This window comes from Shinella sp. (assembly GCF_052438155.1).
GTDB lineage: Bacteria > Pseudomonadota > Alphaproteobacteria > Rhizobiales > Rhizobiaceae > Shinella.
On record NZ_JBQVPI010000001.1, the window covers coordinates 555617 to 611984 of the forward strand.

The 56368-nt window shown below is 62.9% G+C and carries 50 protein-coding genes, 1 other RNA gene and 1 pseudogene (2 of these 52 cut by a window edge); 37 read left to right on the plus strand and 15 right to left on the minus strand.

The window, feature by feature from the left end:
* On the minus strand, nt 1-176 hold the start of the coding sequence (locus ACT6VE_RS02570; protein WP_444797052.1) for an outer membrane protein. It extends 493 nt beyond the left edge of the window; the window shows 176 of its 669 coding nt (coding positions 1-176); the start codon lies at nt 174-176; its stop codon lies off the left edge, out of view.
* Between the two features lie 401 nt (nt 177-577).
* Between ACT6VE_RS02570 and ACT6VE_RS02575 the strand changes: the two are divergent.
* Both ACT6VE_RS02575 and ACT6VE_RS02580 read left to right on the plus strand, forming a co-directional pair.
* Nucleotides 578-1968 (plus strand): annotated as a pseudogene (locus ACT6VE_RS02575) (putative bifunctional diguanylate cyclase/phosphodiesterase).
* Between the two features lie 77 nt (nt 1969-2045).
* A complete protein-coding gene (locus ACT6VE_RS02580) occupies nt 2046-3452 on the plus strand; it encodes a serine hydrolase domain-containing protein (protein WP_444797053.1) in 1407 nt (468 codons plus the stop codon).
* Here the strand turns inward: ACT6VE_RS02580 and ACT6VE_RS02585 are convergent.
* A complete protein-coding gene (locus tag ACT6VE_RS02585; protein ID WP_444797054.1) occupies nt 3437-3838 on the minus strand; it encodes a ketosteroid isomerase-related protein in 402 nt (133 codons plus the stop codon). The two genes, ACT6VE_RS02580 and ACT6VE_RS02585, sit on opposite strands and share 16 nt — an antisense overlap.
* A gap of 81 nt (nt 3839-3919) precedes the next feature.
* On the opposite strand from ACT6VE_RS02585, the gene ACT6VE_RS02590 reads away from it, so the two are divergent.
* A complete protein-coding gene (locus ACT6VE_RS02590; RefSeq protein ID WP_444797055.1) occupies nt 3920-4507 on the plus strand; it encodes a GNAT family N-acetyltransferase in 588 nt (195 codons plus the stop codon).
* Nucleotides 4508-4520: 13 nt separating this feature from the next.
* Here ACT6VE_RS02590 and ACT6VE_RS02595 read toward each other — a convergent pair whose 3' ends face one another.
* The 3 genes from ACT6VE_RS02595 to ACT6VE_RS02605 all read right to left on the minus strand — a co-directional run bounded on the left by ACT6VE_RS02595 (nt 4521) and on the right by ACT6VE_RS02605 (nt 7503).
* On the minus strand, nt 4521-5453 hold the full coding sequence (locus tag ACT6VE_RS02595) for a transglycosylase SLT domain-containing protein (protein WP_444797056.1): 933 nt from the start codon (nt 5451-5453) through the stop codon (nt 4521-4523).
* Between the two features lie 132 nt (nt 5454-5585).
* On the minus strand, nt 5586-6215 hold the full coding sequence (locus ACT6VE_RS02600) for a LysE family translocator (RefSeq protein ID WP_444797057.1): 630 nt from the start codon (nt 6213-6215) through the stop codon (nt 5586-5588).
* A 73-nt stretch (nt 6216-6288) separates the two neighbouring features.
* Nucleotides 6289-7503: a pyrophosphate--fructose-6-phosphate 1-phosphotransferase gene (locus tag ACT6VE_RS02605; RefSeq protein ID WP_444797058.1), complete on the minus strand. Its 1215-nt coding sequence runs from the start codon at nt 7501-7503 to the stop codon at nt 6289-6291.
* 307 nt (nt 7504-7810) lie between these two features.
* On the opposite strand from ACT6VE_RS02605, the gene ACT6VE_RS02610 reads away from it, so the two are divergent.
* From ACT6VE_RS02610 to aqpZ (ACT6VE_RS02700), 19 genes are all read left to right on the plus strand, one after another.
* Nucleotides 7811-8551, plus strand: coding sequence for a J domain-containing protein (locus tag ACT6VE_RS02610; protein WP_069058304.1), 741 nt, complete (start codon nt 7811-7813; stop codon nt 8549-8551).
* Nucleotides 8548-9312, plus strand: coding sequence for an N-acetylmuramoyl-L-alanine amidase (locus ACT6VE_RS02615; RefSeq protein ID WP_444797059.1), 765 nt, complete (start codon nt 8548-8550; stop codon nt 9310-9312). The genes ACT6VE_RS02610 and ACT6VE_RS02615 overlap by 4 nt, the downstream gene beginning before the upstream one ends.
* A 223-nt stretch (nt 9313-9535) precedes the next feature.
* A complete protein-coding gene (locus tag ACT6VE_RS02620) occupies nt 9536-10195 on the plus strand; it encodes a lytic transglycosylase domain-containing protein (RefSeq protein WP_444797060.1) in 660 nt (219 codons plus the stop codon).
* 140 nt (nt 10196-10335) lie between these two features.
* Nucleotides 10336-11517, plus strand: a complete 1182-nt coding sequence (locus tag ACT6VE_RS02625; RefSeq protein WP_444797061.1) for an FAD-dependent oxidoreductase — start codon at nt 10336-10338, stop codon at nt 11515-11517.
* A gap of 50 nt (nt 11518-11567) precedes the next feature.
* Nucleotides 11568-11963: RNase P RNA component class A (gene rnpB / locus ACT6VE_RS02630), an RNA gene on the plus strand.
* A gap of 420 nt (nt 11964-12383) precedes the next feature.
* Complete coding sequence (mraZ, locus tag ACT6VE_RS02635; protein WP_444797062.1) at nt 12384-12824, plus strand: division/cell wall cluster transcriptional repressor MraZ; 441 nt, start codon at nt 12384-12386, stop codon at nt 12822-12824.
* A 14-nt stretch (nt 12825-12838) separates the two neighbouring features.
* Nucleotides 12839-13864, plus strand: coding sequence for a 16S rRNA (cytosine(1402)-N(4))-methyltransferase RsmH (gene rsmH / locus ACT6VE_RS02640; protein WP_444797063.1), 1026 nt, complete (start codon nt 12839-12841; stop codon nt 13862-13864).
* 3 nt (nt 13865-13867) lie between these two features.
* Nucleotides 13868-14269, plus strand: coding sequence for a cell division protein FtsL (gene ftsL / locus ACT6VE_RS02645; protein WP_444797064.1), 402 nt, complete (start codon nt 13868-13870; stop codon nt 14267-14269).
* A complete protein-coding gene (locus ACT6VE_RS02650) occupies nt 14269-16014 on the plus strand; it encodes a peptidoglycan D,D-transpeptidase FtsI family protein (protein WP_444797065.1) in 1746 nt (581 codons plus the stop codon). The genes ftsL and ACT6VE_RS02650 overlap by 1 nt, the downstream gene beginning before the upstream one ends.
* Nucleotides 16015-16078: 64 nt before the next feature.
* Nucleotides 16079-17530, plus strand: a complete 1452-nt coding sequence (locus ACT6VE_RS02655) for a UDP-N-acetylmuramoyl-L-alanyl-D-glutamate--2,6-diaminopimelate ligase (RefSeq protein WP_444797066.1) — start codon at nt 16079-16081, stop codon at nt 17528-17530.
* On the plus strand, nt 17527-18960 hold the full coding sequence (locus ACT6VE_RS02660) for a UDP-N-acetylmuramoylalanyl-D-glutamyl-2,6-diaminopimelate--D-alanyl-D-alanine ligase (RefSeq protein WP_444797067.1): 1434 nt from the start codon (nt 17527-17529) through the stop codon (nt 18958-18960). Before ACT6VE_RS02655 ends, ACT6VE_RS02660 begins: the two co-directional genes overlap by 4 nt.
* A gap of 116 nt (nt 18961-19076) precedes the next feature.
* Nucleotides 19077-20177, plus strand: a complete 1101-nt coding sequence (gene mraY, locus ACT6VE_RS02665; RefSeq protein WP_444797068.1) for a phospho-N-acetylmuramoyl-pentapeptide-transferase — start codon at nt 19077-19079, stop codon at nt 20175-20177.
* 7 nt (nt 20178-20184) lie between these two features.
* On the plus strand, nt 20185-21582 hold the full coding sequence (gene murD / locus ACT6VE_RS02670; protein ID WP_444797069.1) for a UDP-N-acetylmuramoyl-L-alanine--D-glutamate ligase: 1398 nt from the start codon (nt 20185-20187) through the stop codon (nt 21580-21582).
* 70 nt (nt 21583-21652) lie between these two features.
* Nucleotides 21653-22807, plus strand: coding sequence for a putative lipid II flippase FtsW (gene ftsW, locus ACT6VE_RS02675; RefSeq protein WP_444797070.1), 1155 nt, complete (start codon nt 21653-21655; stop codon nt 22805-22807).
* A 9-nt stretch (nt 22808-22816) separates the two neighbouring features.
* A complete protein-coding gene (gene murG, locus ACT6VE_RS02680) occupies nt 22817-23938 on the plus strand; it encodes an undecaprenyldiphospho-muramoylpentapeptide beta-N-acetylglucosaminyltransferase (RefSeq protein WP_444797071.1) in 1122 nt (373 codons plus the stop codon).
* A complete protein-coding gene (murC, locus tag ACT6VE_RS02685; RefSeq protein ID WP_444797072.1) occupies nt 23935-25350 on the plus strand; it encodes a UDP-N-acetylmuramate--L-alanine ligase in 1416 nt (471 codons plus the stop codon). Before murG ends, murC begins: the two co-directional genes overlap by 4 nt.
* Nucleotides 25347-26321, plus strand: coding sequence for a UDP-N-acetylmuramate dehydrogenase (murB, locus tag ACT6VE_RS02690; protein ID WP_444797073.1), 975 nt, complete (start codon nt 25347-25349; stop codon nt 26319-26321). The genes murC and murB overlap by 4 nt, the downstream gene beginning before the upstream one ends.
* A 148-nt stretch (nt 26322-26469) precedes the next feature.
* A complete protein-coding gene (gene aqpZ / locus ACT6VE_RS02695; protein ID WP_444797074.1) occupies nt 26470-27156 on the plus strand; it encodes an aquaporin Z in 687 nt (228 codons plus the stop codon).
* A gap of 178 nt (nt 27157-27334) precedes the next feature.
* Nucleotides 27335-28021: an aquaporin Z gene (gene aqpZ / locus ACT6VE_RS02700; RefSeq protein ID WP_444797075.1), complete on the plus strand. Its 687-nt coding sequence runs from the start codon at nt 27335-27337 to the stop codon at nt 28019-28021.
* Between the two features lie 64 nt (nt 28022-28085).
* Here the strand turns inward: aqpZ (ACT6VE_RS02700) and ACT6VE_RS02705 are convergent, their stop codons facing one another.
* The gene (locus ACT6VE_RS02705; RefSeq protein WP_444797076.1) at nt 28086-29390 is read right to left on the minus strand and encodes an MFS transporter; all 1305 of its coding nucleotides are present in this window, start codon (nt 29388-29390) and stop codon (nt 28086-28088) included.
* Between the two features lie 434 nt (nt 29391-29824).
* Between ACT6VE_RS02705 and ACT6VE_RS02710 the strand changes: the two genes are divergently transcribed.
* The 8 genes from ACT6VE_RS02710 (at nt 29825) to ligA (ending at nt 41071) form a co-directional block, all read left to right on the plus strand.
* Nucleotides 29825-30751 (plus strand): D-alanine--D-alanine ligase, encoded by a 927-nt coding sequence (locus ACT6VE_RS02710; RefSeq protein WP_444797077.1) that lies wholly within the window; start codon nt 29825-29827, stop codon nt 30749-30751.
* Nucleotides 30739-31659 (plus strand): cell division protein FtsQ/DivIB, encoded by a 921-nt coding sequence (locus tag ACT6VE_RS02715; RefSeq protein ID WP_444797078.1) that lies wholly within the window; start codon nt 30739-30741, stop codon nt 31657-31659. The genes ACT6VE_RS02710 and ACT6VE_RS02715 overlap by 13 nt, the downstream gene beginning before the upstream one ends.
* Nucleotides 31656-32987, plus strand: coding sequence for a cell division protein FtsA (gene ftsA, locus ACT6VE_RS02720; protein WP_444797079.1), 1332 nt, complete (start codon nt 31656-31658; stop codon nt 32985-32987). The genes ACT6VE_RS02715 and ftsA overlap by 4 nt, the downstream gene beginning before the upstream one ends.
* 97 nt (nt 32988-33084) lie before the next feature.
* On the plus strand, nt 33085-34794 hold the full coding sequence (gene ftsZ, locus ACT6VE_RS02725; protein WP_444797080.1) for a cell division protein FtsZ: 1710 nt from the start codon (nt 33085-33087) through the stop codon (nt 34792-34794).
* A gap of 331 nt (nt 34795-35125) precedes the next feature.
* Nucleotides 35126-36082: a UDP-3-O-acyl-N-acetylglucosamine deacetylase gene (gene lpxC, locus ACT6VE_RS02730; protein WP_444797081.1), complete on the plus strand. Its 957-nt coding sequence runs from the start codon at nt 35126-35128 to the stop codon at nt 36080-36082.
* A gap of 198 nt (nt 36083-36280) precedes the next feature.
* On the plus strand, nt 36281-37147 hold the full coding sequence (locus tag ACT6VE_RS02735) for an outer membrane protein assembly factor BamD (RefSeq protein WP_444797082.1): 867 nt from the start codon (nt 36281-36283) through the stop codon (nt 37145-37147).
* Nucleotides 37148-37168: 21 nt separating this feature from the next.
* Nucleotides 37169-38839: a DNA repair protein RecN gene (recN, locus tag ACT6VE_RS02740; RefSeq protein WP_444797083.1), complete on the plus strand. Its 1671-nt coding sequence runs from the start codon at nt 37169-37171 to the stop codon at nt 38837-38839.
* A gap of 72 nt (nt 38840-38911) precedes the next feature.
* Complete coding sequence (gene ligA, locus ACT6VE_RS02745; protein WP_444797084.1) at nt 38912-41071, plus strand: NAD-dependent DNA ligase LigA; 2160 nt, start codon at nt 38912-38914, stop codon at nt 41069-41071.
* Here the strand turns inward: ligA and ACT6VE_RS02750 are convergent.
* The 4 genes from ACT6VE_RS02750 to ACT6VE_RS02765 form a co-directional block, all read right to left on the minus strand.
* On the minus strand, nt 41058-41972 hold the full coding sequence (locus ACT6VE_RS02750) for a M23 family metallopeptidase (protein ID WP_444797085.1): 915 nt from the start codon (nt 41970-41972) through the stop codon (nt 41058-41060). The genes ligA and ACT6VE_RS02750 overlap by 14 nt on opposite strands.
* A 127-nt stretch (nt 41973-42099) precedes the next feature.
* Nucleotides 42100-42510 (minus strand): TIGR02588 family protein, encoded by a 411-nt coding sequence (locus tag ACT6VE_RS02755; protein WP_444797086.1) that lies wholly within the window; start codon nt 42508-42510, stop codon nt 42100-42102.
* 7 nt (nt 42511-42517) lie between these two features.
* Nucleotides 42518-43378 (minus strand): TIGR02587 family membrane protein, encoded by an 861-nt coding sequence (locus ACT6VE_RS02760; protein WP_444797087.1) that lies wholly within the window; start codon nt 43376-43378, stop codon nt 42518-42520.
* Nucleotides 43379-43445: 67 nt separating this feature from the next.
* Nucleotides 43446-45440: a DEAD/DEAH box helicase gene (locus tag ACT6VE_RS02765; protein WP_444797088.1), complete on the minus strand. Its 1995-nt coding sequence runs from the start codon at nt 45438-45440 to the stop codon at nt 43446-43448.
* A gap of 280 nt (nt 45441-45720) precedes the next feature.
* Between ACT6VE_RS02765 and panC the strand changes: the two genes are divergently transcribed.
* From panC to ACT6VE_RS02785, 4 genes are all read left to right on the plus strand, one after another.
* On the plus strand, nt 45721-46596 hold the full coding sequence (panC, locus tag ACT6VE_RS02770; RefSeq protein WP_444797089.1) for a pantoate--beta-alanine ligase: 876 nt from the start codon (nt 45721-45723) through the stop codon (nt 46594-46596).
* 1 nt (nt 46597) lies between these two features.
* Nucleotides 46598-47422: a 3-methyl-2-oxobutanoate hydroxymethyltransferase gene (gene panB / locus ACT6VE_RS02775; protein WP_444797090.1), complete on the plus strand. Its 825-nt coding sequence runs from the start codon at nt 46598-46600 to the stop codon at nt 47420-47422.
* Nucleotides 47423-47551: 129 nt separating this feature from the next.
* The gene (locus tag ACT6VE_RS02780) at nt 47552-48286 is read left to right on the plus strand and encodes an AzlC family ABC transporter permease (RefSeq protein ID WP_444797091.1); all 735 of its coding nucleotides are present in this window, start codon (nt 47552-47554) and stop codon (nt 48284-48286) included.
* 2 nt (nt 48287-48288) lie between these two features.
* On the plus strand, nt 48289-48600 hold the full coding sequence (locus tag ACT6VE_RS02785; protein WP_444797092.1) for an AzlD family protein: 312 nt from the start codon (nt 48289-48291) through the stop codon (nt 48598-48600).
* On the opposite strand, the gene ACT6VE_RS02790 is transcribed toward ACT6VE_RS02785, so the two are convergent.
* From ACT6VE_RS02790 to ACT6VE_RS02805, 4 genes are all read right to left on the minus strand, one after another.
* On the minus strand, nt 48590-50425 hold the full coding sequence (locus ACT6VE_RS02790) for an aminopeptidase P family protein (protein ID WP_444797093.1): 1836 nt from the start codon (nt 50423-50425) through the stop codon (nt 48590-48592). The genes ACT6VE_RS02785 and ACT6VE_RS02790 overlap by 11 nt on opposite strands.
* Before the next feature lie 486 nt (nt 50426-50911).
* Nucleotides 50912-51793 carry a 50S ribosomal protein L11 methyltransferase gene (locus tag ACT6VE_RS02795; RefSeq protein ID WP_444797094.1) on the minus strand — a complete coding sequence of 294 codons (882 nt, stop codon included), beginning with the start codon at nt 51791-51793 and terminating at the stop codon, nt 50912-50914.
* 94 nt (nt 51794-51887) lie between these two features.
* Nucleotides 51888-52487: an SCO family protein gene (locus tag ACT6VE_RS02800; protein ID WP_444797095.1), complete on the minus strand. Its 600-nt coding sequence runs from the start codon at nt 52485-52487 to the stop codon at nt 51888-51890.
* Nucleotides 52488-52612: 125 nt separating this feature from the next.
* Nucleotides 52613-52768, minus strand: coding sequence for a hypothetical protein (locus ACT6VE_RS02805; protein ID WP_444797096.1), 156 nt, complete (start codon nt 52766-52768; stop codon nt 52613-52615).
* A gap of 291 nt (nt 52769-53059) precedes the next feature.
* On the opposite strand from ACT6VE_RS02805, the gene ACT6VE_RS02810 reads away from it, so the two are divergent.
* The 3 genes from ACT6VE_RS02810 to ACT6VE_RS02820 all read left to right on the plus strand — a co-directional run bounded on the left by ACT6VE_RS02810 (nt 53060) and on the right by ACT6VE_RS02820 (nt 56064).
* Complete coding sequence (locus ACT6VE_RS02810; protein ID WP_444797097.1) at nt 53060-55033, plus strand: methyl-accepting chemotaxis protein; 1974 nt, start codon at nt 53060-53062, stop codon at nt 55031-55033.
* Nucleotide 55034: 1 nt separating this feature from the next.
* Complete coding sequence (locus ACT6VE_RS02815; protein ID WP_069058342.1) at nt 55035-55499, plus strand: chemotaxis protein CheW; 465 nt, start codon at nt 55035-55037, stop codon at nt 55497-55499.
* 202 nt (nt 55500-55701) lie between these two features.
* Nucleotides 55702-56064, plus strand: coding sequence for a hypothetical protein (locus ACT6VE_RS02820; RefSeq protein WP_444797098.1), 363 nt, complete (start codon nt 55702-55704; stop codon nt 56062-56064).
* A gap of 53 nt (nt 56065-56117) precedes the next feature.
* Here the strand turns inward: ACT6VE_RS02820 and ACT6VE_RS02825 are convergent, their stop codons facing one another.
* Nucleotides 56118-56368, minus strand: partial view of a CreA family protein gene (locus ACT6VE_RS02825; RefSeq protein WP_444797099.1) — the 3' end only. Its footprint extends 253 nt past the window's final position; the window shows 251 of its 504 coding nt (coding positions 254-504); the start codon falls outside the window, past its right edge — the gene reads right to left on this strand; the stop codon is at nt 56118-56120.

Here is a 56368-nt window from a genome sequence, read left to right on the forward strand (position 1 = left end):
CAGACGTAGCCGGTGTTGGCACCGACATAGAAACCGCCCCAGTCGTAGACGCCGGCGGCCGTTTCGACGATCGGCGTTTCCACCGGTGGCTCGAAGACGGCCACGTCGGCTGCGAAAACCGGGAGCGTCCCGGCGGTGACGAGGATGCCGGCGGCACCAAAAATCATGGATTTCATCTGATGGTCCTTCCCACTCGAAAGACGCGCGAAGCCCCACGCACGAATGACAACAACGGTCTCAACGCTTGAAACCGGCCGTGGTTCCGGGGCCGTGAAATCCCGTTGATTCTGGGGGGCGGGTGCGAACGCTCCCTTAACACTCTGTCATTCTTTGTCCTCTAGAACATCGACAGGCCGATACCCGGCCGCTGCGCCCTGTTGTCATGATAACAACGGTTTAGGGTTACATGATGTTGAAGACCTTGTTGCCGAAGATCGAGCAGCGCTACGCGCTGGCGGGATCGATTTTCGGAGCCTTCCTGCCGACCATCTGTATCGCTGCCGACCAGCTTTTGCGCGACAATGCGCAGGCCAGCCTCTTCGGTTTCTCCGCGCCCACCGCGACGGCGCTGGCGCTCATGCCGGTGTTCTTCGGCGTCGGCTTCTATCAGATCGGGCGTTCGAAGGCGCAACTGCTCGAAGAGCTCCATCAACGCCGGCAGACCGAGCGGCAATTGACCCACGACGCCTATCACGATCGGCTGACCGGGCTTGCAAACCGCTTCTGCCTGGAACGGGATATTCAGGCGGTTGTCGAGGCGCGGGACGACGACAATCGTCCGGCCTTGCTGCTGCTCGACCTCGACCGCTTCAAGTTCGTCAACGACAGCCTTGGCCACGATGCGGGCGACGAATTGCTGACGGCGATCGGCGAGCGCCTGCGCCGCGGTCTTGCGGCAACGGCTCGTGTGTACCGCCTCGGCGGCGACGAGTTCGTCGTCACGATTTGCGGACGCCCGTCCGCCGGCAAGGTCGAGAATGTCTGCCGCACGATCTGCAGCCTCTTCGAAGACCCCTTCGAGCTGAAGCGCACCCGAATTGCCAGCGGCTGCAGCATCGGCGTCACCTTCATGGAGGCGGACGATATCTCGATGTCGGAGCTTCTGAAGCGCGCCGATGTCGCGCTCTACGAGGCGAAGGAGACGCCCGGCAGCGGTTTCCGCTTCTTCGATGCGGCACTTGCCGCGGACGTGCAGGAACGCGCTGCCATCGAGCATGATCTCGCGCGGGCGATCGGGGCCGGTGAATTTTTCCTCGAATACCAGCCGATCGTCGGCGTGGATAGCCGCACCGTGCGCTCCTTCGAGGCGTTGCTGCGCTGGCAGCATCCTGAAAAGGGACGGATCATGCCGGACCTGTTCATTCCGGTGGCGAAAAGACCGGCCTAATCCTGCCGCTCGGCAAATGGGTGGTGCGCGCGGCCTGCCTTGAGGCGGCGAAGTGGCCTGGTCCGGTCAGCGTCGCCGTCAATGTGGTCGGCGACCAGTTCAAGGATCGCGATTTCGTCGACTATGTGAAGCGATGCCTTGCCGAAGCCGGGCTCGCGCCGGGTCGCCTGACGATCGAAGTGACAGAATCCGTCTTCTCGGTCGATGAAACGGTGATCCGCGAAAGCCTGAACGATCTGCGCGGCCACGGCGTGCGCGTCGCACTGGACGATTTCGGGATCGGCTTTTCCTCGATCAACAATCTCAGGGCCTTTCCGATCGACCAGTTGAAGATCGACCGATCCTTTGCAAGGGCGATGATGGAGACAAAGCGGGACGCCGATCTCGTCGACATCATCCTCAAGCTTGGCCAGACATTCCAGGTGACGACGACCGTCGAGGGCATAGAATGTGAGAGCCAGTTCGAATTCATTCGCCAGCGTGGCGCCTCCGAGGCGCAGGGCTACCTGATTTCCGCGCCGGTGGCCGCGTCGGAGGTCGGGCGCTTCCTTGCACCGGAAGAAAACCGGCTGTCGGCCTGAAACCTGTCACACGCGCGAAAAACCTTTCCATGACAGTCAAATCCTGATTGTCTTCCCGGGTGGAAGGAGAGGCCACGATGAGACGATTCTACAAGCTGGCCGCCTGGACGCTTTCCGTCCTTGCCCTTGTCCTTGTCGTTGGGGCAAGCTGGCTCATCGTATCGCCGCCTGCGCTGCTGAGCGTCGGATCCGGTTATGCCGCCAAGATCGTCTGCTCTAATGTCTTCGTTGCCGGCCGCGATGCGCAGCAGGTGCTCGCCGAAGACGTCCAGGCCCCGGGCCATCCGCTGCTGAAACTGATGCGGCAGGATGTCGATCTCTCTGAAAAGACCGTCACGGTCCATCTCCTTGGCCTCTTCGCGCCGGGTTATGCCGTCTGGCATGAGGGTTTTGGCTGCTCCAGCGCGCCGGATGGCGATTTTCGGGCCGCGCGGCAGGCCGTTTCGGACGTGGCGATTCCCAGAATCCCGTCGGGGGACCCTGCTGTCACCTGGCCCGATGGCGAGGCCGTGGCGCCGGATGAGCGGTTCTCCGCGCTCTTGGCCGATAGCGCACTGACAGGCCCCGGCATGCGGGCAATCGTGGTGGTACACGACGGCCGCATTATTGCCGAAGCGTATGGCAAGGGATTTTCCGCAACGACACCGCTGCTCGGGTGGTCGATGACCAAGTCGGTCAATGCAGCGCTGATCGGCCGCCTGATGCAGGTGGGTGCGCTCTCCCCCGAGATGAAGGGGCTTTTCCCCGAATGGCGTCGTGATGCGCGGGCGGAGATAACGCTCGGCGACCTGCTCGCCATGGAGAGCGGGCTGGCCTTCAACGAGAACTATGGCGAGGTGACGGATGTCACCCGCATGCTTTTCCTCGAACCGGACATGTCGCGCTTCGTGCTGTCGGTGCCGCTCGAGGCCAATCCCGGCGAAAGCTTCAATTATTCGAGCGGTGCCGCCGTGCTGCTGTCGCGGATATGGATGGGCGTGCTTGGCGGGCGCAGCCAGGCGCTGTCCTTCCCGGCGCGCGCCCTCTTCATGCCGCTCGGCATGGCGAGCGCTGTGATGGAAGTGGACGAGACCGGCATCTTCGTCGGTTCGTCCTATCTCTATGCGACGGCGCGCGACTGGGCGCGTTTCTCGCTTCTGCTGTTGAACGATGGTGTCTGGAAGGGAAACCGGCTGCTGCCCGACGGTTTCGTCTCCGCCATGGCGACGCCGACAAAAGCATCAAACGGTACCTACAGCCGCATGCAAACCTGGCTCCGGGGGCCGGGGCCGAAAACCGATGCGGAGCACGGCCTGCCGGCCGATACGTTCTGGCTGCGCGGGCATGACGGCCAGTCGGCGACGATCATCCCATCACGCAAGCTCGCCATTATCCGATTGGGGCTGACGCCGTCGAAACTCGGCTATCAGCCCCAGCCGCTGATCAAGCGCATCCTCGATCTTTTGGATGCGGCCGACCTCAAGGCCGGTCAGGCGCCGACCTGAGCGATCCAGTCGTTGAGGTTGTAGGTGTTGGAGATGCGTGCGACCTTGCCATCGCGAATCTCGAAGAAGGCGCCGGCCGGCAACACATAGGTCTGGCCGTTCGCCTCCGGCAGGCCCTCGTCGGTGGCGAGATACTGGCCGTTGACGACGAATTCCGCAGCACCACGCCGGCCGTCCTCGCTCGACATGATGACGATGTCCGTCAGCGTCTCGCGGTAGCTGCGGTTCATGTGCGCCATGAAATCGCGGAACGCGGCCTTGCCGACCTGCCGGCCGCCCTGGTTGATGTCGTGCACGACATCGTCGTGCAGGAGATCGAAGAAGATTTCCATGTCCTGCCTGTTGAAAGCATCATAATAGGCGCGGATCGTCTCTTTTGCTGGCATGCCATCCCTCATACTGTTGTCGCACGGGCGAACCCGATCGCCTTATAACATTGCTCAAACCTTTGGGAACATTCAAGGATCATGCAGGTCAAGATTGTCCACGGCGACGCCGTGACACCCCATATCGCGGATCTTGCGCGCCTGCGCACCGACGTCTTCCGGGCCTTTCCCTATCTCTACGAGGGGAGCGAGGATTATGAGGCATCCTATCTTGCGGCCTATGCGCAATCGCCGGAAAGCCTTTTCGTGCTGGCGCTCGATGGTGATCGGATCGTCGGCGCCTCGACGGGCGTGCCGATGACGGATGCCTCGGATGTTTTCAGGGCGCCGTTCGTCAAGGCGGGCATCGCGCCGGATACGGTCTTCTATTTCGGCGAATCCGTGCTGCTTTCCAGTTATCGGGGCAGGGGACTGGGTGTGCGCTTCTTCGAGGAGCGTGAGAGCTACGCGCGTCGTCTCGGGCGCTTCGACTGGTGCGCATTCTGCGCCGTCGAACGGCCGAAGGATCATCCGCTCCGTCCGGCGGACTATGTGCCACTCGATGAATTCTGGGGCAGGCGCGGTTACGCGCATCGCACCGATTTGCGAACGATGCTTGCCTGGCAGGATATTGGCGAGACGGACGAGACGGAAAAACCGATGTCGTTCTGGCTGAAGCCGGCGCGCTGACCGGGAGGCCGGCTTATCTCAGGCCGGTCTCGTCGAGCAGGCCCTTCCGCTTGGCGTGGTAATAGTACCCGGCCGCATAGAGGCGCACGGCGCCGTCGTTCTTGTCGTCGGCAACCATCCAGGCGCCGCGCAGGTATTTGCCGGCATATTTGATGTTCGTCTCGGCGTCGAACAGGCCTTCGGCCGGGCCTTCGAAGCCCATGCTCTTGGCTGTGGAATACTTGATCTGCATCAGGCCATAGTGGCCGCGATTGAAAGCCCTGGGATTGTACGTGCTTTCACGTTTCACGACACGATGCAAAAGCGATTCCGGGATGCCGTAGAGAGCCGCATATTTGGTGATCAACGCGTCGATCGGCGTGCCGGATTTCTTGAACGGCTGCTCGACCTGCGGAACCATCAGGCGTGTTTCGGTGGTAAAGACCGCATTGCTGATCAGGGCGGGTTTTGCCATCGGCACGATCTTGCGGCTGGCGACCAGTTGTTCGAGGCCTTCCGGTTCGCCGCTGTCGAAGCCCGGTTCCATCACCGAGACGCCGATGACGGTGTCATAGCCCTGCTGCATGCCGGCTGTCGCGCTGGCCGTCTCGACCGTGTTGCCGGCAAGGGCAGCGGTGGCGGCGGCAGCGCCCGTGACCGGCTTCGCTTCGGCGAGGGCCGATACGGGAACGGCGGCGCCGGCAATCTCACCTGCAGCGACGATCGGCGTCGGCAATGCTTCCGGCGTGTTCTCCGTGCCGGGCTTGGCCGCAGGCATGGCGGCGTAGGCGACTTCCGTGGTCGTGCCATCCGCTGCGGCAATGTCCGTCGTCGCCGAAGTGGGCGTCACGGTCTTCGCCGTCGTCGCATCGTCGGCGACGCTGGCGCAGCCTGCAAGCGTTGCAAGAAGGCCTGCGCAGGCAAGCGCTGTAATGCGTGCCGGACGGGGAGCGGAAGTGTCAGCCATGGTCGTCGTTCTCGGTTTGCCGGGGTGCGGGGGCGTCTGACGCCCGGGCGTTTTGCAAATCAACCGGCCGTGGCCGTGCCCCGTCATTAACCGATTGGACGGGACGCGGCAACCCGTAGGCTTCGCGATGCGTCAGCCGGTCGCCTGCTTGAGGCCCGCCGTCAGCAATCCGGCGCCGATCAGCAGCGTGCCGCCGGTGCGGTTGACGGCCTTCTGGACGGACGGTTTGCGGATCGTCTTGCGCGCGGCCGAGGCAAGCAGGGCGTAGGAAAAGGCGTTCAACGTCGCGAGCACGAGAAAGGTGATTTCGAAGATCACCATCTGCGGCAGCATCGGCTGCGACAGGTCGAGGAACTGCGGCAGGAAGGCGACGAAGAAGACGATGCTCTTCGGGTTCAGTGCCGTCACCACATAGGTGTGGGCGAAGATGCGGAACGGTTTTTCCTCTGCCGGAGCCTCGCCTTCTACGCCAGCCGACACCGGTGCGCGCCACAGCTTGATGCCGAGCCAGATGAGATAGGCAGCCCCCACCCACTTCAACACTGTGAAGATCGCCGCGGAGGTGGCGAGCAGGGCGCCAAGGCCCAGCATGGAAGCGGTCATCGCGGTGAAATCGCCGAGTGCCACGCCGGCGACAGTGGCGCCGGCCGTGCGGCGGCCGTGGCCGAGCGCATAGGAGATCACGAGGAGGATCGTCGGCCCCGGAATGGCCAGCATCACAGCGGATGCGGCGGCGAAGGCAAGCCAATGTTCGAAGGACATGAAAAACTCCCCGGATCGAGTGCAATCCGGGGAGCAAGCCATTGCAATTTTTCGCCGTCAAGCCCGATTTGGATCAGGCCGCAGGCTTCCACTTCTGGCCGATGATATCCATCACGTCGCCGAACCATTTGGCCGAGGTGTCGAAGTGCTTGCCGCCCTTGATGCGCGGGAACTCGATGGTGCGCAGCTTGCCGCCCTGGCCCTCATCGTGGCCGGTGACGCCGGACACCTTGTTCAGCGCGCTTTCGACGGCAAGGTCGGTCATGCTCTGGATAAGGCGGAGGTCGTCGCGGTTGGCGGGCGCTGAGCGGGCGTAGTAGCCCGACTTCTGCACCATGGAGCGTTCGGCGCCGAGGAGGGCGGCGAACTGCTTGGTGAACCAGTTACCGACATTGATCGTGTCGATCTTCACGTGGCCGAAGGCGTCGCGCTTGACGGTTTCACCGGCCGCTTCCCGGTCGGCAACGATGGCGTCGAGGCAGGCACCTTCCGACACGAAGAGCGTCACGAAGCCGGCGCGGTCCATGACAGTCTTCAGGCGCTCGGCCTCGGCCTCCAGGTTGAAGTCCAGCTCCGGCAGGTAGAGACCGTCGATGTTCTTCAGCTGCTTGTTCATCATGAAGCCGTCGACATAGTCGTTGCCGTTGGTCTTCTGGATATAGGCGCGGGCCGTCGCGGCGGTGAGCCAGCCGCAATGGCGGCCCATCACTTCGTGCACGACGAGGGTTTTCGGCGCGGCGCTCTGCTCGTTGCTGACATGGTCGAAGAAGCCGGCGCCGACTTCCGCAGCCGTCCAGGCGCCAAGCGACTGGCGGATCGGAACGACGTCGTTGTCGACAGTCTTCGGCAGGCCGACAACGGTGAGGTTGTAGCCATTGGCGCCGAGATAGGCTGCAAGGTCTGCTGCCGTGGTGTTGGTGTCGTCGCCGCCGATCGTGTGCAGGATGGTGATGCCGTCCTTGGCGAGACGCTCGGCCGCGACGCGCAGCGGATTTTCGCCTTCCTTGACGAGGCCGCGCTTCACGCAATCGGCCGCGTTGGTCAGCTTCACGCGGCTGTTGCCGATCGGCGAGCCGCCATAGCGATGGAGGAGGGGCGCCTTCTCGCGCATGTCCTTGGTGATTTCGATGCGATCGGCAAGGAGCAGGCCCTGATAGCCGGAGCGATAGGCGACGAGCTCGATATCCGGTGCGATGTCGCTGTAACGCTCGATGAGGCCTCCGACAGCCGACGACAGACAGGGCGCGAGCCCGCCAGCGGTCAGCATTGCGACTTTCTGCTTGGCCATAATTCCTCCTCGGTTTCCACAGTCTCGATAGCGGGCGTTCTGGTCTTTGTTTTAGCAACTCCGGACGCCAGACCGCTTCGCACTTTTGCTGGTGTTGCTCGTAGCGCAAATTCCCCGGAAGGGGAACGGCGCGGCGAACTTATCCGCATTCCATGACGGATTGTCTGCTATGCCCGGCAGGCGAAAATTTGGTCGCAATATATTTCGATGGCGCCACTTCATGAGGGCCATCAAAATTTTGTCATTCGAGGCGAAATGGCGGCTTCATGCCTTGCTTTCCCTGCAATTGTCTGATCAAAATCACCTTATGTTCCAGAATTCGCCCAGTTGCTTCATCAGTGCCGTGTGGGATCGCCTCGTCGGCATGGTCTCCGATGCCGCCAGCAATGTGCTGTCCGGCGTGGTCGAGGCGGTGCGCACATTGTTTGAAGGCGACCCGGAAACCCGCAAGCAGGTGGCGTTTTCCGTTGCGATGATCGCGCTTTCCGCCAAGATGGCGAAGGCTGACGGCATCGTCACGACCGCCGAGGTCGATGCCTTCAAGGACATCTTCAAGTACCCCGACAACCAGGCGGCCAATGTCGCGCGGCTCTATAATCTCGCGAGGCAGGACGTTGCCGGCTACGAGGCCTATGCCGAGAAGATGATGGCGCTCTGCGTCTCCTGCGAGAAGAACTGCCCGATCCTCGAGGATATCGTCGACGGCCTGTTCCATATCGCCAAGGCGGACGGGCTGATCCACGACAAGGAAATGGCCTTCCTCGGCCGCGTCGCGGAAATCTTCGGCATGGTCGAGGAGCGCTTCGAGCAGATCATAGCGCGTCACGTCCATGTCAGCGGCCGTGATCCCTACAAGGTGCTCGGTGTAAAGCCGAGCGACGATTTCACCGAGATCCGCAAGCGGTATCGCGTGCTTGCCTCGGAGAACCATCCTGATAGGCTGGTGGCGCGTGGAGTGCCGGCCGAGTTCCGTCAGATTGCGAACGACCGCATGGCCGCGCTCAACGCTGCCTATGAGGCGATCGAGAAGGAACGCTGCGCTGCATGAGCGCATTCACATGTGATTATTCCGGCGCGACCGCCGCGCCGTCGCCGAACTTTGGCGAACGCGCCGGCGGCCGGGAACCAGACATCATCCTCCTGCATTATACCGGCATGGAAACGGCTGACGGCGCGCTGAAATGGCTTTGTGCGCCCGAAAGCCAGGTCTCCTGTCATTACTTCGTTCACGAGGACGGGCGCGTCGAGCAGCTCGTGCGCGAGGCGGACCGCGCCTGGCATGCCGGGAAAAGCCTCTGGAAGGGCGAGGCCGATATCAACTCGGCTTCGATCGGTGTCGAGATCGCCAATGCCGGCCACCCCGGCGGACTGCCGGATTTCCCCGAAGCGCAGGTGAATGCGGTCGTCGAATTGTGTCTCGATTGTGGCCGAAGGTGGAAAATCACCCCCGAGCGGGTGCTTGCGCACTCGGATGTGGCCCCGATTCGCAAGGTCGACCCGGGTGAAAAGTTCCCATGGAGCCGCCTGCACGCGGCAGGTGTCGGACACTGGGTGGAGCCATCGCCGATTGCCGGTGGGCGCTTCTTCCAGCAGGGCGACGCCGGCCAGCCGGTGGAGGCGCTCCAGACCATGCTGTCGCTCTACGGCTATGGTACGGAAATCAATGGATATTACTCGGAAAAAACGGAGGGCGACGTTGCTGCTTTCCAGCGTCATTTCCGGCCGGAACGGGTCGATGGGATAGCCGATTTTTCGACCATCGACACGCTGCATCGGCTGCTTTCCGCGCTGCCGCGGCTGGCCGCCTGACAGCCCATTCGAATATTAGAATATTACAGTCTGTAACAGAAGTTTACCGCTTCGCCACATCCTGACCCGATTGGCCATGTCTTTTCTGGCTGCGTTCGTTGCAGCGCAACATGCGGTCAGGGCCTGATCGCGATCAATGAGATTGAGACATGTGCGCAGGGTGCGCGGCGGAAGCCGCGCGGCCCAAGGTTCTGCCTTTGCGCCTTTTGGAGACTGGAACTAGATGAGAAGACTTCTTGCTGCCATTAGCGCGGCCTGCCTTTGTGTGTCCGTATTTTCCGCCGGCATGGCGCATGCCGAAGCCAAGAACGCCCCGGCCAAGAAACGATATCTGTTCGAGACCTCTGCCAAGAAGGACGTCGCCGCCAAGGAAAAGCCCCGCAAGGTTTCCAGCAAGCGCAACAAGCGCAAGGCCGGGATCAACAAGGACGGCGTCGTCGTCGGCAAGCTGAAGACCTTCAAGAGCACGACCGGCTACCCCAAGGCGGAAAATCCGCTGGCGACGAGTGTCAAAACCGCAGGCTATTCCAGCCTCATCCAGACCTATGCGAAGAGCTATGGCGTTCCGGTCGATCTGGCGCATGCCGTCGTTCGCGTCGAGAGCAATTTCAATCCGCGGGCCCGCGGCAGCGCCGGTGAAATCGGCCTCATGCAGATCAAGCCGGCGACGGCGCGCATGATGGGCTATCGCGGCGGTGCCAAGGGGCTGTACGACCCGGAAACCAACATCAAGTTCGGCATGAAGTACCTGGCCATGGCGCATGACCTGAGCGGCGGCACGACCTGCGGCACCATCCTGAAATACAATGCCGGCCATGGCGCCAAGCGCATGAACCCGGTGTCCAAGCGCTATTGCGGCAAGATCCAGAGCATCATCGACTGACCACGCCGATGGGCGACTTTTCGCGGGCTGGAATCGGCCCGCGGTCATCTCTGTCTGACTTTACGCAATTCCGGGCGGAAAACCGCTTCACACCTTTCCCGGAATTGCTCTATGCCTTCCCTGAAGCGTGAGGGTGAAGCATGGATCGGCATTTCGATTTCGTCGTAGTGGGCAGGGGCATGATGGGGGCGGCAGCGGCGCGGCACCTCACAAAAACGGGCGCCTCCGTGGCGCTCGTCGGGCGGGGAGAGCCCGCCGACTGGAAGAGCCACGATGGTGTTTTCTCCAGCCACTACGACAGCGGTCGCATCACCCGAACCATTGACCAGAACCCGGACTGGGCGTTGCTCGCCAACCGCTCTATCGCCCGCTACCGCGACATCGAAGCGGAAAGCGGCATCGCCTTCTACGGCGAGACCGGCTGCCTGATCACCGGTGCAGCGGACGGCAGCTTTCTCAACAACGTCAAATCGGTTGCGGAGCGCTATGCGCTGGATGCACCGTTGTTCGATCGCGCCGCGCTGAGAACCCGCTTTCCGTGGTTCGACCTGCCCGAAACCTCGGCGGGTGTCTTCGAGGCGAAGAATGCGGGCTATGTCGATCCGCGCAAGCTCGTTGCCGCGCAGGTCGTCTGCATGGAAAAAGCAGGCGGCATTTCCATTCTCGACGATGCGCTTGCGATAACCGATGCCGGCGACCGAGGTTCCGTGTCGCTGAGGTCGGGCGACACCGTTACTGGCGGGCGTGTGCTCGTGGCGACCGGCGGCTTTTCACGGGCGCCGGGGCTGCTGCCGAGGGTGCCGGCACTCGTCGTCAAGGCGCGCACCGTCGTATTGGCGCAACTGACGCCGACGCAGGCGCAGGCCTATCGCGATATGCCGTCGTGGATCGACGAGAGCGCCGATCCCGCCGACCATTTCTACTTTCTGCCGCCGATCGTCTATCCGGACGGCCAGACCTATCTCAAGATCGGCGGCGATCCGATCGAAGTCGAGATCGAGGAAGAGCAGGCTATCCGCGACTGGTTCCGTGGCGAAGGCAGGCCGGAGGCGATCGTGCATCTCAAACATCTGCTCGCGCGCGCCATCCCGGATCTCGATCCGGTGCGGCTCATCTCCGTACCCTGCATCACGATCTATACGCCGCACGGCTATCCCTATGCCGGTTTCGTGGAGAGCGACCGTATTGCGCTGCTGACGGGCGGCAACGGAGCTGCGGCGAAGAGTTCGGACGAGATCGGCCGCATCGGCGCCGACCTGGTGATTCGCGGACGGCTCGATGAACCGGACTACACAACGGATTTTGCGGTTCATTTCCGCTAAGCCACGTTTGTCTCTGGTCTTTCCCGTCGGTATCGGCTAGGCAGCGCCTGCCAGTTGGCTGGGCAGCCGCGCTTTGCAAGGGTCGAAAGGCCGCAAGGGGAGGAAAGTCCGGGCTCCACGGAAACACGGTGCCGGATAACGTCCGGCGGGGGCGACCCTAGGGAAAGTGCCACAGAAAGCAAACCGCCTTCCTTGGAAGGTAAGGGTGAAAGGGTGGGGTAAGAGCCCACCGCGGTCCTGGCAACAGGGCTGGCAAGGCAAACCCCACCGGGAGCAAAACCGAATAGGGATGACGCGAAACGCGCAAGCGTTTCAGCCCGTTTCCGGGCCGGTCATCCGGGTGGGTTGCAAGAGGCCGGGCGCAAGTCCGGTCCCAGATGAATGGCTGCCACGTTCCGGTGCAAACCGGAGCCATACAGAACCCGGCTTACAGGCCAACTGGCAAAAATCTCTCTCCGGAAGACGATTTTTTACGACGCTCTAATGCGCTGAATTCCTTGGGGTTCGCGCATGCCTTGTTGCGTGCTGAAACGCACGCGAATGGTGTTTCACGTCTTGCAAATACAAGGTGTTGGCAGGCCTTTCCTAACCTTTTGTTAAACTTAACGCCTTATAAACGTTTGACGGTCTGAACACGGGGGATGAGGTCTCTTCCCATTGACGCCCATATGGTCCCATGGTATCCCAAAATCACACTGCACGAGGACGCATGAGCGTCCAATCATCGCAAAGCTTTGAAGTAAACCGGCTGGGGACGGTGTGGCGCGAACGCGCTGCATCAAGTCTGGTTCGTGCGCGTGGTGTTGTGTTGGATTTGCCCGGACGGATGCACAGCGTCGGGGTAGGGGAAGCGGCTGTATCGTGTCATGAACCGGTTCCTGTCGAATGCGACGAACAGGGTCGATGCCAAGGGAAGGGTTTCCGTTCCTTCGGCTTTTCGGTCCGTCCTGTCGCAACGCGACATCCGGGAGCTGTACTGCTTCCAGGATTTCATGTTTCCGGCGATCAGCGTCGGTGGGCTGGATCTGCTCGATCGTTTCGAGCGCCAGATCGCCAGCGAGGATGCGTTTTCGCCGAAGGCCAATCGGATGTCGCTCCTCATTCACGGGGGCGGCGTCTTCATGAAGCTCGATTCGGAAGGGCGCCTGCCGGTCACGGATTTCATCCGGGACTATACGGGCATCACCACGGACGTGACCTTTGTCGGTCGGGCGGATCATTTTCAGCTCTGGGCGCCGCAGTCATTCGAAGCAACGCAGGCGGCGGCCCGGGAAGAGTTCAGGTTGCGAGGTCTGGGCTCGGGATAAGACGGAGAATCGGAATGGCGGCGGATCTTGGCGGAGGGTTTTCTGATGCCGATGGCGGACCGGTCCGTCACATTCCGGTTCTTCTCTCCGAGGTCATAGCGGCGCTCGCGCCGAAACCCGGCCAGGTCATTCTTGATGGCACCTTCGGGGCAGGCGGTTATACGTCCGCCATCCTTGCCGAGGGCGCAAGCGTCATAGGGCTCGATCGTGATCCGAATGCCATTGCCGGCGGCCAGGCACTGGTCGAAACATCCGGTGGGCGTCTGACGCTCATCCATTCCCGCTTTTCCGAGCTTGCCAAGCATGCCCCCGCGGGCGGGCTCGATGGCGTCGTGCTCGATATCGGCGTTTCCTCCATGCAGATCGATGAGGCCGAGCGCGGCTTCTCGTTCCAGAAGAACGGCCCGCTCGACATGCGCATGTCCGCGTCAGGCGTTTCGGCAGCCGACGTGGTCAACCGCGCAAAGGTCTCCGACCTCATCCGCATCTTCGGCTTTCTCGGCGAAGAGAAGCAGGCCGGCCGCATCGCCCGTGCCATCGAGAAGGCGCGCGAGAAAGAACTCTTCACCACGACGCGCCAGCTTGCGAACCTCATCGAGCTGACGACGCCGCGCAAGGCCAAGGACAAGATTCATCCGGCAACGCGTGTCTTCCAGGCGCTGCGTGTTTTCGTCAACGACGAACTCGGCGAACTTGCCGAGGCGCTGTTTGCCGCAGAGCGCGCGCTGAAGCCGGGCGGTCGTCTGGTCATTGTCAGCTTCCATTCGCTGGAAGACCGCATCGTCAAGCGATTCTTCCAGGATCGCTCCGGAAAGGCCGCCGGTTCGCGACATCTGCCGGAAGTTCATGACAAAGCCGCAACCTTCGCACCAGTCGGGCGCCCTATGGTGGCGGCCAGCGACGAGGAGAGTGCGGTCAATCCGCGTGCCCGATCCGCGAAGCTGAGGGCAGGCGAGCGCACCAGCGCCCCTGCCGGGACGGATGATCTGTCCATTTTCAACCTGCCCAACCTTGCCGCCCTTGAGAAGATGGGAAGCTGAGTGATGTTCCGTACCCTTGATGTCGTGATGATCGCCGTCATGACCGCAGCAGCCACCGTCACCTATTCGATCAAGCATCAGGCTGAGAACAAGCTTGAGGTGGTGCGCAAGCTCGATTCCGAGATCAAGCTCGAGGAAGACACGATCGACCTGCTCAAGGCCGACTGGGCGCTTCTCACCCAGCCGAACCGCCTGAACCGTCTCGTCAAGACCTTCGAAGCCGACCTGAAGCTCGTGCCGACCGAATCGACCCAGCTTGCGCAGCCGAGCGAGCTGCCGATGCCGATGGCCGAGCTGCCGGCGCTAGAGCCTGAAAAGGACGGCAAGAAGGACGAAAAGATCGCCAAGAACAAGAAGAAAGCCTCGGACGCGGACGCAATCCAAACCGGATCGGTGGCAAACTGATGTCGTTTCTCTCCCGCATCATGGACCTCAAGAGCAAGGCGCATTTCAACGCCGGGGGTAACAACAACCGGACCGGCCCCAATGGGCAGGTCTTCGAAGGCACGCGCAAGCGCTCCGGTTCGCAGGCGCGCAGCCGCGTCGCCGTCATCATCTGCTGCTTTGGCATGGTCTATGCGGTCATCGGCGGCCGCCTCGTGCAATATGGCATGGCCTCGCCGGAAACCGTTTCCTCGATCGGTCCGGCCGATCACCTGATGGCCTCGCGTCCCGATATCATCGACCGCAACGGTGAAATCCTTGCCACCGACATCCGTACCGTTTCGCTCTATGCCGAGCCGCACAAGATCGTCGATGCGGACGAGGCCGTCGAAATGCTCGCGACCGTGATGCCGGACCTCGACCGGCGCGGCATCTACCGCAAGCTGACCTCGAAATCCCGTTTCCAGTGGCTGAAGCGCCAGCTGACGCCCAAGCAGCAGAGCCGAATCTTGGCGCTCGGCATTCCCGGCGTCGGCTTCCGGCCGGAGAAGCGCCGCTTCTATCCGGGCGGCGTCACCGCATCCCACGTCGTCGGCCACGTCAACATCGACAACCGCGGCATTGCCGGCATGGAGCGCTATATCGACAGCCAGGGCCTCGCCGACCTTGCCGCGATCGGCATGACGAGCGATGCGAAGATGGAGCCGGTGCGGCTTTCCATCGATCTGCGCGTGCAGGCGATCGTGCGCGATGTGGTTGCCACGGGCATGGAGAAGTACAAGGCGCTCGCCGCCGGTGCCGTCGTGATGGACGTCAACACAGGCGAGATCCTCGCCATGGCCTCCGTGCCGGATTACGACCCGAACAACCCGGCCGCCGGCGCCAAGGACGGCTGGATGAACCGCATGTCGAACGGCACGTTCGAGATGGGCTCGACCTTCAAGACCTTCACCACCGCCATGGCGCTCGATTCGGGCAAGGTGAAGATCACCGACAGTTTTGACGCCCGCGCACCCATCCGCATCGGTGGCTTCACCATCAAGGACTTTCACGGCAAGCACCGCGTGCTGACCGTGCCCGAAATCTTCCAGTATTCGTCGAACATCGGCACGGCCAAGATGGCCGACGTCATCGGCATTGCCGGCCACAAGGAATTCCTCACCCGCATGGGCCTGCTGACCCGGCTCGAGACCGAGCTTCCGGAAGTGAAGACGCCGTCGCAGCCGCGCGAATGGAAGAAGATCAACTCGATCACCATTTCCTTCGGCCACGGTGTTTCCACGACGCCGTTGCAGACGGCGGTGGCAGCGGCCGCCCTGATGAACGGCGGCCGGCTTATCAACCCGACCTTCCTGCCGCGCACGGCCGAAGAGGCGAACGAGATCGCCAAGGTCGTCGTCAATCCCGACACGGTCGACAAGATGCGCTACCTCTTCAAGCTCAATGCAAATGACGGCTCCGGGCGCCGTGCGCTGGTTCCGGGCTTCAATGTCGGCGGCAAGACGGGCACGGCCAACAAGGTTGTCGGCGGGCGCTATTCCAACACGCAGAATTTCAATGCCTTCCTGTCCGCTTTCCCGATCGATGATCCGAAATATGTGGTTCTCACCTTCATCGATGCGCCGCAGACGGGTGAGGGTGGTGGCCGCACCGCCGGCCTCAACGCCGCGCCGATGGTCGGCGAGATCATCCGCCGTTCGGCATCCCTTCTTGGTGTAAAGCCGAAATTTGGTGAGGACGGGTCCGCCTTGCTTGTGTCTTATTGAATGGAGAAGACGGGACGCCGATTCGGAAACGAACCGGCTGCCAACAGAAAGCAGCAGAGCGAAAATGAAGATCAGCGACCTCACCGGACCCGAAATCGACCCCTCGAACGCCGCAGCCACGATAGATGTAAGCGGCATTGCGAGTGACAGCCGGAAGGTGAAGCCGGGCGATCTCTTCGTTGCTCTCTCAGGCACCAAGGCCGATGGCAGCGCCTTCGTTGCCGATGCCGTTTCCCGGGGTGCCGCAGCCGTCGTCGTTGCCGAGGGTGCCTCTGTCGAGGCCTCTGTTCCGGTCATTGCCGTTGCCGAACCGCGCCGCTTCCTGGCGCTTGCCGCTGCCCGTTTCTACGGCCGCCAGCCGGAAACCATGGTCGCCGTCACCGGAACCGCCGGAAAGACCTCCGTCGCCTCCTTCACCCGCCAGATCTGGGCGCATGCCGGCCATGCGGCCGCGATGATCGGCACCACCGGTGTCGTGGCTCCCGGCCGCAACGACTACGGTTCGCTGACGACACCTGATCCGGTCTCGCTGCATGAACTGCTGGCCGAACTTGCCGATGCCGGCGTTACCCATGCCGCGATGGAAGCGTCTAGCCATGGCCTCGACCAGTCGCGCCTCGACGGTGTGAAGCTTGCGGCCGCCGCCTTCACCAATCTTGGCCGCGACCACATGGATTATCATCCGACGGTCGAGCACTACATGGCCTCCAAGATGCGGCTGTTCGACAGGCTACTGCCGAAGGGCGCACCCGCCGTCATCTATGCCGACGACGAATGGTCCGGCGTGGCGATCGAAGCCGCGCGCAAGGCCGGGCTCGACGTGCGCACGGTTGGCCGCAAGGGCGACTATCTCGCGCTGAAGCGCGTCGAGCATTTCCGACACAAGCAGACCGCCGAAGTCCATGTCGGCGACGACATCTACGAAGTGCACATTCCGCTCGCCGGCGATTTCCAGGTGGCGAATGCGCTGGTCGCGGCGGGTCTTGCCATGTCGACCGGCGTTCCCGCTGCCGTCGCCACGGCGGCGCTTGAAAAGCTCATCGGTGCTTCCGGCCGGCTCGAACTGGTCGGTCACGCCAAGAATGGCGCGCTCGCCTATGTCGACTATGCCCACAAGCCGGATGCGCTGGAAAACGTGCTGACCTCGGTGCGTCCCTTCACGACCGGGCGCGTCATCGTGGTTTTCGGTTGCGGCGGCGACCGCGACAAGGGCAAGCGGCCGATCATGGGCGAGATCGCCACGCGATTGGCCGACGTCGTCATCGTCACCGACGACAACCCGCGCTCCGAAGTTCCCGAAGTCATCCGCTCTGAGATTATGGTTGCTGCAAACGGCGCGACTGAAATCGGCGATCGCGCGGAGGCAATCCGCAGCGCCGTGGGCATGTTGCAGTCTGGCGATACGCTGATCGTCGCGGGCAAGGGGCACGAAGAGGGGCAGACTGTCGGCACTGTGACGCTGCCGTTTTCCGACCATGCGGAACTGCGCAAGGCACTGGAGGAACTCGACCGGTGAAATGGCTCTGGACCAGCGGTGATCTCGTAGCGGCCCTGCACGGCCGTCCCATCGGTAACCTGCCGCAGGGCGTGACCGGGATTTCCATCGACAGCCGCGCGATTGCGCCGGGTGAAGCCTTCTTCGCCATCAAGGGCGACCGCGTCGACGGCCATGATTTCGCAAGCTTTGCCGTCGCCAATGGCGCGGCACTGCTTGTCGTCAGCGAAGGCAAACTGCCGGCGCTTGGTCGCCTCGTGACGCCGATGATCGTGGTGCCGGATGTGCTGGAGGCCCTCGTCAATCTCGGATGTGCTGCGCGTGACCGCACCGCGGCGCGAATCATCGCCGTCACCGGTTCCGTCGGCAAGACGACGACGAAGGAAATGCTGCGCCAGGCACTCGCGCCCTCCGGCAGCGTGCACGCCTCGGTCGCCTCCTTCAACAACCATTGGGGCGTGCCGCTGACGCTCGCCCGCATGCCGGAAACCACCGACTACGGCATCTTCGAAATCGGCATGAACCATGCCAACGAGATCCGTCCGCTGGTCGCCATGGTGCGCCCGCATGTGGCGATCGTCACCACGATTGCCGCTGCTCATCTCGGCAATTTCCGCGACCTGGAAGAGATTGCCGCTGCCAAGGCGGAGATTTTCGAGGGGGTCGTGCCGGGTGGTCATGCGCTTCTCAACCGCGACAACGAACAGTTTGCTTTCCTGGAGAAAGCGGCGCATGGGGCCGGCGTGTCGCATGTCCATAGTTTCGGTGCCGATCCGAGCGCTGAATTCCGGCTGCTCGATTTCACCGCGAGCAATGAGGGCAGCCTGCTCAGGGCAGCAGTTGGCGGGCAGACGCTGGAAGTGCCGATGGGCGCACCTGGCCGGCACATTGCTGAAAATGCCGTTGCCGTCCTCGGCGCCGTGCACCTTGCCGGTGGCGACATCGAAAAGGCCATGGCAGGGCTTGCCACCATGCAAGCGGAAAAGGGCCGTGGCCGACGCTACAGGCTTGCCAAGGATGGCGGCTGGTTCACGCTGATCGATGAGAGTTACAATGCCAACCCCGCCTCGATGCGGGCCGCGATCGCACTTCTGCGCGATGCCGAGCCGCAGGACGGGGGACGGCGCATCGCCGTGCTCGGCGACATGCTGGAAATGGGCGAACATTCGCCAACCGTTCACGCCGGCCTTGCCGAACCGTTGATCGAAGCGGGCATCGGCGACGTCTGGCTCGGTGGTCCCGACATGGCGGCGTTGAGGGATGCACTGCCGGAGGGCGTGGAGAGGGAATACCGCGACACGGCGGACGCGCTTGCCGCTTTCGCGCTCGGTGCGGTGCGCGCGGGCGACGTTCTGGTCGTGAAATCGTCGAAAGGCACGGGATTCAGCCGCATCGTGGCGGCCCTGCTTGACAAATATCCGGCGTTCTCCGAGAGGGAACGCGAGAGTTGAGAGGGGTTCGGCCGGGCAGACGTCCGCCGGACCTTCTCTTTTATGGAATTTTCTTCTCTGTCCGCCGGCCTGTCACGCCGCGGTGACTTGGGGAACCTTTTGGGGAAAGGGTGACAATGCTGCTTTGGCTCGTCGAGCTGGCTGACACCGTTCAGGTGTTCAACCTGTTTCGCTACATTACCTTCCGGACCGGCGCTGCGCTGTTCACCTCGGCAACGATCGTCTTCCTGTTCGGCCCGATGATCATCGCCTCGCTGCGCATTCGCCAGGGCAAGGGCCAGCCGATCCGCGCCGATGGTCCGCAGACCCATTTCAAGAAGGCCGGCACACCCACCATGGGCGGCCTGATGATCCTGGCCGGCATCGTCGGCAGCGCGCTGCTCTGGGCGGACCTCTCCAACGTCTATGTCGTCGCGACCCTGCTCGTGACGCTCGGCTTCGGTGCGATCGGCTTCTATGACGACTATCTCAAGGTCACCAAGCAGACCGACAAGGGCTTTTCCGGCAAGGCGCGTCTCGCCCTCGAATTCCTCATCGCGGGCGCCGCGACCTATTTCATGATGCGCGCCTCGCTTTCTGCCGGACCCCACGGCTCGACCTTTGGCTCCTCGATCGCCTTTCCGTTCGCCAAGGACCTGTTGCTCAATCTCGGTTTCTTCTTCGTGTTTTTCGGCGGCTTCGTCATTGTCGCAGCCGGAAACGCGGTGAACCTGACGGATGGTCTCGACGGTCTCGCCACCGTTCCGGTGATGATTTCCGCCGCCTCCTTCGGCGTCATCGCCTATCTTGCCGGTAACGCGGTCTTCTCCAACTACCTGCAGATCCATTTCGTGCCCGGCACGGGCGAGCTTGCCGTCGTTCTTGGCGCGGTCATCGGCGCCGGCCTCGGCTTCCTGTGGTTCAACGCGCCGCCCGCCGCCATCTTCATGGGCGATACCGGCTCGCTGGCGCTGGGTGGCCTGATCGGCACGGTGGCGGTTGCCACCAAGCACGAGATCGTCATGGCGATCATCGGCGGTCTCTTCGTTATCGAGACGCTGTCGGTCATCATCCAGGTCGGCTCGTTCAAGCTCACGGGCAAGCGCGTCTTCCTGATGGCGCCGATCCACCACCACTTCGAAAAGAAGGGCTGGACGGAAAGCCAGGTCGTCATCCGCTTCTGGATCATCGCCGTCGTGCTGGCGCTGGTCGGCCTCTCCACGCTCAAGCTGCGGTGAGGCCTCGATGATCCCCGTCACCTCGCTCAAGGGAAAGACCGTCGCGCTCTTCGGGCTCGGCGGCTCAGGCCTTGCGACGGCACTGGCGCTTGCCGCAGGCGGTGCAAATGTCACCGCGTGGGACGACAGCGCAGCGAGCGTCGAAAATGCCGCTGCTGCCGGTGTGAAGACCGGCGACCTGCGCAATCTCGACTGGACGGGCATTGATGCGCTGGTCTTGTCGCCCGGCGTGCCGCTTACCCATCCGAAGCCGCATTGGAGCGCCGATATCGCGCGCGCCGCCGGTGTCGAGGTGATCGGCGATGTCGAGCTTTTTGCGCGCGAACGTCGCGCACATGCGCCGGATTGCCCCTTCGTCGCCATTACCGGCACAAACGGCAAGTCGACCACCACCGCGCTGATCGCCCATATCCTCAAGGCGAGCGGTCGCGATACGCAGCTCGGCGGCAATATCGGCACCGCCGTGCTGACGCTCGATCCGCCGAAGGCCGGCCGCTTCTATGTGGTCGAGTGCTCGTCCTACCAGATCGACCTTGCGCCGACGCTGAACCCGTCGGCCGGCATCCTGTTGAACCTCACGCCCGACCATCTCGATCGCCATGGCTCCATGGAGCACTATGCCGACGTCAAGGAACGGCTGGTTGCCGCGAGCCGTACAGCCATCGTCGGCATCGACGATACGTTCTGCGGTCGGATTGCTGACCGCATCGAGCGGGCAGGCACGAAGGTCGTGCGCATCTCCAAGCGCACTGCGCTGGCCGATGGCATCTACGCCGAGGGAGCCCGCCTCATCCTGGCGCAGGCCGGCGCGACGCGCGAAATCGCCGACCTCTCGTCGATCCAGACGCTGCGCGGTAGCCACAATGCGCAGAATGCGGCCGCAGCCGTCGGCGCCTGCCTCGCGGTTGGCGTCAGCGAAACGGACATCCGCGCCGGCCTTGCCTCGTTCCCCGGCCTGAAGCATCGCATGCAGCCTGTCGGCCGCAAGGGCGATGCGCTCTTCGTCAATGATTCCAAGGCGACGAATGCGGAAGCCGCAGCACCGGCGCTGTCGAGCTTCGAGCGTATCTACTGGATCGCCGGCGGCGTTCCGAAGGAAGGCGGCATCTCGACGCTCGGCGAGTTCTTCCCGAGGATTGCCAAGGCCTACCTCATCGGCCAGGCAGCGCCCGAATTTGCGGCGACGCTCGGCGAAACGGTGCCCTTCGAGATGTCAGGCACGCTGGAGCGGGCCGTTCAGGACGCAGCGGCGGATGCCGGGAAGGATGGAACCGGCCCCGTTGCCGTTCTCCTGTCCCCGGCTTGCGCAAGCTTCGACCAGTACAAGAACTTTGAAGTCAGAGGCGATGCCTTCGTGAAGCATGTCGCGGCGCTGCCCGGCATGTCCATGCTGGTCGAGGTTTAGACGAGCGCGGTTCCGGCTCACGCATGCGGCGGTTTGCGCCCGGAACTGCAAGGAAACAGAGGAAAGAGACATGGTTAGTCGTGCCGAACGTGGTGCATTGGCGGACTGGTTCTGGACGATAGACCGGTTCTTCCTCGCAGCCTTCATCCTGCTGATGGGGTTGGGCTTCATGTTGTCCTTTGCGGCAAGCCCGCCGGTGGCCGAGCGCCTCGGCCTTGACAGCTTCCACTTCGTGAAGCGCCACGCAGTATTCCTGCTGCCGGCCATTGCCATCATGTTCGGCATCTCCTTCATGACGCCGCGGCAGGTGCGCCGCGCGGCGATGATCCTGCTGGTGATCTCGCTTGCGGCCATGGTGCTGGCGCTGTTCTTCGGCGTCGAGGTCAAGGGCTCCCGGCGCTGGATTTCGATCGGCAGCTTTTCCATCCAGCCCTCCGAGTTCATGAAGCCGGCCTTCGTCGTCATCTGCGCCTGGCTGTTTGCCGAGCATGCCCGCCAGCCGGAAATCCCCGGCAACCTCTTTGCCATCATCCTGTTCGGCATCGTCGCGGCCCTGCTCGTGGCCCAGCCCGACCTTGGTCAGACGATTCTCACGGCCGCCGTCTGGGGCGGCATGTTCTTCATGGCCGGCATGCCCTGGCTGTGGATCATCGTGCTCGGCGGTGCAGCCGTCGGCGGCCTGCTGACGGCCTATACGTTCCTGCCGCACGTGGCGGGCCGTATCGACAAGTTCATGACCGGCGAGGGCGACACGTTCCAGATGGATACCGCACGTGAAGCCATCATCCGCGGCTCCTGGTTCGGCCAGGGTCCGGGTGAAGGCACCGTCAAGCGTATCATCCCGGACAGCCATACCGACTTCATTTTCTCGGTCGCGGCGGAAGAGTTCGGCATTCTCTTCTGCATGGTCATCGTCATGATCTTCGCCTTCGTGGTGATGCGTGGCCTCAACCATGCCTTCAAGGAGCGCAACGATTTCACGCGCTTTGCCGTCGCCGGCCTAGTATTACAGCTTGGAACGCAGTCGATGATCAACATTGGCGTGAACCTCGAACTGCTGCCGGCCAAGGGCATGACGTTGCCGCTGATTTCCTATGGCGGTTCGTCGATGATCGCGATCTGTGTGACGGCCGGCTTCATCCTGGCGCTGACCCGCCATCGCCCGGAAAAGCGCGCCTCCGAGCGCAGCCTCTTCCGCGGTGGCATCATGGCGCCTGCCGAATAAGGGTTTCGAATGAACAAAGGCATCGTTCTTCTCGCCGCCGGTGGTACCGGCGGCCATCTCTTTCCCGCAGAGGCGCTGGCGCATGAGCTGAAAGCCGGCGGCTGGTCCGTGCATCTCGTCACCGACAGCCGTGCCGAGCGTTTTGCCGGCAAATTCCCGGCGGATGAAATCCATGTGGTTCCCTCCGCGACGATCGGCTCGAAGAACCCGGTCAGCGTCGCGCGGTCACTTTTCACGCTGTGGAAAGGCATTCGTGTTGCCCGCAAGCTGATGGCGCGGCTGAAGCCGAAGGTCGTCGTCGGTTTTGGTGGTTACCCCACAGTGCCGCCGCTCATTGCGGCAACCGGCATGGGCATCCCCTCGATGATCCACGAGCAGAACGCCGTGATGGGTCGCGCCAACAAGGCGCTCGCCAATCGCGTCAAGGCGATTGCCGGCGGCTTCCTGCCGGAAACCGGCGGACAATATGCGGCAAAGACCGTGACGACGGGCAACCCGGTACGTCCGGCCGTGCTTGAGGCCGCCAATATTGCCTACGAAGCCTCGTCGGAGGGCGAATTCCGCCTCGTCGTTTTCGGCGGCAGCCAGGGCGCGCAGTTCTTCTCCAAGGCCATCCCCTCGGCGATTGCCGCGATGGAGCCCGCTGACCGTGCGCGGCTGAAAATCACCCAGCAGGCGCGGCCGGAAGATAGCGACGAGGTCGTTCGCACCTATGCCGATCTCGGCATTCCCGCGGACGTTTCGCCCTTCTTCACCGACATGGCGTCCCGCATCGGCCATGCGCATCTGATCATAAGCCGTTCTGGTGCCTCGACCGTTTCCGAAGTCTCGGTGATCGGCCGCCCGGCCATCCTCGTGCCCTATCCCTATGCTCTGGATCATGACCAGGCGGCGAATGCCGCGGCACTGGCTTCGGGCGGTGGGGCGAAGGTGATCCCGCAGGCAGAGCTTTCGACGGAGCGTCTGGCGAAGATCGTTTCCAAGGCGATGCACGATCCTACGGGCATGGCGACCATGGCCGCGAATGCCAGAAAGGCGGGAAAACCGGATGCCGCGCGCTTGCTCGCCTTGATGGTTGAGGCTATTGCGGGCGGAAAGACGATCGCACAATTCAAGGGAGAACGACCATGAAGATGCCGCAGAGCATAGGCCTCGTTCATTTCATCGGCATTGGCGGCATCGGCATGAGCGGCATTGCCGAGGTGCTGCACAATCTCGGCCACAAGGTTCAGGGCTCCGATCAGGCAGACAGCGCCAATGTGCAGCGCCTGCGTGAAAAGGGCATCGAGGTCTTTGTCGGTCACACGGCAGAAAACCTGGGCGAGGCGGAAGTCGTGGTGGTCTCGACCGCCATCAAGAAGGACAATCCGGAGCTCATCGCGGCGCGCGAAAAGCTGCTGCCGGTCGTGCGCCGTGCCGAAATGCTCGCCGAACTGATGCGCTTTCGCAATGCGATTGCCATCGGCGGCACGCATGGCAAGACGACGACCACCTCGATGGTCGCGACGTTGCTCGAAGCTGGCGGCCTCGATCCGACGGTCATCAACGGCGGCATCATCAATGCCTACGGCACCAATGCCCGCATGGGCGAGGGCGAGTGGATGGTGGTGGAGGCCGACGAATCGGACGGCACCTTCCTGAAGCTGCCTGCCGATATCGCTGTCGTCACCAATATCGACCCCGAACATCTCGACCACTACGGTAACTTCGATGCCGTGCGCGCGGCCTTTCGCCAGTTCGTCGAGAACGTGCCGTTCTATGGTTTCGGCGTGATGTGCCTCGACCATCCGGAAGTGCAGGCGATGGTCAGCCGCATCGAGGACCGCAAGGTCATCACCTATGGCGAGAACCCGCAGGCCGACGTGCGTTTCGGCAATATCCGCATGGATGGCGCGACCTCCATCTTCGATGTGGAGATCCGCCGCCGCCGCACCGGCCAGGTGATCTCGATGAAAGACCTGCGCCTGCCGATGCCGGGCCGCCACAACGTCTCCAACGCGACGGCAGCCATCGCCGTCGCGCAGCGCCTCGGCATGTCGCCGGAGGCGATCGCCAAGGGGCTGGCGGGTTTTGCCGGCGTCAAGCGCCGCTTCACTTTGACCGGCACCTGGAACGGCGTCAGCGTCTATGACGATTACGGCCATCACCCGGTTGAGATCAAGGCCGTGCTGCGCGCAGCGCGCGAAGCGTGCGCGGGCCGAATCATCGCCGTCCACCAGCCGCATCGCTACAGCCGCGTCGCAAGCCTGTTCGAAGAATTCGCCGGCTGCTTCAACGATGCCGACACGATCCTGATTGCGCCGATCTATGCGGCGGGTGAGGATCCGATCGACGGCGTGACGGCGGAAGAGCTGGTTTCGCGCATCAAATCCGGCGGCCACCGCGACGCGCGCTTGCTGCCGTCGCCAGAAGCATTGGCCGGGATCGTCGCCGGCATTGCAAAGCCGGGTGACTTTGTGGTTCTCTTGGGGGCTGGCAGTATCACGTATTGGGCGCAGACGCTGCCGAAGGAACTGGCGGGCATTTCGGGGCAGGTGGCATGAAGCAGGTCGATGGTGAGAAACTTCTGGCGTCGTTGGGTGAAGGGATCAAGCAGGTCCGCGGGCGCCTGACGCCTGATGCGCCGATGGATCGCGTTACGTGGTTCCGGGCCGGTGGCCTCGCCGAGCTGATGTTCCATCCGCATGACGTCGATGACCTCGCCACATTCCTCAAAGTCGTGCCGGAAGACGTTCCGCTCACCGTTATCGGCGTCGGTTCAAACCTGCTGGTGCGTGATGGTGGCATTCCAGGCGTCGTGATTCGCCTGTCAGCCAAAGGGTTCGGCGATGTCGAACTCGTCGGCGAGAATCGCATCAAGGCCGGTGGCATCTGCCCGGACAAGAACATCGCCGCCATGGCGCTCGATCACGGCATTGCCGGCTTCGAGTTTTACTACGGCATTCCCGGCGCAATCGGCGGCGCATTGCGCATGAATGCCGGCGCCAACGGTGGCGAGACGAAGGATCTTGTCGTCGAGGTGCATGCCATCGACCGCAAGGGCAACCAGCTTGTGCTCTCCAATGCCGACATGGGCTACAGCTACCGCCAATCCACGGCCGCCAAGGACCTCATCTTCACCCATGCCGTCTTCCAGGGCGAGGCCGGCGACAAGATCGAGATTCGCGCCAAGATGGATGCGGTGCGCCAGCACCGCGAAACCGTCCAGCCGATCCGCGAGAAGACCGGCGGCTCGACCTTCAAGAACCCGGAAGGCCATTCTGCCTGGAAGCTGATCGACGAGGCCGGCTGCCGCGGCATGATGATCGGTGGCGCGCAGATGTCGCCAATGCATTGCAATTTCATGATCAACACCGGGCAGGCAACGGGCTACGAGCTCGAATATCTCGGTGAGACGGTGCGCAGCCGCGTGCTGGAGCATTCCGGCATCCTGCTGCAATGGGAAATCAAGCGTCTCGGCACTTTCATGCCGGGCTACCAGGTTAAGGAATTTCTGGGCCGCGCAACGGCCTGAACCATCGTCTTCTTGCTGGGGAGTTCGCGGGCGTCTCCGGACGTCGCGCCACTCCCTCTCCCCCATCAGGCAAGTTTCTCAAAAACTGTGTGAGATCGCGCCATCGCTGCGCGACGAAACCCTGCTGCGCGGGGTGGATGGGGTATTCATGTTCAAAAAACTCTCCGCCGAGTTCATCGGCACGTTCTGGCTGGTCTTTTGCGGCTGTGGCAGCGGCGTGCTGGCCGCTGCCCTTCCGGGGGCCGGCATCGGCCTTGTGGGCGTGTCCTTCGCCGCCGGCCTCGCGCTGATGGCCATGATCTATGCAATTGGCGGCATTTCCGGCGGGCACATGAACCCGGCTGTTTCCGTTGGCCTGGCGGTTGCCGGAAAATTTCCTGCCTCCAACATCCTGCCCTATGTGGCGGCGCAGGTTGCGGGAGCGACCGCGGCGGGGGCCATGCTCTATCTCGTTGCGTCCGGCACGGCGAATTTCCAGGCGGGCGGCTTCGCGTCGAACGGTTACGGCGACCTCTCTCCAGGCGGTTATTCGCTGACGGCGGGGTTTGTCACCGAAGTGGTGCTGATGGCGCTCTTCCTTTTCATCATTCTCGGCTCGACCCATCGTCGCGCACCAACGGACTTTGCCCCTGTTGTCATCGGCCTCAGCCTGACGGTGATCATACTCGTTTCGATCCCGATCACGAACACGTCCTTGAACCCGGCCCGCTCGACGGGCGTCGCGTTTTTTGCCGATACGGCGGCGCTGTCGCAACTCTGGCTGTTCTGGCTCGCCCCGACTCTTGGCGCCGTCATCGGTGCGCTGATCTGGAAGGTGGTCGGCGAAAACGATTGACCGGAGGCGTAAAGAGGCCGCCTCGCGGGAGGAAATCTGCCCTTTTATTTAGGGATTTCGCATGTTTAAAATTTCGTTCAGCCTCCATTCAAGGAAATTTAGAGCATGCTATGTTCGATCGCGCGATAGTTGCGCGACTCAGCCTCGCTCCAGCGGGGTTTTTGATCAGGGGGCATTCATGTTTAAAAAGCTTTCTGCCGAATTTCTCGGTACGTTCTGGCTCGTCTTCGGGGGTTGCGGCAGCGCCGTGCTCGCCGCCGGCTTCCCGGAACTCGGGATCGGTTTTCTCGGGGTCTCTTTTGCCTTCGGCCTGACCGTGCTCACCATGGCCTATACGGTCGGCGGCATTTCCGGCGGTCACTTCAATCCGGCCGTTTCCGTGGGCCTGACGGTCGCCGGGAAGTTCCCGGCATCGAGCCTCGTGCCCTACATCGTGGCGCAGGTCGTCGGCGCGATTGTGGCGGCTGCCGTGCTGTACCTGATTGCCTCCGGCAAGGCTGGTTTTCAGGCGGGTGGCTTCGCTTCGAACGGCTACGGTGAATTGTCGCCGGGCGGCTATTCGCTGACGGCGGCGCTCGTCGCCGAAGTGGTGCTGACGGCGTTCTTCCTCATCATCATCCTCGGTTCCACCCATGGCCGCGCTCCGGTCGGCTTCGCGCCGATCGCCATCGGTCTCGGCCTGACGCTGATCCATCTTGTGTCGATCCCGGTCACCAATACCTCGGTGAACCCGGCCCGCTCGACCGGTGTGGCGTTCTTTGCCGATACGGCAGCGCTCTCCCAGCTCTGGCTGTTCTGGGTTGCTCCGATCGTCGGCGCCGTCATCGGCGCTGTGATCTGGAAGGTCGTCGGCGAAGACGATTGATCTCTCCGCATAAAAAAACCCGCCGTGTTGCCACGGCGGGTTTTTGATTCGAGCCTTTGGGGGCTCAGACCTCGTCCTTGCCCGAAAGCAGGATGCAGACCAGCGTGATGGCCGCCGCAATGCCGAGATAGTAGCCGACAAAGGTCATGCCGTAGTTCGCCTGCAGCCATGTTGCAATATACGGCGCAAGCGACGCACCGAAGATACCGGCGAAGTTGAAGGTGATCGACGAGCCGGTGTAACGCACCTGGGTCGGGAAGGGGGCAGCGAGCGCCGTACCGATCAGACCGTAGGTCATGCCCATCAGCGCCATCGCGAGGATGACGAAGACGAAGATGGCCGTTTCGCCGCTGGTCATCAGGCCGGGTAGGAAGAACGAGAAGATGCCAATCAGGATCGTGGTGGCGATCAGCACTTCGCGGCGGCCGAATTTTTCGGCGAGCTTTCCGGCGATCGGGATGAAGATGCCGAACAGCACGGAACCCAGCAACTGCACTTCGAGCGCCTCGACGAACGGGATGCCGAGAACCTTGATGTTGTAGGACAGCAGATAGGCCGAACCGATATAGAACAGCACGAAGGTCGCAAGCGCCACGAACGTGCCGAGCACGAGGCTGCGCTTATGATTGCGGAAGAGTTCGACGACGGGCACGTCGACCCGTTCCTGCTTCTCTATGGCCTTCTGGAACGCCGGCGTTTCGGTGATCGACAGGCGAACCCAGAGACCGACCGCGATCAGGATGATCGATGCGACGAACGGCACGCGCCAGCCCCATGCCAGCAGCGATTCCTGCGGCATGACATGCAGCAGCAGCCAGAACACGCCGGAAGACAGGAAGAGACCGAGCGGTGCGCCGAGTTGCGGGAACATGCCGTACCAGCTGCGCTTGCCGGGCGGGGCATTTTCCGTGGCGAGCAGGACCGCGCCGCCCCATTCGCCACCCAGGCCGAAACCCTGGCCGAAGCGGCAAAGCGCCAGCAGCAGCGGCGCAAGCACGCCGATGGTTTCATAGGAGGGCAGGAGGCCGATGATGACGGTCGAGACACCCATGGTCAGGAGTGCCGCGACGAGTGTCGTCTTGCGGCCGACGCGGTCGCCATAGTGACCGAACACGATGGCGCCGAGCGGGCGGGCGAAGAAGGCGATGGAGAAGGTCGCGAAGGACGCGAGCAGTGCCGTCGTCGGATCGCTGTTCGGGAAAAACAGCGTCGGGAAGACCAGCACGGCGGCTGTTGCATAAACGTAGAAATCGAAGAATTCGATGGTCGTACCGACCAGGCTTGCAAAGAGAACGCGTGCCGGGGAGTTGAGCCCGGAACGGTTGGCATGCGGTGCGGTCGGCGACCCGGAGGCGAGTGTGTCACTCATCGGGGTGCCTTTCTGGTTTTCTTGTGCCGTCTTGGGAGGCAGCGGGCGTCTGATACGTCAACCTATCGGTCAATGAAACAACTAAAGTACGCGGATGGCCGAAAAATCGTATTTTTCGTGCTTGCCGCAAGGCCCGTCGTTTACTAACGCTGCGCCTCGGCGTTGCTGCCCGGATCGCGTATTCGAAATCGCTGAATTTCGCCGCTGCTCTTGCGCCAGCTGCAACTCTCTGATTCCAGAAGATGAATCGAAGTGTAGTTTGATTCGATACAGGGAAATTTGTCCTGCGGCGGATCAGGTTAATGAAAGTAAACGCTTCGTTAACCTTAATGGCGCTCTAGTGGTCCCATCTCGCTCGTCGAGTCGGACCGGTAAAGCAAATCAGGTCCGCGCAAGCGACGAGGGGCAGTGTGCGGAATACAGTTGGGGGTTCTATGAGCGTAAAGCATGTCGCGATGCTGATGGGTGGTTTTTCGTCGGAACGGCCGGTGAGCCTTTCGTCGGGGAATGCCTGCGCCGACGCGCTTGAGGCCGAGGGCTATCAGGTTACGCGTGTCGATGTCGGCCATGACATTGCCAGCGTGCTTGCCGAACTGAAGCCGGACGTCGCCTTCAATGCCCTGCATGGCCCCTTCGGTGAGGATGGCACGATCCAGGGCATCCTCGAATTTCTCGAGATCCCCTATACCCATTCCGGCGTGCTGGCTTCGGCGCTCGCCATGGACAAGGCGCAGGCGAAGATTATCGCCAAGGCTGCCGGCGTTCCGGTCGCCGAACAGCGCCTGATGAACCGATTCGATTTCACCTCGGCCCATCCGATGAAGCCGCCCTATGTGGTGAAGCCGGTACGCGAGGGCTCGTCGTTCGGCGTCGTCATGGTCAAGGAAGAGCAATCGCATCCGCCGCAGATCATCACGTCGTCTGAGTGGCGGTATGGCGACAGCGTCATGGTCGAGCGCTACATCTATGGCCGCGAACTGACCTGCGGCGTGATGGGTGATGTGGCGCTCGGTGTCACGGAAGTGGTGCCGCAAGGACACGCCTTCTACGACTATGACTCCAAATATGTGAAAGGCGGCTCGACGCACGTCATTCCGGCACAAATTTCACCAAATATTTACCAAAAAATACAAACACTCTCCCTCAAGGCGCATCAAGCGATCGGGTGCCGTGGCGTCAGCCGTTCCGACTTCCGCTACGACGATCGTTTCTCCGAGACTGGCGAGCTTGTATGGCTGGAGATCAACACCCAGCCCGGCATGACCCCTACCTCCCTGGTGCCCGAAATGGCCGTCCATGCCGGCCATTCGTTTGGTGAATTCTTGAGGTGGATGGTGGAGGACGCGTCGTGTTTGCGTTGAGCGCCAAGAAAAGCAGGCTGCGCCCCGTCGGGCTTCCGGAAACGGAAGCTGGCCGCGTGCTGCCGCGCCCGTTGCGTCGGATTGTCCGGTTCCTGGTCAGCCTTGCGGCCGGCCGCGTTCATATCGCGCGCCACTCGGGCAGCGTTGCGACTGTCCTGTTTCTCGGATCGACGGGCCTGTACGGCATGTCGCTCGGCGGCCATTCGCAGGACTTTGCGCAGGCTTCGACGACGGCGATCGGTTTTGCCATCGAGGACGTGAAGGTTTCCGGCAACCGTGAGACGTCGGAGATCGATATCCTCGAACGCCTCGGCCTCGACGGCACGACCTCGCTGGTCGCCCTCGACGTCAAGGAAGCACGCCAGAAGCTTTCGGATCTTCCCTGGGTGGAAGACGTTTCCGTCCGCAAGACCTATCCGGGCACCATCGAGATCGCGCTCAAGGAGCGTGAGGCCTTCGCCATCTGGCAGCATGGCACCGACCTGTCGCTGATCGAGAAGAACGGCAGCGTCATCGCGCCGCTGCGTGACAACAAATTCTCCAAGCTGCCACTGTTTGTCGGCCGCGATGCCGAAACTGCGGCAGCCGGTTTCGCCGACGAGTTCGACAACTGGCCGGAACTCAAGTCGCGAGTGAAGGCCTATATCCGGGTCGCCGGACGCCGCTGGGACCTGCGCCTCGACAATGGCATCGTCGTGAAGTTGCCCGAGTTGAACGTGCCGCGCGCCATGGATGTGCTGGCGACGCTTGAGGCGGAGCAGGGGCTTCTGGAGCGGGATATCGCGGCTGTCGATCTCCGGCTGGAGGATCGCACGACGGTCCGCCTGACGGAAGGCGCGCTCGAACGCCGCAATGCGGCGGTCGAGCAAAGGGCAAAGGACCTCAAGAAGGCAGCGAAGCGCACATGAGTATTTTTGGTTCGTCCCATTTCGGCCTGCCGCGCCTGAAGCCGCTTTCTTCCAAGCGGGCTCACGTCGTTTCGGTCCTCGACATCGGCTCGACCAAGGTCGTCTGCATGATCGGCCGGCTGACGCCGCGTGCCGAGAGCGAACTGCTGCCCGGCCGCACGCACAATGTCGACGTCATCGGCATCGGCCACCAGAAGTCGCGCGGCGTGAAGAACGGCGTCATCACCGATCTCGATGCCGTCGAGAGCGTGGTGCGCCTCGCCGTCGATGCCGCCGAGCGCATGGCCGGCCTCACCATTGAAAGCCTTATCGTCAACGTTTCCGCAGGCCGCCTGCAGAGCGACGTCTACACTGCGACCATCGGTCTCGGTGGCCAGGAAGTCGATGCCAACGACCTGCGCAAAGTGCTTGCCGTCGCCGGCCAGCAGTCGCTGCGTCAGGACCGCGCCATCCTCCATTCGCTGCCGACCGGTTTCTCGCTGGATGGCGAGCGCGGCATTCGCGATCCGCTTTCGATGTTCGGCGACGTGCTCGGCGTCGACATGCATGTGCTGACCGCCGAACGCGCGGCGTTGAAGAACCTCGAACTCTGCATCAACCGCGCGCATCTCTCTGTCGAGGGCATGGTCGCGACGCCCTATGCCAGCGGTCTCTCGGCGCTTGTCGACGACGAAGTCGAACTCGGCTGCGCCTGCATCGACATGGGTGGTGGTACGACGACGATTTCCGTCTTTGCGGAAGGCAAGCTGGTGCATTCCGATGCGATTTCGCTCGGCGGCCACCACGTCACCACCGACCTCGCGCGCGGTCTTTCGACCCGCATCGAGGACGCTGAACGCCTGAAGGTCGTGCACGGTTCTGCGCTGCCGAATGCCGTTGATGAACGCGATATCGTCACTGTCCCGCCGATCGGCGAAGACGACCGCGACCAGCCGACCCATGTGCCGCGCGCGCTGCTGTCGCGCATCGTGCGGTGCCGCATCGAAGAGACGCTCGAACTTATTCGCGACCGCATCCAGCGCTCCGGCTTCTCGCCGATCGTGGGCAAGCGGATCGTTCTGACGGGCGGCGGCAGCCAGTTGACCGGTCTGCCGGAAGTCGCCCGCCGTATCCTCGCCCGCAACGTCCGCATCGGCCGCCCGCTTGGTGTGTCCGGCCTGCCGACGGCGGCGAAGGGCCCGGCTTTTTCGACGGCAGTCGGCCTGATGATCTATCCGCAGGTCGCGGAATTGGAAGAACACGCTGTGCAGGGCGGCATGCTCTCGCAGTTGACAGGTGGCAACGGCCGCATAGCCCGCATGGGCCTGTGGTTGAAGGAAAGTTTCTGACGGGTTTTCCGGCGGCCAGCCGCCGGGAGAGACCGACATCTGAGTTTTGTGAATAGACCGGCTGGGCGAAGCGGCCGGAAACGAAAGGAACACGGGAATGACTATCAAGCTGCATAAGCCGGACATCACTGAGCTGAAGCCCCGCATCACCGTCTTCGGTGTCGGTGGCGGCGGCGGCAATGCTGTCAACAACATGATCACCGCTGGCCTCGAAGGCGTTGATTTCGTCGTCGCCAACACCGATGCCCAGGCGCTTTCCATGACCAAGTCGTCGCGTATCATCCAGATGGGTGTCGCGGTCACCGAAGGTCTTGGCGCTGGCTCGCAGCCGGAAGTCGGGCGTGCAGCCGCTGAAGAGTGCATCGACGAGATCATCGATCACCTGAACGGTACGCATATGTGCTTCGTCACCGCCGGCATGGGCGGCGGCACGGGTACGGGTGCCGCTCCGGTCGTCGCCCAGGCAGCTCGCAACAAGGGCATCCTGACCGTTGGCGTCGTCACCAAGCCGTTCCACTTCGAAGGCGGCCGCCGCATGCGGCTTGCCGAAGAAGGTATTCTGGAACTGCAGAAGTCGGTCGATACGCTGATCGTCATCCCGAACCAGAACCTCTTCCGCATCGCCAACGACAAGACCACCTTCGCCGACGCCTTTGCGATGGCCGACCAGGTGCTCTATTCGGGTGTTGCCTGCATCACCGACCTGATGGTCAAGGAAGGCCTCATCAACCTCGACTTCGCCGACGTTCGCTCGGTGATGCGCGAGATGGGCCGCGCCATGATGGGCACGGGCGAAGCTTCGGGCGAAGGCCGCGCAATGGCCGCCGCAGAAGCTGCAATCGCCAACCCGCTGCTCGATGAAACCTCGATGAAGGGTGCACAGGGCCTGCTGATCTCGATCACCGGTGGCCGTGACCTCACGCTCTTCGAAGTCGACGAAGCCGCAACCCGCATCCGCGAGGAAGTCGATCCGGACGCAAACATCATTCTCGGCGCAACCTTCGACGAAGAGCTTGAAGGCTTGATCCGCGTCTCCGTTGTTGCAACCGGCATCGACCGCGCGGCCTCGGAGGTGGCTGCACGTAATGCTGACTTTCGCAGCCAGAGCAAACCAATAATTCGCCCGTCCGCCGCCGTTCCGGTCCAGGCCGTGGCACCTGCTCCGCAGCCCGTCATGCAGCAGCCGATTGTTCAGCAGCCGGTCTTCGACCCGATTGCAGAAGCGATCCGCGCCTCGGAAGAAAACCTTGAGCGTGAGCTGGCCATTCCGGCAAGCCACCCGCTCCAGGCACAGCCGGTTGCGCAGGTTCAGGAAGAAGTCCGCCTGCAGAACCGCCTGTTCGCCGCTCCGGCCGAAACGCCGGTGGTCCAGCGTCAGGCTCCGGTGCAGCAGCAGCCCCAGCCGGCTCCGGTCATGCAGCAGCGCGTAGAACCTGCCGCTCCGATCATCCGTCAGGAGCCGCAGACCATGCGCATGCCGAAGATCGAGGACTTTCCTCCGGTCGTGAAGGCAGAGATCGACCACCGTTCGGCTCCGCAGCCGGTCGCACACCAGGAAGAGCGTGGTCCGATGGGCCTTCTGAAGCGCCTGACCTCGTCGCTCGGCCGTCACGAGGAAGCGCCGGCCGCCCAGGAAGCGGCACCTGCCGCCCAGCAGCAGCGCCGCCCGCTGTCGCCGGAAGCCAGCCTCTACGCACCGCGTCGTGGCCAGCTTGACGACCACGGCCGCGCCAATCCGCAGCCGCGTTCGCTCGGTGAGGACGACCAGCTGGAAATCCCGGCCTTCCTGCGTCGCCAGTCCAACTGACGCCACGCGAAACGGCCTTGTAACAGAATGCCCGGACCTTGGTTCGGGCATTTTCTATTTGCGGGTCTTTTCAATGGCTTGTAGATGGAGCGAAGCGTAACAAAGCGAAAGAAACAGTGATTTGTATGACACTGAGGGACCTACTACATTCAGTCTAGGCACAAGGGCCAGTCAGGATTCGGGTCACCGGCAACAGCCGGAGCATCAAATCACTCAGACTTTTGGGCGAACTTTGTCGGCGGACGCAGTGCGTCCGGCCAAGGGCTCCCTTGAGCTTTAGAATATGAATGTCGGCAATGAATGAGCCGACAGTAAGACGAGGCGAAAGCAGATGACGATGGGTACGCTCGGTTTCCAGACGACGATTTCCAGCCCGGTGACGATTGCCGGAACGGGCGTCCATTCCGGCGCGGCCGTATCGATCACCTTCAACCCGGCCGAAGCCGACAGCGGCATCGTCTTCCAGCGCCTGCACGATGACGGCACGGTCAGCGAATACCGCGCGGTCTCCTCGCAGGTCGGCAATACCGACCTCTGCACCGTGCTCGGCTTCTCCCCGGCAACGTCGATCGCCACGATCGAGCATGTGATGGCCGCGCTTTACGCGCTCGGCCTCGACAACGTGCTGATCGAAGTGCACGGCGCCGAAATGCCGATCATGGACGGAAGTGCTGCTCCCTTCATCGATGCCATCGACGAGGTGGGGCTTATCCCGCTTGCCGTAAAGCGTCGTTACATCCGAATCATCAAGCCGGTGCGCGTCGAAGCGGGGGCCTCCTGGGCGGAGTTCTCGCCCTATGACGGCACGCGCTTCGAAGTCGAGATCGATTTCGACTGCCCGCTGATCGGCCGGCAGTCGTGGAAGGGTGATTTGTCGCCCGCCACCTTCCGCAGCGAGCTTTCACGCGCACGCACCTTCGGCTTCATGCGGGATGTCGAGCGGCTCTGGGCTGCGGGCCTTGCGCTCGGTTCGTCGCTGGAGAACTCGGTCGTCATTTCCGATGACAACACCGTGATCAATGTCGAAGGCCTGCGTTACAGCAAGGACGAGTTCGCCCGTCACAAGACGCTCGATGCCGTGGGCGACCTGGCGCTTGCCGGCGCGCAGTTCATCGGCTGCTACCGCTCCTACCGCGGCGGCCACAAGATGAACGCCTATGCGCTGAAGGCGCTGCTGAGCGATCGCACGGCCTATGAAGTCGTCGAAGCCGCCGCACCGCGCTCGCGCGTCGGACAGCGAGAGCTGATCGCCGTCAACGCACCGGAATTCGCCCCCTGGTCTCTTTGAGGCTATTCAACATCTTTGTGCGTCATAAATGACGCGCGACGTTGTGGGGTCGTTTCTCCTGCTCCTTTCCAGGCATCTCCGCCATAAAAATGCGTTAATGCGCCGGCATGGCGTTGCGGTCTTCACATATTTGGAGATAAAACGCGGGGCGCATGTGCGGCCCGTCCGCATGGGGCGCCGTTGAACTGGGATTATCACATGGTTGTTGCAGGGTCTGTTGGTGTGAAGAAGACGGCGCGCATTGTCTATCTTACGCTTTTCGCTACGGCGTCGTCTGTCGTTCTTTCCGCGTGCCAGTCGGACCCGGACATCGATATTTCGAAACTGGCCGGCGAGAGCGAACCCGCTGATGTGCTTTACAATCAGGGTCTTGCCAACCTCAATTCCGGCAAGGTGACGGAAGCCAGCCGCAAGTTCGAGGCCGTCGATCGACAGCATCCGTTCTCGGAAGAAGCGCGCAAGGCACTCGTCATGTCGGCCTTCACGAATTATCGCCAGGGCCGCAACGAAGAGGCCATCACGGCCGGCAAGCGCTATCTCAATCTCTATCCGGGCTCCTCGGATGCTGCCTATGCGCAGTATATTATCGGCCTTGCCTACTGGAAGCAGATCCCGAGCGTGACGCAGGACCAGCGCACGTCGCAGCAGACGCTGGAAGCCATGCAGGCCGTCGTCGAAAAGTATCCCGAATCGGAATATGTCGAGGACGCGCAGACCAAGATCCGTTTTGCCCGCGACCAGCTCGCCGGCAAGGAAATGCAGGTCGGCCGCTACTATCTGGAACGCAAGGAATACATCGCCGCAGCGAGCCGCTTCCGCGTCGTCGTCGAAAAGTATCCGATGACCAACCAGATCGAGGAAGCTCTGGCACGCCTCGTCGAAACCTACTACGCCATGGGCGTGGACACCGAGGCGCAGACGGCTGCCGCGGTGCTCGGCCATAACTATCCCGACAGCCAGTGGTATGCCGACAGCTACAAGCTCCTTCAGTCGAAGGGTCTCGAGCCGCGCGAAAATTCGGGTTCCTGGATTTCGCGTGCCGGCAAGAGCCTGCTCGGCGCCTGACGCAAGAGATATGACAGGGCCATGCTGGCGCAGCTATCGATCCGCGATATCGTCCTGATCGAACGGCTTGATCTTGCTTTCGAGCCGGGTCTCTCCGTGTTGACGGGCGAGACCGGGGCTGGCAAATCCATCCTTCTCGACAGTCTTTCGCTCGCACTCGGCGGGCGCGGCGACGGGTCTCTCGTGCGCCACGGCATAGAGCGTGGCCAGGTGACGGCCGTTTTCGATGTGCCGATGAGCCATGCCGCCCGCGCGCTTTTGCGCGACAATGGCATTGATGACGACGGCGATCTGATTTTCCGCCGCCAGCAATCCGCCGACGGCCGAACCAAGGCCTTCGTCAACGACCAGCCGGTATCCGTGCAACTGATGCGGCAGGCCGGGCAGTTTCTCGTCGAAATCCACGGCCAGCATGACGACCGCGCGCTCGTCGATACCGATGCCCACCGCCTGCTACTTGATGCTTTCGGCGGCCTCGGCGAGGCGGCGGGGGACGTCGGCACGCTCTATCATCAGTGGAAAGATGCCGACCGCACGCTGCGCCGCCACCGGGACAAGGTGGAAGCCGCAGCCCGTGAGGCCGATTACCTGCGCTCCTCGGTCGAGGAACTAGAGGTGCTCTCGCCGCAGGACGGCGAGGAGGATACTCTGGCGGAAATCCGCGCCCGCATGATGAAGGCCGAGCGCATTGCCGGCGACATCAACGAGGCGAGCGAGTTCCTGAACGGCCATGCTTCGCCCGTGCCGCTGATCGCCGCGCTGGTCCGCCGCCTGGAGCGCAAGAGCCATGAGGCCCCGGGCCTTCTGGAGGAAACGGTTGAGTTGCTCGACGAGGCGCTGAACCAGCTTTCCAACGCCCAGATGGCCGTCGAGACCGCGCTGCGCAAGACGGAGTACGACCCTAAGGAGCTGGAGCGCACGGAAGAGCGTCTCTTTGCGCTTCGCGCCGCTGCCCGCAAGTATTCCGTTCCTGTAACCGGCCTGCCCGCACTTGCCGCCAAGATGATTACCGATCTCGCCGATCTCGACGCCGGCGAGGAAAGGCTGGTGCAGCTTCAGGCCCGGCTGAGCGAAGCGCGCCTCGCCTTCGAGATTGCTGCGCGCTCGCTTTCGGAAAAGCGCCACCACGCCGCCGATGCGCTTGCCGCAGCGGTGATGGCGGAACTGCCGGCGCTGAAGCTGGAGCGCGCTCGCTTCACCGTCCAGATCACCACCGATCCGAACGGCGGCGCGGAGGAGGGGATCGACACCGTCGAATTCCACGTCCAGACCAATCCCGGCACGCGGCCCGGTCCGATCATGAAGGTTGCCTCGGGCGGGGAACTGTCGCGCTTCCTGCTGGCGCTGAAGGTCGCGCTTGCCGATCGAGGCTCGGCCCCGACCCTCGTCTTCGACGAAATCGACACCGGCGTCGGCGGCGCGGTGGCCGATGCCATCGGCCAGCGGCTGAAGCGCCTGTCCTCCACCGTGCAGGTGCTCTCCGTTACCCACGCGCCGCAGGTTGCCGCGCGCGCCGCAACCCATCTCCTGATCTCCAAGGGGCCGGTCGAAGGCAGCGAGACGGTCGCCACCCGTGTCGCCCGCATGGACGATGGTGCACGCACGGAAGAGATCGCCCGCATGCTCGCCGGCGCGTCCGTGACGGACGAGGCGAGGGCGGCGGCGGCACGGCTGCTTTCCGGTGGTCTGTAAGCACCGTACGGCGCTCGCATCTTTTCTTTCGTCAGCTTTGCTCTAAAACCTGATGCGAATCCGGAGCATGTCATGGCGAACGCGAAAACCCCTGTCGAAAACCTGACCGAAGACGACGCCGCGGCAGAGCTGGCCTTTCTGGCGGCGGAGATCGCGCGCAATGACGAGCTCTATCATGGGCAGGATGCGCCGGAGATTTCAGATGCCGATTACGACGGGTTGAAGCGGCGCAACGAAGACATCGAGGCGCGGTTTCCGGCCCTCGTGCGCGACGATAGTCCCTCGCGCCGGGTAGGCTCTGCGCCGCTGCCGACTTTCGCGCCGATCACCCACTCCCGCCCGATGCTGTCGCTCGACAACACGTTCTCCGACGAGGACGTGCGGGATTTCGTCAATTCGGTCTACCGCTTCCTCGGCCGCCTGCCGGACGAATCGATCGCCTTCACCGCCGAGCCGAAGATCGACGGCCTTTCCATGTCGATCCGCTATGAAAACGGACGGCTGGTCAGCGCCGCGACGCGCGGCGACGGCACGACGGGCGAAAACGTTACGGCCAATGTCCAGACGATCAGCGAGATTCCGACCCGCCTACCGGCCGGTGCGCCGGCGGTCGTCGAGGTGCGCGGCGAAGTCTACATGGCCAAGAGCGACTTTCTGGCGCTCAACGAGAAGATGGCAGCGGAGGGCAAGCAGACCTACGTCAATCCGCGCAACACGGCCGCCGGCTCGCTGCGTCAGCTCGACGCCACGGTGACCGCCAGCCGCAAGCTGCGTTTCTTTGCCTATGCCTGGGGCGAGATGTCAGAAATGCCGGCGAACACGCAGTTCGGCATGATCGAGGTGCTGAAATCCTGGGGTTTCCCTGTCAATCCGATGACGCAGCGGCTGTCCCGCGTCGATGACATCATCGCGCATTACCGCGAGATCGGCCTTGCCCGTCCGGACCTCGACTATGATATCGACGGTGTCGTCTACAAGGTCGATGAACTGGCGCTTCAGGAGCGCCTCGGCTTCCGCTCCCGTTCGCCACGCTGGGCGACGGCGCACAAATTCCCGGCCGAACAGGCTTTCACGACGGTCGAGAAGATCGACATCCAGGTCGGCCGCACCGGCGCGCTGACACCTGTTGCGCGCCTGACGCCGGTTACGGTCGGCGGCGTGGTCGTCACCAACGCGACCCTGCACAATGCCGACTATATCGAAGGCATCGGCAACAGCGGCGAGCGCATTCGCGCGGAGGACCATGACATCCGCATCGGCGACACCATCATCGTGCAGCGCGCGGGCGATGTGATTCCGCAGGTGCTGGACGTGGTGATGGAAAAGCGGCCGGCGGAGACCGAGCGCTACCAGTTCCCGAAAACCTGCCCGGTCTGCGGCAGCCACGCCGTGCGCGAGCGCAACGAGAAGACGGGCCGGCTTGATTCCGTCACCCGCTGCACCGGCGGTTTCGTCTGCCGTGCGCAGGCCGTGGAGCATCTGAAGCACTTCGTCTCGCGCAACGCCTTCGACATCGAGGGGCTGGGCGCCAAGCAGATCGATTTCTTCTTCGAGGCGGAGGACCCGTCGCTCGCGGTGCGCACCGCGCCGGACATTTTCACGCTGGAGAAGCGGCAGGCCGATTCTCTGACCAAGCTCGAAAACATCGACGGCTTCGGCAAGGTCAGCGTGCGGAAACTCTATGATGCCATCGACGCCCGCCGCTCGATTGCGCTCAACCGCTTCATCTACGCTCTCGGCATCCGGCATGTCGGCGAAACGAACGCCAAGCTTTTGGCGCGCGCCTATGGCACTTACGCGGCCTTCGAGGAGGCGATGAAGGCTTCGGCGTCGCTGACGGGCGAAGCGTGGAATGAACTCAACAGCATCGACGGTATCGGCGAGGTCGTCGCCCGGGCGATGGTGGAGTTCTACAAGGAACCGCGCAATCTGGATGTGATGGCTCGGCTGCTTGAGGAAGTGACGCCGGAGGCCGCGGAGGCCGTTGTCGTGACCTCGAGCCCGGTCGTCGGCAAGACGGTGGTGTTCACCGGTTCGCTGGAAAAGATGACGCGCGACGAGGCGAAGGCGATGGCCGAGCGGCTGGGCGCCAAGGTGGCCGGCTCGGTTTCCAAGAAGACGGACCTCGTGGTGGCGGGGCCGGGAGCAGGCTCCAAGCTCGACAAGGCGAAGGAGTTCAATGTCGAGGTGATCGACGAGGACGGCTGGTTCGAGCTCATCAAGGGATCGTGACGGTGGAGCCGCGCACGAGGAAGCGTTCGTCGAAGGTCATCGGCACGCCCTCACCGGCATTGTAATCGACGGTCCCGCCGACATAGGCATGCATGTGCAGATGCGGTTCGGAGGAGTTGCCCGAATTGCCGACGCGGCCCAATGGTTGCCCCTGCGTGACGATCTCTCCGCCCGTAACGGCAATAGAGCCCTTCTCGAAATGCGCGAGCATGATGCGCGCCGTGCCGCAGGCGAGGATGATGTAATTGCCCGCCGGTTCCTCTGTATTCGTCTGCGAGATGCGGTTGTTTTCAACGCCGTCATGGGTGGAGATGGCGACGCCGGTGCACGGGCTCTTCACCTCCCGATCATAGACGACGTAGTCTGCGAGATTCTTCGGCATGAGGCCGCTGGCCCGGGCGCCGAACGCATTGAGCGCGACGATGTCGAGCGCGAAGCGCTGGCTCTGGTCGGCATGGTGATGGTTGATCGACGTCGTGCTGCCGCCCTGGCCGATATAGTAGGTGCCCGGGCCGAAGGGGAAGGCGAGGTTCACCGCTGTTTCCTGATAACCGTAGCCCGAGAGCGCCCGCGCAGTCAGTGCCAGAAAGAAGACCGCCATCGCCGCTGTGAAACCATGCGTGCGGAACAGCGAGGCGGACGTATCCCATTCGCGATTGCGGACGCGCAGGAAGGAGAGGCCAACGCAGGCTATGAAGGCGACCGGCAGGATGATCGCCAGCGTCGAACTCAGAAAATCCCAGCGGCCGATGACGGAGACGAAGGCGACGTAACAGGCGCCGTAAAACACCCGCATCGTCCAGCCCAGCCTGTCGGCCGGGCGTGGCAGCCAGAGCCAGACCAGGAAGAAGGCCGGCAAGAGGATCTGGGTGGTTAACAGGATGAGAACAGGCATTTCCATGGTACGAACCTTGCGGGATCAGCCATGTCCTCCTCACCGCTGGACACGGGCATTTTACCTTTGTTCAATCCGTGCCAGCGCAATTGGTTCCGCTTTCCGAGGCATCCTCCTCAGCTTCCCGTCGTTTCTAAGGATCAGTATAACCCGCAGCGTGGATATCGACGGTGCGGCCCGTCGGCGCGTTCCGGAAGAGGATGGCGCCGGTCGATTTGGATTCGGCTGCCACATAGTCGAAGACGACGTGGTTTTCCTCGACCACCTGATCGCCGTCCATCAATCGGCCGATGACGGTGACGGATGCGGCGGTGGTCGTCGCCGCGTTGTGGATGTCGAAGGCGACGCGATAGCCGGCGCCGGTCTTCTCCGTCGTCAGCACGGCGATCGTGAGGTCCGGCGGCGTTGCCTCGCGCGTAAAGGCTTCCCAGCCGATCCAGCCGAGCAGGCCGGCGACGAGGAGGGCGGAGACGATGCCCGTCAGCCATTCGATCCAGTGCGGATCGTGGCGTTCGCGATGGCGGCCCTGTTCGGATTTTGTCATGGTTGCCTCACAGGATCAGTCGCGCGGCCGCCGCGCCGAGTGCGGCGGGAAAGCCGAGCACGATGACGGACAGCATGATCTCGACGGCGGAACTGCCGCCGAGGCGCTCAAAAATCCAGAGCGTGAAAATGCTGATCGACAGCGCGATGACGTAGCCCGGCAGCGTGAAGCGCACGAAGGCGTGCCACCAGGGCGTTTCCGGCGACAGTTCATGCCCGCCGATGAAGGAAACCGCGTAGACGAAGCCGTGCATGAGAGCGATGGATAAGACGGCGACGACAAGCGCATGCCAGATCGTCATCTTGTATGCGAGCACCATCATTTCGTCGGTCGGAGCGATGTTGAGCGACAGGAAGAGCGCGCCAGCGGCCATCATCAGCAGTTCGCCATGATAGCGCGTCTCCTTCGCGTCGTCGCGATCCTGGTTGTCATGGCCGAGCTGGCTGCGGCCAAGCATGGCGCCGATACTGGCAGGCACCGATTGCAGCGCGACCTTTCCGATGAGTTCGCTCGCCGGCATGCCGCCGCGCAGGAGGCCGAGCGCTGTCAGAACCACGAGGCTGGTAACGATGCCGATTCCATAGGCGATGATCGCGTCGCGGACCGCTTCGCGCCATGTAAACGTCTCCTCGAAGCCGATACGACGGGCGAGCAGGATGAGCAAGGGGATGTTGAGGATGAGCAGAAACAGCAGGCGTTCGCGTGCCATGGAGAAGCCGAGATACCACATTTCCATGGTCAACAGCATGGGCAGCGCCAGGAAAAGCGCGCCGGCAACACCTCGGCCGAGGCCGGTCACGAAGCGGTTGAATTCGTCCTTGCCATCGGCCGGTCTGTCGCCGATGGCGCGCGTCGCATCGCGTGCCATGAAATCCCCCCGCAGAAGCGCGAGGGTAACGTGGCGCGGAGATTAAAGTTCCGCGCCACTCTGATTGTCAGAAGCGGTCCGGCTTCTTGGTCTTGGGCTTTTTCGGCCCGCCTTCCGGCTTGGCGAATTTTTCGCCCGGCTTGCCCTTGAAGGGCTTTGCGCCGGCATAGGGCTTTGCGCCGGCATAGGGCTTTGCGGGCTTCTTGGCGCTGTCGTCGCGATCCTTCCAGTGCGGCTTTGCTGCCGCTGCACCTTCCGGCTTGTCGCCGTCACGCTTCTTCTCAAAGTGGGGCTTCTTGTCGAAACCGGCCTTCTTTTCGAATTCGCCCTTGGGCTTCCAGTCGGCGCGGCGCTCCTCGCTGCGGACCGGCTTGTCGTAGCGCTGTGCCTTTTCGCCCGGCGTGCGGCTATAGGGCTGCGGCGCGAGATCGGGCTGGCCTTCCAGCCTGGTCACGCGGATGCCGCGCTCCAGCATGCTGGTCGGGCCGAGTGCGCCGAGGAAGCCATCGGCGGCATCGGCGGAGATCTCGACAAAGGTCTCCTCCGGCTGCATCTTGATCGCGCCGATCTCGTTCTTGGTGATGTTGCCGTTGCGGCAGAGCATCGGGATCAGCCAGCGCGGTTCGGCGCGCTGCTTGCGGCCGACCGAAACGGAGACCCAGACGCTGGAGCCGAAGCTGTCACGCGGGCGCTTGGTTTCCGTCGGAATGAAGTCGTTGCTGCGCTCGCGCGGTTTGCGCTGCTCAAGCGAGACTTCGATCAGGTCTTCCGGGGCCGAACGGCCCGCCTTGAAGTATCGGGCGACGGCGGCGGCGAGCTGCTTTGCATCGAAGCGCGCGACGAGGGCGTCGATGGTTTCGATCTCGTCGTCGCTGATCTTTTCCGTCAGCATCGGGTCGGCGAGCAGGCGCTCGTCGTCGCGGCGCAGGATGTCTTCGGCCGACGGCGGCTTTGCCCAGTCTGCCTTGAGGTTTGCGATCTGGAGCAGGCGTTCGGCCTTGCGGCGGGCGCTGAGCGGCACGATGAGGGCGCTGACGCCCTTGCGGCCGGCGCGGCCCGTACGGCCGGAGCGGTGCAGCAGCGTATCCGGATTGGTCGGCAGGTCCGCATGCACGACGAGTTCAAGGTTCGGCAGGTCGATACCGCGTGCGGCGACGTCGGTCGCGATGCAGACGCGGGCGCGGCCGTCGCGCATCGCCTGGAGCGCGTGGGTGCGCTCGTTCTGGCTGAGTTCGCCGGAAAGGGCGACAACCGAGAAGCCGCGATTGTTGAAGCGCGCCGTCAGGTGGTTCACGGCCGCACGGGTGGAGCAGAAGACGATGGCATTCTGCGCATCGTAGAAACGCAGCACGTTGATGATGGCGTTCTCGCGGTCGGCCGGGGCGGCGAGCAGCGCGCGGTACTCGATGTCGACATGCTGTTCGCGCTCGGCGGCCGTCGCGATGCGCATGGCGTCGCGCTGGTAGTTTTTCGCAAGCGCTGCAATTTCCTTCGGCACGGTGGCCGAGAACATCAGCGTGCGGCGGTCTTCGGGGGCTGCTTCGAGGATGAATTCGAGGTCTTCGCGGAAGCCGAGGTCGAGCATCTCGTCGGCCTCGTCGAGCACGACGGCACGAATGGCGCTGAGATCGAGATTGCCGCGCGTGATATGGTCGCGAAGGCGGCCCGGCGTGCCGACGATGATGTGGGTGCCGCGTTCGAGCGAACGGCGCTCGTTGCGCACGTCCATGCCGCCAACGCAGGAGGCGATGATGGCGCCGGTCATCTCGTAGAGCCATTCCAGCTCGCGCTTGACCTGCATGGCAAGCTCGCGGGTCGGCGCGATGACGAGGGCAAGCGGGCTTGCAGCGCGATCGAAGCGCTCCTCGCCCTCAAGCAGTGTCGGGGCAATGGCGAGGCCGAAGGCGACGGTCTTGCCGGAACCGGTCTGCGCGGACACCAGCGCATCGGTATTCCCGATCTTTGGATCGGAGACGGCGATCTGAACCGGCGTCAAAGTTGTATAGCCGCGTTTGTCCAACGCCTTTGCCATCGCCGGAGCGAGGCCTGCAAAACTCGTCATATGGGGTCTTTCGGAATTCGGGTTCCGCGGCGATCTGGCGCCGCACTCTGCGCCCGTTCGTATCGGGTGTGCTGACGCGCTCTCTACTCGGGATTGGGCGAAATGTACAGTGCGCAAAATGCAAAGCTGCCCAGCCGGTTAAGCGTTGGGCGACAAAACCGTTTGCCGATTGTCTTTTTGCGCTGCACAAGATAGAAAACGGCGCCCCTTGAGACGGTCCGCAGAGACCGCGTGGGTGGCATCGCCAGCGGGAGAGGGCGAGAGTGAGGAGGAGCCGTCGATGCAGACTTTCACCACCATCGCGGATTTGCGCGCGGCGTTGGCGCCGCACCGGCTCGACGGCCGCACGATCGGCCTTGTGCCCACCATGGGCTATCTTCATGTCGGCCATATGGAGCTTGCCCGCCGGGCGCGCGCCGACAACGACATCGTCGTCGCCACCATTTTCGTCAATCCGCTGCAGTTCGGCCAGAACGAGGACCTTGCGCGGTATCCGCGCGATCTCGCCCGCGACCAGGCGATGCTGGAAGCGGAAGGCGTGCACTATCTCTTCGCTCCCGGCGTCGAGGACATGTATCCGCGGCCCATGGAAACGGTGGTGGACGTGCCGACGCTTGGCGCCGAGCTGGAAGGTTCCGTGCGCCCCGGCCATTTTGCCGGCGTCGCGACGGTCGTCACCAAGCTTTTCAACATTGCCGGGCCGGACCGCGCCTATTTCGGCGAGAAGGATTTCCAGCAGCTCACCATCATCCGCCGCATGGTCGCAGACCTCGCCCAGCCCGTCGAGGTGATCGGCGTGCCGACGGTGCGCGAGGCGGACGGGCTCGCCTGTTCCTCGCGCAATATCTATCTCTCGGCCGAAGAGCGGGCCGCCGCTGCCATCGTGCCGCGTGCACTGGACGAGGCCGCACGGTTGATCGCGGCGGGCGAAACCGATGCGAAGGCGCTGGAGGAGGGCGTAACCGCCTTCATCCGCTCCGAGCCGCTGGCCAGGCCGGAAGTGGTCGCCATCCGCGATCCGGAAACGCTGGCCGAAATCGACACGATCGGCGAAAAGCCGGTTCTTTTGTTGCTTTTCGTGCGCTTTGGGGGCACGAAACTCCTCGACAACCGGGTCATCGACCCAAAAAACGTGAAAACTGCAAAGGTAGCGTGACATGAGCGTACACACCGCGAAACGCCGTCTGGCGCCGTCCGACATCAAGGCCCTCAAGGGTGAACGTCCCATCGTCAGCCTCACCGCCTATACGACGCCGGTTGCCAAGCTCATGGACCCGCATGTCGATTTCATGCTGGTCGGTGACAGCCTCGGCATGGTGCTCTACGGCCTCGATTCGACCGTTGGCGTGACGATCGAGATGATGATCGCGCATGGCCAGGCCGTCATGCGCGGTTCGTCCAACGCCTGCGTCGTCGTCGACCTGCCGTTCGGCTCCTACCAGACGTCGAAGGAACAGGCCTTCACCACGGCCGCCCGCGTGTTGAAGGAAACCGGCTGTTCTGCGATCAAGCTGGAAGGCGGCGCGGAAATGGCCGAGACGGTCGATTTCCTGACCCAGCGTGGCATTCCGGTTCTGGGCCATGTCGGCCTCATGCCGCAGCTCATCAACACGACCGGCGGCTATCGCTCGCTCGGCCGCAATGACAAGGAAGCCGAAAAGATCCGCCGGGATGCCGCCGCCATCGACGATGCCGGCGCCTTCGCCATCGTCATCGAAGGCACGGTCGAGCCTTTGGCACGCGAGATCACCGGCAACGTCAAGGCGCCGACCATCGGCATCGGCGCATCGCCGGCCTGTGACGGCCAGGTGCTGGTGGTGGACGACGTGCTCGGCATCTTCACGGATTTCAAGCCGCGTTTCGTCAAGCATTTCGCCAATCTGGCGCCCGTGATGAGCGAAGCCTTCGCGACCTATGCCGAAGAGGTGAAGGCACGCAGCTTCCCGGGGCCGGAGCACACGTTCCAGCTCAAGAAGGGCTGATCATCGATCAGCGTCAGGCGACGACCGGCGCTGATTGATCAACGAAACTGAACGGTCCATCAGCCATATTGGTTTGCCGGTGGACCGTTGCTGCTCTATGGCTGCGCCGTTGCAACACAGAGCAGACCCATGACCCCCGCCACCAAAGATGAAATCCGCGACGCCTTTCGGCGTGGCATTGCCGTTGCGATTGCAGCGGCGCCGTTTGCCGTGCTGTTCGGCGCGGTCGCCGTCGACAACGGGCTGAGCATCGCCGAAGCGGCGCTGATGAGCGCCACGCTCTATGCTGGCGCGAGCCAGCTCGTCGGTGTCGAACTCTTCAACCACAACGTTGCGCCATGGCTGGTGGTGCTGTCGATCTTCGCGGTCAATTTCCGGCATGTGCTCTATTCGGCGGCCATTGCCGCCCATATCCGCCACCTGACTTTCTGGCAGAAGGCGACCTCGCTGTTTCTGCTCACCGACCCGCAGTTCGCCGAAACCGAGCGCCGCGCCGATGCGGGCATCCGCGTCAGCTATGTCTGGTCCATGGTGCTCGGCCTTAGCGTCTATGTGCCGTGGCTGTGCCTGACGATCGTCGGCGGCTTCCTCGGCAACCTGATCGGCGACCCGAAGGCGATCGGCATCGACGTGCTGCTGCCGATCTATTTCATGGGTCTCGTGCTCGGCTTCCGCAGCCGGGCAAACTGGCTGCCGGTGGTGATCGCGTCGGCGGCGGGCTCTATTCTTGCCATGCACTTTGTCGGCTCGCCCTGGCATGTCAGCCTCGGCGCGCTCGCCGGTGTCGTCGTGGCTGCTCTCATGCCGCTCGACGGCAAGGAGAATGAAACACCGGTCGGCAAGACGGCAGAAGGGGAGGCGTGAAAATGGAAAACATGTTCCACATGCAGACGCTCCTGATCATCGCGGCCGGAGCGATCGCGACTTACCTGACCCGCGTGGGCGGCTATGTCTTCATCACGCGCATGAAGCGCATTCCGCCCCGGGCGGAAGCGGCGCTGAACGCCGTCCCGGCGGCCGTGCTCACCACGCTGGTTGCGCCGGCTGCCGTAACGGGTGGACTCGACGTGAGCCTGACGATGGCGATCGCCCTGCTTGTCGGGCTGCGCCTTTCGCTCCTGCCGATGCTGGGCATCGGCTGGATCGTCGTCATGGTCCTGCGTCACTTCATCGGCTGATCGGCGCAGTCGCCTTTTCGAGCCAGGTTTTCGTTGCGTCATCCGACAGCAGCGGCAGCAGCTTTTCACGCGTTTGCGCGTGATAGGCGTTGAGCCAGGCAAGTTCCTCGTCCGTCAGGAGCGCCGTCAGAATGAGGCGGCGGTCGATCGGGCAGAAGGTCAACGTTTCGAAGCTCGCCATATCGATGTCGCCACCCTCCACCGGGGCGGCTGGCAGAACGTGGATCAGGTTCTCGATGCGAATGCCGAAGGCGCCCGGGCGGTAATAGCCCGGCTCGTTCGAGAGGATCATGCCTTCGAGCAGCTCCTGCGTCGAAAGCCGTGAAATGCGCTGCGGGCCCTCATGCACGGAAAGATAGGAGCCGACGCCGTGGCCGGTGCCGTGGGCGTAATCGGCCCCTGCCTTCCAGAGCGCGATGCGGGCGAGCGGATCGAGGTCGCAGCCGCGCGTGCCCTTGGGGAAGCGCGCCGTGCTGATGGCGATCATGCCCTTCAGCACCAGCGTGAAGAAGCGCTTCTGCTCCTCCGGCACCGCGCCGATGGCGACCGTGCGGGTGATGTCCGTCGTGCCGTTGATATATTGCGCGCCGGAATCGATGAGGAACATCGTGCCGGGCTCGATGGTCGCATCGCTATCGGTCGTCACGCGGTAATGCATGATGGCGGCATGGGCGCCGGCGCCGGCGATGCTGTCGAAGGACACGTCCTTCAGTGGGTTCTGCTGGCGCTCGCCGACGCTGCGGCGAACCTCTTCCAGCTTCTTCGTGACGGCTATCTCGGTCTGCGAACCGGGTGTCGTGCTGTCGAGCCATGCCAGGAACTCGACCATCGCCGCGCCGTCCTGAAGGTGGGCGCGGGCAGAGCCCTGAAGCTCCACGGCGTTCTTGCAGGCACGGGGCAGGCGGGCCGGATCGATGGCTTCCACCAGCGTGCCGCCCTTGGCACGTACGATCTCGGCGAGCGCAAAGGGAGCCTGGTCGGGGTCGATGAGGATGCGCTTGCCCGCGGCCGCCAGCGCGGCAATGCGCTCGTCGAACTGCGATGGCGGCACGAGGTCGGCAAGCTGGGTGAGATAGGCTTCCTGTTCGATGCCGGTCTTGCGCTTGTCGAGGAAGAGGAGCGGCCGGCCGTCTGCCGGGATGATGGCGCGGGCGAGCGGATGCGGCGTGTGAGGCACGTCGCCGCCGCGGATGTTGAAGATCCAGGCGATCGAGGAGGGGTCGGTGACGGCGAGGACATCGGCGTCAGCGACAGTCGTCGCTTCAGCCATCCTCACCAGCTTGTCCCTGGCGAGTTCGCCGGCCTGGTCGATGGCCTGGATGGCGACGCGGCCGAGTGGTTCGGCCGGACGGTCGGTCCAGATGCGGTCGAGCGGATTGTGAGGCAGCAAGACGAGTGCGCCACCGACGCCTGACAGCGCCTTTTCCAGCCGTCGGACTTCCGCGCCGGTGTGCAGCCATGGGTCGACGCCGAGCCTGAAACCCTTCGGCGCGTGGTTCTGCAGCCAGAGATGCGGCGGCTCGCCGACAAGGTCTCCGCCGGTAAAGACGCTGCCGTCCACCTGCTCGACTAATTGCGTCACATAGCGGCCATCGACAAAAACAACCGCCTGATTGCGCATGACGAGTGCCACGCCCGCCGAGCCCGTGAAGCCGGTCAGCCAGGACAGGCGCTCGGCGGACGCCGGCACATATTCGCCCTGGTATTCGTCGGCGCGCGGCACGAGAAAGCCGTCAATGCCGAGAACATCGAATGCGGCGCGCAGCGCGTCTACGCGCTCGCGGCCGAACTGGGGCGTGGATTTGACGTCGAAACTCTGGAACATGGGAAGGCTTTCGATGAGGCTATGAATCGTGAAGGCAACTTAGCCCATCGGCCCTTCACGTCAAAGGCGGGAGAGGTAACGTTCCAGCAGTCTGGGGAAGGGGAAAGAGGTCTGGAATTGGACTTATGCAGATTGTGCATGGCACCCATGTGCCAAAAAGGCTTTCTCGAATTTCGGAATCGATTATAAGCGGCGCCAACGAAGCGAACGTAAAGCGCGCTTCAAGCGAAACGAAGTGAACCTTCCTCCAGTCCTTCGAATCGCAAACAGCTAGGTGTTCCGATCAGGCGTCTTGCCGGTCACTCCTCCTCCCTCCTCCGGGAAGGCGCTCGGAACACATAGGCCCGCTTGAGCGCTCCTCCTCCTCAAGCTCGCGGGCAGGTCGGCTTGCCGACCATAGGCGGTGCCTCTGGCACCGCCTTTTATTTTGTCCGCTTTTCTGACGCTTGACAGCGGGATGTGACCATCCCGCTGTCGTGGCGTGCCTTAGCGTCTGTTGTCGAGGTGGATCGTCACCCAGCCGTTGCGCCAGATGGTGTGCACATGGCGCAGGCCCGCGCCGTTATAGGCGGCCAGCACCTTCCAGCGCTGCGAGGCGAGGATGCCCGACAGGATGACGTCGCCACCTGGTGCGAGCTGGGCGGCAAGCTGCGGTGCCATGCGCATCAGCGGGCGGGCGAGGATGTTGGCGATGATGAGATCGAACGGGCCGTGGCGGCGGAAGGCGGTGGAATGGAAGCCGGGTGCGGTTTCCAGCGTGACGCCGGCGGCAATTCCGTTGAGGCGCACGTTTTCGCGCGCGACGCGGGTGGCGATCGGGTCAATGTCCGTGGCGAGAACCCGAGCGGGTGCGAGCTTGCGTGCGGCGATCGCCAGCACGCCGCTGCCTGTCCCAAGGTCAAGCACGCGTTTGACTCTGCGCGACCGCATGACGCTGAAGATCACCTCCAGGCAGCCCGCCGTCGTGCCGTGATGGCCGGTACCGAAAGCCTGCCCGGCTTCGATCTCGATGGCGATTTCACCGGGGCGGGCGGTGCCGCGGTCGTGCGAGCCATGTACGATGAAACGGCCGGCACGCACGGGCTTCAGGCCCTCCAGCGACTTGGCGATCCAGTCGATATCCGGCAGCACCTCGCGCTGGATCTCCGCATTGGGGAAATCCGTGGCGAGCAGCGCGGCGAAGCGGTCATGGATCTCCGCCTCGTCTTGCCGGAACATGTAGACGGAGGCTTCCCAGATATCGTTTTTCTCGTCGACCTCCATCGTCGCGATGGCGTAGCCTTCTTCTTCGAAGGCGTCGCTCATCAGCGAAAGCGCGATCTCGGAGCGCTTCTCGGTCGTGGAGATATAGAGGCGGATTTCGGCCACGGCTCGGGTCCCTGTTGTTTCAGGTCCGCCTAGCATGTCCGAAAGCCGAGGGCAAAGGCGGATTGCCCGCCTTCATGCTTATCTGCCTTGGCGCTTATCGCTTGATCAGGTTGGCAAGCTTCTCTTCGGCAACCTCGGCGTTCTCGCCATAGGCGATCGTGCCGATGAAGCGGCCGTCGGCGTCGAGCAGGAAGACGGAGGCCGAGTGATCCATCGTATAGTCGCCGTCGGGCTTCTTCTCGTCGAGCGGCACCTTGCGATAGTACACGCGAAAACCCTTGGCCATTTCCAGGACCTTGTCCGGCGCGCCGGAAATGCCGGTGATGCGCTTCGACACGTTGCCGACATATTGGCCGATGAGTTCCGGCGTGTCGCGTTCCGGATCGACGGTCACGAAATAGGCCTGGAGCTTGGAGCCGTCAGGATCGACCTTGGCGAGCCAGCCGTCGAGTTCGAACAGCGTCGTCGGGCAGACTTCCGGGCAATGGGTGAAGCCGAAGAACAGGGCGGTCGGCTTGCCGGTAAACGCCTTCTCGGTGATCGGCTTGCCGTCCTGTGCAACGAGCTCGAAGGGCACGCCGAACGGGCCGCCGGCGACCTGATCCTTGGTCTGGGTCATTTCCAGGGTCAGCCAGCCGAGCAGGGCCGCAACAAGGGCGACAGCGATCCAGAGTACGAGGCGCAGGGTCTTCATGGTGATCCTTCGAGAGCACGATGCGGCTATCGCCGCTTGCCGGTTTCATAGTCCTTCGTTTCGGGTCGCGCAAACGCGCCAATTGCCGCAATGGGAAGGAAGCCGGCCGGCTCGCGGGATTGTGATCAGAAGCACCAGGACATGCCGGACTCGGCAAGGCTCAGGAAAATCGCCGGACCGTGCTCCAGCCAGCCGGCAAAGGCTGCTTTGGCCGCCAGAACGCCGAGGCCGAGCGCAATCAGCGCGGCGAGCAAGGTTGTATATCGGCGGCGTTTGTCCATGCGACGAGCCTAGCATGAAACGACTGGTTTTGGAACCGGGGCTGCCTCCCGCAACGCCAGGTATTCCGGCGCCGCAGAATTCATCAAATTTTGCTAAAATGCGAGTTTCAGCGTGCCCTCTTTAGGTTTTGTTTAATCTCTCTTTGTCACGGTCCCAATACGCGCAAGGGCCGGAATCGGCTCACCGGGCATGATGTCCGCCGACCGGGGGAGACGGCGAGAAGCGTATTTCACCCAGGATCCAGAAGGGATGCCGCGGCGAGGGCCGGGCTCGATCGGGCGAACCGCATCATGTCTCACGAAAATACAGCAAAGCGCAGGACCCTTTCCGTCAGTTCCCGTCTCGCAACGCTCGGCGCAGCCGCCTTCGTCGGCTTCGGCACGATGCTTGCGGCCGGGTGGCACGGCGGCACGACGATCCGCGACGCCTCCGAGGCCGCCGTCGGCATTCAGAACAAGGTCGACATCGTTCAGGCCATGCGGCTGGCGAATGTCGATCTCGTCCTGGTCGCGATGGACAGCATCATCGACCGCGAGGAAAAGGCCATCCAGCCGGAGCGGCTGAAGATCATCGAAGACTCTCTGAAAACGCTGAAGGAGGGTGCAGGCCCTGCCAAGGCGCTGGCTGCCGAACTTGGCAAGCCGAACATGCTCGATTCGCTCGAGGGGGATCTGCAACTGATCGAGAAGGCGATTTCCGTCGATCTCAAGAAGATGGTCGAAGACGGTGCGCCGTTTGAGGCCTTCTCAGCGCTCGACGACGCCATCGACGGTGGCGGCGAGCGTGTTACGGCAACATTGGGCGCGCTTGCCGGGGAAGGTTCGGGGCTGCTCGAAGCGCGCGTCAACGATGCGCAGCTCGCGTCCGCGCAGTCCCTCCAATACCAGATTGGCATCGGCCTCCTCGGCATGATTACGCTGCTTGGCCTGATCCTCTATCACGGCAAGAAACTGCGCGACGGCATCTTCGCCGTTCGCGACAGCATGAAGCGCATCCTTTCCGGCGACGTGAACACGCCAGTCGCTGCGACAGAACGGGGCGACGAGATCGGCGAGATGGCCCGATCGGCAGAAGCCTTCCGCGAGGCCGCCGTGGAAAAGCGTCAACTGGAACAGGCGAACGAAGACAGCCGCGCCCGCATCGAAACCGAACGGCACGGTCGCGAGACCGCGGCCCATGAGGACGAGCGGCAGGTGCGCGTGGCCGTCGAAGCGCTCGGTCGCGGCCTTAACCGTCTGTCCGAAGGCGACCTGACGGTCGCACTGCTCGATCCATTCCGCGCCGATCTCGAAAAGCTGCGCAGCGACTTCAACAACACCGTCGAACGCCTGCGCAACGTCATGGCCGATGTGAAGGACAATACGGGTTCCATCCAGTCGAACAGCGGCCAGATGCGTGCTGCCGCAGACGATCTGGCAAAACGGACGGAGCAACAGGCGGCCTCGCTGGAGGAGACCTCCGCCGCACTCGAAGAGATCATGACGACCGTGCGCACGGCGACCGTCCGCGCCGAAGAGGCCGGCCAGATGATCGATTCCACCAAGGCAAGTGCGGTGGAATCCGAACGCATCGTCAGCGACGCCATGTCGGCGATGGAGCGCATCGAAGGTGCCTCCAGCGAAATCGGCAAGATCATCAACGTCATCGACGAAATCGCCTTCCAGACCAACCTGCTTGCGCTCAATGCCGGTGTCGAAGCGGCACGGGCAGGGGAGGCCGGCAAGGGCTTTGCCGTCGTGGCCCAGGAGGTTCGCGAACTTGCCCAGCGGGCCGCCGGTGCCGCCAAGGACATCAAGAGCCTCATCACCCGCTCTTCGGAAGAGGTGAAGACCGGCTCGCGCCTCGTGCAGGCGACTGGCCAGTCGCTCGGCCGCATCGGCGGCGATGTGGTCCGCATCCACGAGCACATGGCTTCCATCGTTACCGCTGCCCGCGAACAGGCGAGCGGCCTCCAGGAAATCAACGTCGCCGTCAACCAGATGGACCATGTCACGCAGCAGAACGCCGCGATGGTCGAACAGTCGAATGCCGTAAGCCATACGCTGGCCCAGGACGCGGAAAACCTTACCCGTCTCGTCGGCCAGTTCCAGATCCACGAGGGCGTGCGCGCCTCCGTCGGTAGCCCGAGGGCGGCCTCCGCCGCCTCCCGTCCCGCCCCGTCTCCGGCAAGAAACCTTGTCTCCAAGGTTGCCGGGGCCTTCAAAAGCAATGCCGCGGTGAAGGGGAACTCCCTTGCCGTCGCAGAAAACTGGGAAGAATTCTGACATGTCCAACGCCATCAAGCAGTCCGGCGCCTATCTCGAAATCGTTTCCTTTCACCTCGCGGAGCAGGAATTCTGCATCGACATCATGGCCATCCGCGAAATCCGCGGCTGGGCGCCGGTGACGCCGATGCCGCATACGCCGCCCTACGTGCTCGGTCTCATCAACCTGCGCGGCGCGGTGATCCCGGTCATCGACATGGCCTGCCGCCTCGGCATGAAGATGACGGAGCCGTCCGAGCGCTCCGCCATTATCGTCACCGATATCGCCGGCAAGCTGGTCGGCCTGCTGGTCGAGCAGGTCTCCGACATGATGACCATCAAGAGCGAGGCCCTGCAGCCGGCGCCGGAAATCATTCCGGAAGCCCAGCGCGCCTTCTGCCGCGGCATCGTGGCGCTGGAGAAGTCGATGGTCTGCTTCCTCAACCTGGACACCGTCATCGCCGACGAACTCGCCCAGGCCGCCTAGTTCGCGGGCAGGGACGGAATTCGGGTTTGAGCACCTGGCCGATTTTCGGCCGGGTGCTTTCGGCTGTCTAAAGCTCTTTTTCAGGGCACTATCGTATATCAAGCATCCACAGCGCGTGTTGGCGTGCCATTTTATTCGGAACCAACCGAGGACGTTAACGTTTTATCCATGCTTCCCGTAAGAGAAACATTGGAGAAACGTTATGAAGAAGACTGTTACTATCGCTCTTGCTTCGCTTCTTGTCGTGTCGCCGGTTGCGGGTATCGCCTATGCTCAGGACACTACGGCGCCCATGACCTCTGACGGTCTGGCGACCGGCGCAATTGCGGCCGCCGATGTGAGCATCGTCCAGATTTCCACCCTGGAGGATGACAAAACGGAGACCGCCGAGGCCGAACGCCTGAAGCTGAAGGCAAACGATCCTTCGCAGATGGAGAAGGTCCAGACTGAACTGCAGTCAGACCCGGCGCTGCTCGAGACGCTGGCATCCAAGGACGTCCAGCTGCAGAACGTGGTTGAAATCAAGACGTCTGCAACGGGCGGCAAGATTGTCTACGTCAAGTAAGCCGCCATTCACCGCAAAAAGATGCCCCGGACCTTCAGGTGCCGGGGCGTTTTTTATGGCTTGCCGTTGGTCCAGGTAACGGTCTCGCCGTAGAGCGGGACGGTGGAGATCGACATTTTTGCAGACCCCTCCGTCAATTCGCGCGAATGGGCGAGGTAGATCAATGTGTCGTTCTTCTTGTCGTAGACGCGCGTGACGATCAGCGACTTCCAGATCAGCGACAGGCCGGACTTGAAGACTTCCTCGCCTTCGCGGTCGAGTTCGATATCGCCAATGGTGATCGGTCCGGTCTGCTGACAGGAGA

What these genes read in the sequence shown, in the direction of transcription:
- ACT6VE_RS02580 (WP_444797053.1), top strand. Translation starts at nt 2,046, where the DNA reads ATGAGACGATTCTACAAGCTGGCCGCCTGGACGCTTTCCGTCCTTGCC.
- ACT6VE_RS02585 (WP_444797054.1), bottom strand. Translation starts at nt 3,838, where the DNA reads ATGCCAGCAAAAGAGACGATCCGCGCCTATTATGATGCTTTCAACAGG.
- ACT6VE_RS02590 (WP_444797055.1), top strand. Translation starts at nt 3,920, where the DNA reads ATGCAGGTCAAGATTGTCCACGGCGACGCCGTGACACCCCATATCGCG.
- ACT6VE_RS02595 (WP_444797056.1), bottom strand. Translation starts at nt 5,453, where the DNA reads ATGGCTGACACTTCCGCTCCCCGTCCGGCACGCATTACAGCGCTTGCC.
- ACT6VE_RS02600 (WP_444797057.1), bottom strand. Translation starts at nt 6,215, where the DNA reads ATGTCCTTCGAACATTGGCTTGCCTTCGCCGCCGCATCCGCTGTGATG.
- ACT6VE_RS02605 (WP_444797058.1), bottom strand. Translation starts at nt 7,503, where the DNA reads ATGGCCAAGCAGAAAGTCGCAATGCTGACCGCTGGCGGGCTCGCGCCC.
- ACT6VE_RS02610 (WP_069058304.1), top strand. Translation starts at nt 7,811, where the DNA reads ATGTTCCAGAATTCGCCCAGTTGCTTCATCAGTGCCGTGTGGGATCGC.
- ACT6VE_RS02615 (WP_444797059.1), top strand. Translation starts at nt 8,548, where the DNA reads ATGAGCGCATTCACATGTGATTATTCCGGCGCGACCGCCGCGCCGTCG.
- ACT6VE_RS02620 (WP_444797060.1), top strand. Translation starts at nt 9,536, where the DNA reads ATGAGAAGACTTCTTGCTGCCATTAGCGCGGCCTGCCTTTGTGTGTCC.
- ACT6VE_RS02625 (WP_444797061.1), top strand. Translation starts at nt 10,336, where the DNA reads ATGGATCGGCATTTCGATTTCGTCGTAGTGGGCAGGGGCATGATGGGG.
- mraZ (WP_444797062.1), top strand. Translation starts at nt 12,384, where the DNA reads ATGAACCGGTTCCTGTCGAATGCGACGAACAGGGTCGATGCCAAGGGA.
- rsmH (WP_444797063.1), top strand. Translation starts at nt 12,839, where the DNA reads ATGGCGGCGGATCTTGGCGGAGGGTTTTCTGATGCCGATGGCGGACCG.
- ftsL (WP_444797064.1), top strand. Translation starts at nt 13,868, where the DNA reads ATGTTCCGTACCCTTGATGTCGTGATGATCGCCGTCATGACCGCAGCA.
- ACT6VE_RS02650 (WP_444797065.1), top strand. Translation starts at nt 14,269, where the DNA reads ATGTCGTTTCTCTCCCGCATCATGGACCTCAAGAGCAAGGCGCATTTC.
- ACT6VE_RS02655 (WP_444797066.1), top strand. Translation starts at nt 16,079, where the DNA reads ATGAAGATCAGCGACCTCACCGGACCCGAAATCGACCCCTCGAACGCC.
- mraY (WP_444797068.1), top strand. Translation starts at nt 19,077, where the DNA reads ATGCTGCTTTGGCTCGTCGAGCTGGCTGACACCGTTCAGGTGTTCAAC.
- murD (WP_444797069.1), top strand. Translation starts at nt 20,185, where the DNA reads ATGATCCCCGTCACCTCGCTCAAGGGAAAGACCGTCGCGCTCTTCGGG.
- ftsW (WP_444797070.1), top strand. Translation starts at nt 21,653, where the DNA reads ATGGTTAGTCGTGCCGAACGTGGTGCATTGGCGGACTGGTTCTGGACG.
- murG (WP_444797071.1), top strand. Translation starts at nt 22,817, where the DNA reads ATGAACAAAGGCATCGTTCTTCTCGCCGCCGGTGGTACCGGCGGCCAT.
- murC (WP_444797072.1), top strand. Translation starts at nt 23,935, where the DNA reads ATGAAGATGCCGCAGAGCATAGGCCTCGTTCATTTCATCGGCATTGGC.
- murB (WP_444797073.1), top strand. Translation starts at nt 25,347, where the DNA reads ATGAAGCAGGTCGATGGTGAGAAACTTCTGGCGTCGTTGGGTGAAGGG.
- aqpZ (WP_444797074.1), top strand. Translation starts at nt 26,470, where the DNA reads ATGTTCAAAAAACTCTCCGCCGAGTTCATCGGCACGTTCTGGCTGGTC.
- aqpZ (WP_444797075.1), top strand. Translation starts at nt 27,335, where the DNA reads ATGTTTAAAAAGCTTTCTGCCGAATTTCTCGGTACGTTCTGGCTCGTC.
- ACT6VE_RS02705 (WP_444797076.1), bottom strand. Translation starts at nt 29,390, where the DNA reads ATGAGTGACACACTCGCCTCCGGGTCGCCGACCGCACCGCATGCCAAC.
- ACT6VE_RS02710 (WP_444797077.1), top strand. Translation starts at nt 29,825, where the DNA reads ATGAGCGTAAAGCATGTCGCGATGCTGATGGGTGGTTTTTCGTCGGAA.
- ftsA (WP_444797079.1), top strand. Translation starts at nt 31,656, where the DNA reads ATGAGTATTTTTGGTTCGTCCCATTTCGGCCTGCCGCGCCTGAAGCCG.
- ftsZ (WP_444797080.1), top strand. Translation starts at nt 33,085, where the DNA reads ATGACTATCAAGCTGCATAAGCCGGACATCACTGAGCTGAAGCCCCGC.
- lpxC (WP_444797081.1), top strand. Translation starts at nt 35,126, where the DNA reads ATGACGATGGGTACGCTCGGTTTCCAGACGACGATTTCCAGCCCGGTG.
- ACT6VE_RS02735 (WP_444797082.1), top strand. Translation starts at nt 36,281, where the DNA reads ATGGTTGTTGCAGGGTCTGTTGGTGTGAAGAAGACGGCGCGCATTGTC.
- recN (WP_444797083.1), top strand. Translation starts at nt 37,169, where the DNA reads ATGCTGGCGCAGCTATCGATCCGCGATATCGTCCTGATCGAACGGCTT.
- ligA (WP_444797084.1), top strand. Translation starts at nt 38,912, where the DNA reads ATGGCGAACGCGAAAACCCCTGTCGAAAACCTGACCGAAGACGACGCC.
- ACT6VE_RS02750 (WP_444797085.1), bottom strand. Translation starts at nt 41,972, where the DNA reads ATGGAAATGCCTGTTCTCATCCTGTTAACCACCCAGATCCTCTTGCCG.
- ACT6VE_RS02755 (WP_444797086.1), bottom strand. Translation starts at nt 42,510, where the DNA reads ATGACAAAATCCGAACAGGGCCGCCATCGCGAACGCCACGATCCGCAC.
- ACT6VE_RS02760 (WP_444797087.1), bottom strand. Translation starts at nt 43,378, where the DNA reads ATGGCACGCGATGCGACGCGCGCCATCGGCGACAGACCGGCCGATGGC.
- ACT6VE_RS02765 (WP_444797088.1), bottom strand. Translation starts at nt 45,440, where the DNA reads ATGACGAGTTTTGCAGGCCTCGCTCCGGCGATGGCAAAGGCGTTGGAC.
- panC (WP_444797089.1), top strand. Translation starts at nt 45,721, where the DNA reads ATGCAGACTTTCACCACCATCGCGGATTTGCGCGCGGCGTTGGCGCCG.
- panB (WP_444797090.1), top strand. Translation starts at nt 46,598, where the DNA reads ATGAGCGTACACACCGCGAAACGCCGTCTGGCGCCGTCCGACATCAAG.
- ACT6VE_RS02780 (WP_444797091.1), top strand. Translation starts at nt 47,552, where the DNA reads ATGACCCCCGCCACCAAAGATGAAATCCGCGACGCCTTTCGGCGTGGC.
- ACT6VE_RS02785 (WP_444797092.1), top strand. Translation starts at nt 48,289, where the DNA reads ATGGAAAACATGTTCCACATGCAGACGCTCCTGATCATCGCGGCCGGA.
- ACT6VE_RS02790 (WP_444797093.1), bottom strand. Translation starts at nt 50,425, where the DNA reads ATGTTCCAGAGTTTCGACGTCAAATCCACGCCCCAGTTCGGCCGCGAG.
- ACT6VE_RS02800 (WP_444797095.1), bottom strand. Translation starts at nt 52,487, where the DNA reads ATGAAGACCCTGCGCCTCGTACTCTGGATCGCTGTCGCCCTTGTTGCG.
- ACT6VE_RS02805 (WP_444797096.1), bottom strand. Translation starts at nt 52,768, where the DNA reads ATGGACAAACGCCGCCGATATACAACCTTGCTCGCCGCGCTGATTGCG.
- ACT6VE_RS02810 (WP_444797097.1), top strand. Translation starts at nt 53,060, where the DNA reads ATGTCTCACGAAAATACAGCAAAGCGCAGGACCCTTTCCGTCAGTTCC.
- ACT6VE_RS02815 (WP_069058342.1), top strand. Translation starts at nt 55,035, where the DNA reads ATGTCCAACGCCATCAAGCAGTCCGGCGCCTATCTCGAAATCGTTTCC.
- ACT6VE_RS02820 (WP_444797098.1), top strand. Translation starts at nt 55,702, where the DNA reads ATGAAGAAGACTGTTACTATCGCTCTTGCTTCGCTTCTTGTCGTGTCG.